At 44.6% G+C, this 57,671-nt stretch carries 53 protein-coding genes (1 of these 53 running past the window's edge); 17 read left to right on the top strand and 36 right to left on the bottom strand.

Going from position 1 to position 57,671, the window contains the following annotated elements; translation table 11 throughout:
- Nucleotides 1–309 precede the first annotated feature (309 nt).
- The 4 genes from HYV65_02570 to HYV65_02585 all read right to left on the bottom strand — a co-directional run bounded on the left by HYV65_02570 (nucleotide 310) and on the right by HYV65_02585 (nucleotide 6,230).
- On the bottom strand, nucleotides 310–1,521 hold the full coding sequence (locus tag HYV65_02570; protein MBI2463093.1) for a thiolase family protein: 1,212 nt from the start codon (nucleotides 1,519–1,521) through the stop codon (nucleotides 310–312).
- A gap of 9 nt (nucleotides 1,522–1,530) precedes the next feature.
- A complete protein-coding gene (locus HYV65_02575; protein ID MBI2463094.1) occupies nucleotides 1,531–2,460 on the bottom strand; it encodes a 3-hydroxyacyl-CoA dehydrogenase family protein in 930 nt (309 codons plus the stop codon).
- A 73-nt stretch (nucleotides 2,461–2,533) separates the two neighbouring features.
- On the bottom strand, nucleotides 2,534–5,722 hold the full coding sequence (locus HYV65_02580) for an ATP-dependent helicase (GenBank protein MBI2463095.1): 3,189 nt from the start codon (nucleotides 5,720–5,722) through the stop codon (nucleotides 2,534–2,536).
- Between the two features lie 82 nt (nucleotides 5,723–5,804).
- Nucleotides 5,805–6,230 carry an adenylyltransferase/cytidyltransferase family protein gene (locus tag HYV65_02585; GenBank protein MBI2463096.1) on the bottom strand — a complete coding sequence of 142 codons (426 nt, stop codon included), beginning with the start codon at nucleotides 6,228–6,230 and terminating at the stop codon, nucleotides 5,805–5,807.
- A gap of 224 nt (nucleotides 6,231–6,454) precedes the next feature.
- Between HYV65_02585 and lipB the strand changes: the two genes are divergently transcribed.
- Nucleotides 6,455–7,204, top strand: a complete 750-nt coding sequence (gene lipB, locus HYV65_02590; protein MBI2463097.1) for a lipoyl(octanoyl) transferase LipB — start codon at nucleotides 6,455–6,457, stop codon at nucleotides 7,202–7,204.
- A gap of 69 nt (nucleotides 7,205–7,273) precedes the next feature.
- Here lipB and HYV65_02595 read toward each other — a convergent pair whose 3' ends face one another.
- A complete protein-coding gene (locus HYV65_02595) occupies nucleotides 7,274–8,839 on the bottom strand; it encodes a 2-oxo acid dehydrogenase subunit E2 (protein ID MBI2463098.1) in 1,566 nt (521 codons plus the stop codon).
- Between the two features lie 10 nt (nucleotides 8,840–8,849).
- The gene (locus HYV65_02600) at nucleotides 8,850–11,054 is read right to left on the bottom strand and encodes a hypothetical protein (GenBank protein ID MBI2463099.1); all 2,205 of its coding nucleotides are present in this window, start codon (nucleotides 11,052–11,054) and stop codon (nucleotides 8,850–8,852) included.
- Between the two features lie 451 nt (nucleotides 11,055–11,505).
- On the opposite strand from HYV65_02600, the gene HYV65_02605 reads away from it, so the two are divergent.
- The 3 genes from HYV65_02605 to HYV65_02615 are packed head-to-tail and all read left to right on the top strand — an operon-like array spanning nucleotide 11,506 to nucleotide 14,419.
- Nucleotides 11,506–12,420 (top strand): magnesium transporter CorA family protein, encoded by a 915-nt coding sequence (locus HYV65_02605; protein MBI2463100.1) that lies wholly within the window; start codon nucleotides 11,506–11,508, stop codon nucleotides 12,418–12,420.
- A 12-nt stretch (nucleotides 12,421–12,432) separates the two neighbouring features.
- On the top strand, nucleotides 12,433–13,893 hold the full coding sequence (locus tag HYV65_02610; GenBank protein ID MBI2463101.1) for a cysteine--tRNA ligase: 1,461 nt from the start codon (nucleotides 12,433–12,435) through the stop codon (nucleotides 13,891–13,893).
- Between the two features lie 22 nt (nucleotides 13,894–13,915).
- Nucleotides 13,916–14,419, top strand: coding sequence for a DUF1003 domain-containing protein (locus tag HYV65_02615; GenBank protein ID MBI2463102.1), 504 nt, complete (start codon nucleotides 13,916–13,918; stop codon nucleotides 14,417–14,419).
- Between the two features lie 101 nt (nucleotides 14,420–14,520).
- Here HYV65_02615 and HYV65_02620 read toward each other — a convergent pair whose 3' ends face one another.
- Complete coding sequence (locus tag HYV65_02620) at nucleotides 14,521–14,880, bottom strand: peptide chain release factor-like protein (GenBank protein MBI2463103.1); 360 nt, start codon at nucleotides 14,878–14,880, stop codon at nucleotides 14,521–14,523.
- Nucleotides 14,881–15,020: 140 nt separating this feature from the next.
- Nucleotides 15,021–16,574: an amidophosphoribosyltransferase gene (locus tag HYV65_02625; GenBank protein ID MBI2463104.1), complete on the bottom strand. Its 1,554-nt coding sequence runs from the start codon at nucleotides 16,572–16,574 to the stop codon at nucleotides 15,021–15,023.
- A gap of 156 nt (nucleotides 16,575–16,730) precedes the next feature.
- Between HYV65_02625 and HYV65_02630 the strand changes: the two genes are divergently transcribed.
- The gene (locus HYV65_02630) at nucleotides 16,731–19,445 is read left to right on the top strand and encodes a replicative DNA helicase (GenBank protein MBI2463105.1); all 2,715 of its coding nucleotides are present in this window, start codon (nucleotides 16,731–16,733) and stop codon (nucleotides 19,443–19,445) included.
- Between the two features lie 123 nt (nucleotides 19,446–19,568).
- A complete protein-coding gene (gene recR, locus HYV65_02635) occupies nucleotides 19,569–20,180 on the top strand; it encodes a recombination protein RecR (GenBank protein MBI2463106.1) in 612 nt (203 codons plus the stop codon).
- 156 nt (nucleotides 20,181–20,336) lie between these two features.
- Here recR and rplU read toward each other — a convergent pair whose 3' ends face one another.
- The 9 genes from rplU to HYV65_02680 all read right to left on the bottom strand — a co-directional run bounded on the left by rplU (nucleotide 20,337) and on the right by HYV65_02680 (nucleotide 28,052).
- Complete coding sequence (gene rplU / locus HYV65_02640) at nucleotides 20,337–20,735, bottom strand: 50S ribosomal protein L21 (protein ID MBI2463107.1); 399 nt, start codon at nucleotides 20,733–20,735, stop codon at nucleotides 20,337–20,339.
- Nucleotides 20,736–20,798: 63 nt separating this feature from the next.
- On the bottom strand, nucleotides 20,799–21,824 hold the full coding sequence (locus tag HYV65_02645) for an undecaprenyl/decaprenyl-phosphate alpha-N-acetylglucosaminyl 1-phosphate transferase (protein ID MBI2463108.1): 1,026 nt from the start codon (nucleotides 21,822–21,824) through the stop codon (nucleotides 20,799–20,801).
- Between the two features lie 69 nt (nucleotides 21,825–21,893).
- Nucleotides 21,894–22,241: a hypothetical protein gene (locus HYV65_02650; protein ID MBI2463109.1), complete on the bottom strand. Its 348-nt coding sequence runs from the start codon at nucleotides 22,239–22,241 to the stop codon at nucleotides 21,894–21,896.
- Complete coding sequence (locus HYV65_02655; GenBank protein ID MBI2463110.1) at nucleotides 22,238–23,374, bottom strand: DNA recombination protein RmuC; 1,137 nt, start codon at nucleotides 23,372–23,374, stop codon at nucleotides 22,238–22,240. The genes HYV65_02650 and HYV65_02655 overlap by 4 nt, the downstream gene beginning before the upstream one ends.
- Nucleotides 23,375–23,482: 108 nt before the next feature.
- The gene (locus tag HYV65_02660; protein MBI2463111.1) at nucleotides 23,483–24,127 is read right to left on the bottom strand and encodes a GtrA family protein; all 645 of its coding nucleotides are present in this window, start codon (nucleotides 24,125–24,127) and stop codon (nucleotides 23,483–23,485) included.
- Between the two features lie 209 nt (nucleotides 24,128–24,336).
- Nucleotides 24,337–25,842, bottom strand: coding sequence for a hypothetical protein (locus HYV65_02665; protein MBI2463112.1), 1,506 nt, complete (start codon nucleotides 25,840–25,842; stop codon nucleotides 24,337–24,339).
- A 146-nt stretch (nucleotides 25,843–25,988) separates the two neighbouring features.
- Nucleotides 25,989–26,612, bottom strand: coding sequence for a nicotinamidase (locus HYV65_02670; GenBank protein MBI2463113.1), 624 nt, complete (start codon nucleotides 26,610–26,612; stop codon nucleotides 25,989–25,991).
- Nucleotides 26,596–27,222, bottom strand: a complete 627-nt coding sequence (gene nadD / locus HYV65_02675; protein ID MBI2463114.1) for a nicotinate (nicotinamide) nucleotide adenylyltransferase — start codon at nucleotides 27,220–27,222, stop codon at nucleotides 26,596–26,598. The genes HYV65_02670 and nadD overlap by 17 nt, the downstream gene beginning before the upstream one ends.
- Nucleotides 27,219–28,052: an NAD(+)/NADH kinase gene (locus tag HYV65_02680; protein MBI2463115.1), complete on the bottom strand. Its 834-nt coding sequence runs from the start codon at nucleotides 28,050–28,052 to the stop codon at nucleotides 27,219–27,221. Before HYV65_02680 ends, nadD begins: the two co-directional genes overlap by 4 nt.
- A gap of 587 nt (nucleotides 28,053–28,639) precedes the next feature.
- On the opposite strand from HYV65_02680, the gene atpB reads away from it, so the two are divergent.
- The 9 genes from atpB (at nucleotide 28,640) to HYV65_02725 (ending at nucleotide 36,184) form a co-directional block, all read left to right on the top strand.
- A complete protein-coding gene (atpB, locus tag HYV65_02685) occupies nucleotides 28,640–29,416 on the top strand; it encodes a F0F1 ATP synthase subunit A (protein ID MBI2463116.1) in 777 nt (258 codons plus the stop codon).
- Between the two features lie 173 nt (nucleotides 29,417–29,589).
- Nucleotides 29,590–29,817, top strand: a complete 228-nt coding sequence (atpE, locus tag HYV65_02690; protein MBI2463117.1) for an ATP synthase F0 subunit C — start codon at nucleotides 29,590–29,592, stop codon at nucleotides 29,815–29,817.
- Nucleotides 29,818–29,901: 84 nt separating this feature from the next.
- The gene (atpF, locus tag HYV65_02695) at nucleotides 29,902–30,411 is read left to right on the top strand and encodes a F0F1 ATP synthase subunit B (GenBank protein ID MBI2463118.1); all 510 of its coding nucleotides are present in this window, start codon (nucleotides 29,902–29,904) and stop codon (nucleotides 30,409–30,411) included.
- Between the two features lie 125 nt (nucleotides 30,412–30,536).
- A complete protein-coding gene (locus tag HYV65_02700; protein MBI2463119.1) occupies nucleotides 30,537–30,914 on the top strand; it encodes a F0F1 ATP synthase subunit delta in 378 nt (125 codons plus the stop codon).
- Between the two features lie 144 nt (nucleotides 30,915–31,058).
- Nucleotides 31,059–32,615, top strand: coding sequence for a F0F1 ATP synthase subunit alpha (locus HYV65_02705; GenBank protein MBI2463120.1), 1,557 nt, complete (start codon nucleotides 31,059–31,061; stop codon nucleotides 32,613–32,615).
- 132 nt (nucleotides 32,616–32,747) lie between these two features.
- Nucleotides 32,748–33,725: an ATP synthase F1 subunit gamma gene (atpG, locus tag HYV65_02710; GenBank protein ID MBI2463121.1), complete on the top strand. Its 978-nt coding sequence runs from the start codon at nucleotides 32,748–32,750 to the stop codon at nucleotides 33,723–33,725.
- Nucleotides 33,726–33,850: 125 nt separating this feature from the next.
- Nucleotides 33,851–35,242 carry a F0F1 ATP synthase subunit beta gene (gene atpD, locus HYV65_02715; protein ID MBI2463122.1) on the top strand — a complete coding sequence of 464 codons (1,392 nt, stop codon included), beginning with the start codon at nucleotides 33,851–33,853 and terminating at the stop codon, nucleotides 35,240–35,242.
- Nucleotides 35,243–35,361: 119 nt separating this feature from the next.
- Nucleotides 35,362–35,598, top strand: coding sequence for a F0F1 ATP synthase subunit epsilon (locus tag HYV65_02720; GenBank protein MBI2463123.1), 237 nt, complete (start codon nucleotides 35,362–35,364; stop codon nucleotides 35,596–35,598).
- Nucleotides 35,599–35,731: 133 nt separating this feature from the next.
- Nucleotides 35,732–36,184, top strand: a complete 453-nt coding sequence (locus HYV65_02725; protein MBI2463124.1) for a hypothetical protein — start codon at nucleotides 35,732–35,734, stop codon at nucleotides 36,182–36,184.
- A gap of 22 nt (nucleotides 36,185–36,206) precedes the next feature.
- Here the strand turns inward: HYV65_02725 and HYV65_02730 are convergent, their stop codons facing one another.
- Nucleotides 36,207–36,845 (bottom strand): non-canonical purine NTP pyrophosphatase, encoded by a 639-nt coding sequence (locus tag HYV65_02730; GenBank protein ID MBI2463125.1) that lies wholly within the window; start codon nucleotides 36,843–36,845, stop codon nucleotides 36,207–36,209.
- Nucleotides 36,845–38,320: a lysine--tRNA ligase gene (lysS, locus tag HYV65_02735; protein MBI2463126.1), complete on the bottom strand. Its 1,476-nt coding sequence runs from the start codon at nucleotides 38,318–38,320 to the stop codon at nucleotides 36,845–36,847. The genes HYV65_02730 and lysS overlap by 1 nt, the downstream gene beginning before the upstream one ends.
- A gap of 357 nt (nucleotides 38,321–38,677) precedes the next feature.
- Here lysS and HYV65_02740 point away from each other — a divergent pair, with 357 nt between their 5' ends.
- Nucleotides 38,678–39,217 carry a GreA/GreB family elongation factor gene (locus HYV65_02740; protein ID MBI2463127.1) on the top strand — a complete coding sequence of 180 codons (540 nt, stop codon included), beginning with the start codon at nucleotides 38,678–38,680 and terminating at the stop codon, nucleotides 39,215–39,217.
- A gap of 70 nt (nucleotides 39,218–39,287) precedes the next feature.
- Here HYV65_02740 and greA read toward each other — a convergent pair whose 3' ends face one another.
- The 13 genes from greA to murA form a co-directional block, all read right to left on the bottom strand.
- Nucleotides 39,288–39,752 carry a transcription elongation factor GreA gene (greA, locus tag HYV65_02745; protein ID MBI2463128.1) on the bottom strand — a complete coding sequence of 155 codons (465 nt, stop codon included), beginning with the start codon at nucleotides 39,750–39,752 and terminating at the stop codon, nucleotides 39,288–39,290.
- Nucleotides 39,753–39,833: 81 nt separating this feature from the next.
- On the bottom strand, nucleotides 39,834–41,771 hold the full coding sequence (gene mrdA, locus HYV65_02750) for a penicillin-binding protein 2 (GenBank protein MBI2463129.1): 1,938 nt from the start codon (nucleotides 41,769–41,771) through the stop codon (nucleotides 39,834–39,836).
- A gap of 176 nt (nucleotides 41,772–41,947) precedes the next feature.
- Entirely contained in the window at nucleotides 41,948–43,000 is a 1,053-nt protein-coding gene (locus tag HYV65_02755) for a rod shape-determining protein (GenBank protein ID MBI2463130.1), read from the bottom strand.
- Nucleotides 42,978–44,237, bottom strand: a complete 1,260-nt coding sequence (locus tag HYV65_02760) for a hypothetical protein (protein ID MBI2463131.1) — start codon at nucleotides 44,235–44,237, stop codon at nucleotides 42,978–42,980. Before HYV65_02760 ends, HYV65_02755 begins: the two co-directional genes overlap by 23 nt.
- A 115-nt stretch (nucleotides 44,238–44,352) precedes the next feature.
- Nucleotides 44,353–45,459 carry an RIP metalloprotease RseP gene (gene rseP, locus HYV65_02765; protein ID MBI2463132.1) on the bottom strand — a complete coding sequence of 369 codons (1,107 nt, stop codon included), beginning with the start codon at nucleotides 45,457–45,459 and terminating at the stop codon, nucleotides 44,353–44,355.
- Between the two features lie 102 nt (nucleotides 45,460–45,561).
- A complete protein-coding gene (gene frr / locus HYV65_02770; protein ID MBI2463133.1) occupies nucleotides 45,562–46,110 on the bottom strand; it encodes a ribosome recycling factor in 549 nt (182 codons plus the stop codon).
- Between the two features lie 50 nt (nucleotides 46,111–46,160).
- A complete protein-coding gene (locus HYV65_02775) occupies nucleotides 46,161–47,291 on the bottom strand; it encodes a hypothetical protein (GenBank protein MBI2463134.1) in 1,131 nt (376 codons plus the stop codon).
- Nucleotides 47,292–47,380: 89 nt separating this feature from the next.
- Nucleotides 47,381–48,289, bottom strand: coding sequence for a hypothetical protein (locus HYV65_02780; protein ID MBI2463135.1), 909 nt, complete (start codon nucleotides 48,287–48,289; stop codon nucleotides 47,381–47,383).
- An 11-nt stretch (nucleotides 48,290–48,300) separates the two neighbouring features.
- Nucleotides 48,301–49,434: a glycosyltransferase gene (locus tag HYV65_02785; GenBank protein MBI2463136.1), complete on the bottom strand. Its 1,134-nt coding sequence runs from the start codon at nucleotides 49,432–49,434 to the stop codon at nucleotides 48,301–48,303.
- Between the two features lie 33 nt (nucleotides 49,435–49,467).
- A complete protein-coding gene (locus HYV65_02790) occupies nucleotides 49,468–50,022 on the bottom strand; it encodes an NUDIX domain-containing protein (GenBank protein MBI2463137.1) in 555 nt (184 codons plus the stop codon).
- Nucleotides 50,023–50,123: 101 nt separating this feature from the next.
- Nucleotides 50,124–51,278: a glycosyltransferase family 4 protein gene (locus HYV65_02795; protein MBI2463138.1), complete on the bottom strand. Its 1,155-nt coding sequence runs from the start codon at nucleotides 51,276–51,278 to the stop codon at nucleotides 50,124–50,126.
- 203 nt (nucleotides 51,279–51,481) lie between these two features.
- Complete coding sequence (locus tag HYV65_02800; protein MBI2463139.1) at nucleotides 51,482–52,495, bottom strand: rod shape-determining protein; 1,014 nt, start codon at nucleotides 52,493–52,495, stop codon at nucleotides 51,482–51,484.
- A gap of 191 nt (nucleotides 52,496–52,686) precedes the next feature.
- Nucleotides 52,687–53,961, bottom strand: a complete 1,275-nt coding sequence (murA, locus tag HYV65_02805) for a UDP-N-acetylglucosamine 1-carboxyvinyltransferase (GenBank protein ID MBI2463140.1) — start codon at nucleotides 53,959–53,961, stop codon at nucleotides 52,687–52,689.
- Nucleotides 53,962–54,091: 130 nt separating this feature from the next.
- Between murA and HYV65_02810 the strand changes: the two genes are divergently transcribed.
- A complete protein-coding gene (locus HYV65_02810) occupies nucleotides 54,092–55,567 on the top strand; it encodes a hypothetical protein (GenBank protein ID MBI2463141.1) in 1,476 nt (491 codons plus the stop codon).
- 74 nt (nucleotides 55,568–55,641) lie between these two features.
- Here the strand turns inward: HYV65_02810 and rpsI are convergent, their stop codons facing one another.
- From rpsI to HYV65_02830, 4 genes are all read right to left on the bottom strand, one after another.
- Nucleotides 55,642–56,202 carry a 30S ribosomal protein S9 gene (gene rpsI / locus HYV65_02815; GenBank protein MBI2463142.1) on the bottom strand — a complete coding sequence of 187 codons (561 nt, stop codon included), beginning with the start codon at nucleotides 56,200–56,202 and terminating at the stop codon, nucleotides 55,642–55,644.
- 6 nt (nucleotides 56,203–56,208) lie between these two features.
- Nucleotides 56,209–56,577, bottom strand: a complete 369-nt coding sequence (rplM, locus tag HYV65_02820; GenBank protein MBI2463143.1) for a 50S ribosomal protein L13 — start codon at nucleotides 56,575–56,577, stop codon at nucleotides 56,209–56,211.
- A gap of 74 nt (nucleotides 56,578–56,651) precedes the next feature.
- Nucleotides 56,652–56,999 (bottom strand): 50S ribosomal protein L17, encoded by a 348-nt coding sequence (gene rplQ / locus HYV65_02825; protein MBI2463144.1) that lies wholly within the window; start codon nucleotides 56,997–56,999, stop codon nucleotides 56,652–56,654.
- Between the two features lie 67 nt (nucleotides 57,000–57,066).
- Nucleotides 57,067–57,671 carry the 3' portion of a DNA-directed RNA polymerase subunit alpha gene (locus tag HYV65_02830; GenBank protein MBI2463145.1) on the bottom strand. It continues 361 nt past the right edge of the window, so only the last 605 of its 966 coding nucleotides appear in the window; its start codon lies off the right edge, out of view; it ends in the stop codon at nucleotides 57,067–57,069.

Consider the following 57,671-nt stretch of genomic DNA (forward strand, 5'->3'; position numbering starts at 1 on the left):
CCCCCCCCCCCCCCCCCCCCCAACAAAAGGTGTGGATAAGTCCCGGAGGACAGACTGACCGTCCTGGAGTGCTCGCTCAAAAAAACGCGCGAAGTAGCCGCGCTTTTTGGAAAATATTTTACCCTACAAACTTCCTCTGCAAAAATTTATTGGAGGGTATCTGCTCACGCCTACTATACTTTATTACGAGTGTCGTAGTGAACCGGTATCGTAGCGGGCTGTAGAAGTCTAGCTTCTACAGCTTCTCATAATTTGCAGGACAAGTGCGAGCAGTTATAAAAGCCCCGTACGACTTACGGGGCTATAATCTTAGTGGTTAGTATTTTCAATCAGCACGGCAACCGCTTCGCCGCCACCATTGCAGGCAACGGCTATGCCGTAGCGTTTGCCAGTTGCTCTTAATTCGTAGGCAAGGGTTGTGACAAGGCGCGCGCCGGAAGCGCCGATGGGATGGCCTAGCGCGATTGCACCGCCCCAGATATTTACTTTGCTACGGGGAATGCCGAGCTGTCGCATCGCATAAATTGGCACAACCGCAAATGCTTCGTTGATCTCAAAAAAATCTACTTGGTCGAGCGAAAGTTCTGCCTTAGCAAGGACTGCCTTAATGGCTCCCACGGGTGCCGTAGTGTACCAGTAGGGATTCTGCGAATGCATGGCATAGGCAACGACACGTGCCAATGGCTTTAATCCCAATTCTTCCTTTATTTTTTCGGAGCAAAGCAATACCATCGCCGCTCCGTCTGAAATCTGTGAAGAAGTCGCGGCCGTTACTGTTCCGCCATCGCTAAATACTGGCTTGAGCATTTTCATTCTTTCCATATCTGGTTTGCGAATACCCTCATCTACATACATCACGCCTTCAGATACAGGAACGTATACAAGCCGTGAATCAAAGTATCCTCTGTCGGTTGCCTCTTTCGCGCGACGAAAACTTTCGAAAGCAAAATCTTCTTGTGCGTCACGACTGATAACGTATACGCTTGCGCATGTATCAGCTAGCCTGCCCATGTGAGGCATTCCAGGGTAATACACGTCGCGAAGACCATCATATAGCATGCTATCTGTGACGATAGCTTCCGGCAGCGCTTCATATTCCGCGAGTTTTTTATCATCCAACGTTTTCTTTACTCTTGGCAAAAGATAGGGCGCGCGGCTCATATTTTCTACGCCGCCGGCGACAACAAGTTCCGCATCGCCCAAACTAATACTTTGAACCGCAAGCCTAATGGCTACAAGCGAGGAAGAGCAAACTTCATTTACTGTTACCGCGTGACATCCTTGAGATAATCCGGCCTTTATAGCGACTTGGCGCGCGGGATTTTGTCCAACACCAGACGTTAGGACTTCGCCCAAATAGATTTCTTGCACTTTGCTAAATGGAGCAATTAGGCGTGAAAGCATTTCTCGCACAACACGAGCGCCAAGTTGCGGCGCGGGGGTGTCTTTCAGCACGCCGAAAAATTTTCCAAATGGCGTGCGGGCTGCCTCAACAATGTAAACATTCTGCGCGTTTTGCATCTTTTTTGCCTACCTTCCAGAATCATAATCAAAAAATCCAATCTTTGTTTTTCTGCCCAGCCGCCCCTGAACGACCAAATCCGTCAAAATACCGCGAGGTTTATAGTGCCGATTTGCTTTCATCATTTCTCGAAGTCCGGCGACTACAGTATCAATGCCAATAAGATCGGCAAGGCGCAAAATTCCCATTGGTTCACCGCCAGTCGGGACCCTTCCCTCAAAAGAATCATTAACAATCTCGCACGCGCCTTCAAATGACATGCCTTTTTTAATAAATCGCTCCACGAGCAATGACGCTTCATTTATTATTGGCATAACCATGCCGTTTACGGAAAATCCGGGAATATCGCTAGCAAAAAGAATTGGATTACGGTTAAGCCAGCGAGCAATTTCAAAAACAGTATTTGCTGTTTCGTCCGATGTTTTCGGCCCGCGAATAAGCTCAAGAAAGGTTAAAACGTGCGGCGGGTTCATGAAGTGCATGCCCATAAATTTATCTTTGTGGCGCTGTACGCTTTTTGCAAGCTCTTTGATGGAAATAGTCGAAGTATTTGTAACAAGAATTGTATTCGGTTTACAAATTGCGTCGAGCGTGCTTAAAACTTGCGCTTTGATTGCGCGATCTTCCGTAACAGCTTCCACGACAAAATCGACGGGCGCAAGACGATCAAGCCGCGAAGCAACATAAAGATGAGCGTTTAGAATCATTACTCGGTTACGCGTTGCGTGAGCGAATTGTTCTAATGTCATATTCGCAGTATTTTTTTCTTGAATATTTTTCAACCAAAACTCCCTGATTTTTTCTACCGCCCTCTCGCATACTTTGGCATCAGAATCATACAAAAGTACAATAGCGCCCGCTTCGCAAAAAATTTGCGCTATGCGCGTGCCCATTTGCCCAGCACCCACAACTGCTACATGATTGACTACTGGCCGCATAATTTTCCTCCTCGCGCCTTATTTTATTTTACAAATTGAAAAAGTACAAAATTGATACATTGATGGCGCACACCTACTTACGCAACGCGCACCACCCACACGCTTTATCTGAACATCGTTTATCCCAAAATGCAATGGAGATGATTTCTTCTGCCACTCGGTGAATTTCTGCTTCTAGTGCCGTTACATTTTCTTGCGATATTACGAATTGCTCTTTATGCAACTTGCCTTTAGCGTCCGGCTCAATAAAGTCCAACTCCCCGGCCAGCATATTATATTTTGCGAGCGGATATTTATCTAATAATAGTTTGTAAAATACCAGCTGGCGCTTTAAATTGCCATTAGAATTTTTAGTTGTGCCTTCAATTTCGCCGCGAGTTTTTGAGTGACCCGTTTTGTAATCAACCACAATCACATCGTAGCCGTTCGGCTGAATTTCTAACTTATCTAGTTTACCCGTCAGGCGAATTATATCGCTTAGCGGTATAGAAATAGAACGTTCGTTCTCGGTGTTTTTGTTCCACGCGCCTCTATACTCTTCGTAGTATTTATCGAGCGTTTCCTCACCTCTAGCTTTGGCAGACTGATAATCATGTTCATTAAGAAGTTCTGTTGCAAGGGCAAAATTAAATCGCTCAAGCAAGAATTCTTTAGGCGTGTTTGCATCTGTTTTTAAACGCTCAAAAAAATCATGAAGTCCCGCGTGAATTGCCGTGCCATACATTTGCTGTTTGCTTGGCGCGTGCGGCACGCGAAGTAAATTGATATAAAAATATTTCCATGGACATTCAAGATAGTTATTAAAAGCTGTTACGGGTAAGCCGCGTTTTGTAAATAATTCAGCAACGAATTCGCGCTCTTGCAGTGGCGGCGTGGTTGCGATAGATGATGAAAAGAATAACGCTGGGTTTTGTTGTGCCTCAAGCTCGTATGCCTCGGTGCCACCGCGAGCAACAAGTTCACTTCTGATCTCGGATATAAAATTGGTTGGGATTTGTTCTCTGCCAGCATCGTTTAATAAAGTACAGCTGATATGCGCGCCGTGGCGAGCGCGAGTAAGCGCGACAAAGAAAAGACGGCGCTCGTCTTCATATTTGTCTATTTTGGGGTCAGTATCTATTAAAGATGGCCGAGGAGGGTCTGACCCTCCTTTTAGGAGGGTCAGACCCTCCTCGGACGCTGTTATTAGTTGAGGCAAGCGAAACAGACGTGGCTTTACCCGCCCACCCCATTTTGAGTCCGCCGCATTTGGCACAAAAACATAATCAAACTCAAGGCCTTTCGCGCCATGAACGCTCATCACGCGCACAGCTCGCAGCGATGCTTTAAATGAGCTAGTCTTTATTTTAATGTTATGCTTTTCTACAAGATCGAGATGCTGTAGAAAATCCGCAAGATTCGCTTTACGCGAAGTCCCACCGCTGCTGGGATGAGATGAAAGAAAATTCTTCAATTCACGAAAAAGCGCGTGAATACCCGCCATCATTCGCGGGTCATCGCCATTCTGTTTTACTATATCCAAAAATTTTCCTTCGCGGACAATGCGTTCGAAAAGCACCAGCGCGTTTTCGCTCGCCAAATCCTGTCTTATACCCGAAAGTAAGGAGTAGGCATGAAAAATAGCCGGCGAATTTTCAAAATGCAGTTTTTTATGCACCTGCGTAGCGCCCATTAGCTCTATAACTGTCGGTTTTACGTCGTCGGTCTTTTTTTTCGAATCTAAGTTATCCACATAGGGTATCCCGAGCACCCCATGTCTATGGTGCGCATATTCTATTTTGTTGCGATAAGCAAAAAGACGATATATATCAATTGGCGGAATGCCAAGCGTATCAATATGTAATACTGGGAGAAGCTTTTCGTCACTTCCAAAATCAACCGCGTAGCGCATGATGCTAAGTATTTTTTTAACTTGCGCGTCTTCCAGCATGTCGTGCTGTGATTCCCAAACATAAGGTATGCCTAGCTTTGCAAAAATGGAAGTCACGGGAACAGCGCTTTCGTGCTCGCGCACGAGAACCGCAATTTCGCGCGGATCAACGCCGTTTGCAATTAACTCCTCAATTTTTTTGCCGATAAAATAGTTTTCTGACTGGGTATCAGCGAATTCCCAAAACTCAATCGGTTTTTTAGGTTCATACCTAGGGCCTCCGGGAGGCCCTAGGTATGAACCTTCTCTGTTCGCATACAAAGCATCGTTTACTTCGGGGAGAATGTTGCTGATTCTGCTTTGGTTTTGCTTTATTAAATCCATTGCGCCGTCGAGTATTGGCTGTGATGAGCGATAGTTCTGATGTAGCGTAATCAGCTTTGCGCCACTAAAGCGTTTATGAAAGTACAGAAAGTTAGCAAGCGTCGCGCCTTGAAAGCGAAAAATTGCCTGCTTCTCATCCCCCACCACAAAAAGATTTGGCGCTTCATTTTCAGAACATAGCAATGCCAGCACATTATTCTGGCCGTTGTTTGTGTCCTGATGTTCATCTACTAGAATATAGTCGTATGCTTCCGAAACACGCATGCGGAAGTTCTCGTCGTTTTGCAGTTTCTTTACCACAAACAAAATCATATCGTTATAGTCGTAACGTTTTTGCTGTGCTAATTCCTGCTGATAGCGCTCATATACAACCACGAGTTCCCTATTTTTATTGATAAACTTTTCCTGATCTTGATATTTTCCCTTCATCTTGCCTTCATGTGCGCCTTTTTCGTGGTACAAGTCATCAATTTGTAAAAACGCGTTATGTTCTTTTTCAACAAGCTCGCTAAGTGCGGCTGGCGTGACTCCTTCGCGTTTTAACGTGCTGATTTCGGCGAGCGCGGATTTGATGTAAAAATATGGGTCGCCGAATGGGCGCAGCAGCGAGAGGGGTGTGTTGTCGAAAATTTGCTCAAGCAATTGTACTTGCTCAACCTCGCTTACGTTTTCCGCGGTGCCAACTTGCGGAAAATCTTCCGGATATCGCTGGATAAGCGCGTTGCAAAAACTGTGAAATGTTAAAACCGTCACGTAATATCCTTGCGTGCCAATGAGCTCGCTCAAACGCTTACGCATGGCAGAAACACCCGCTTCACTGAATGTAAGCGCGAGAATTCTTTGCGGCGCAATTTTTTTCTGGCGCAAAATATTGGCGATACGAAGAGCCAATATTTGTGTTTTGCCAGTCCCCGGCCCCGCAATAACCATAACCGGGCCGTCGAGCGTGTCTACGGCCTGCTTTTGCTCAGGATTTAACTTTTGATAGAGGGTATCGAAAGAGGACATAAAAAATGACCATCAACGAATAACGAATCTGCTACGAATTTACGAATATGGTTAGCAAATTCGTTTATTCGCACAGGATTCGTTATTCGTTGATGATAGATGTGTGGTATTCCCTCGGCTTATAAGCCTTCATCACTCGAACAACAATTTTCGCCCCGTTTTCTTTCATCCAGCGGTAAATATCTTTTTTAAGTTCTTTCTGGTCATATCCAAGGCATACCACGTCTGGTTTGAGGCGTTTTAGCGCAAGATACTCCCCCGTTTCCTTGTCTCCGAGCACCGCCCTATCAACGAGATGATGTGCCGCAACGCGACTGCGGCGTTGGCGTTCATTTAGCTGAGATGTTTTGCCTTTTAATTGAAGCGCTATTTCATCTCTTCCTACAATAACAACAATCTCATCGCCGTATGCTCGCGCCTGTTGTAAAAAATGTTCGTGCCCTAAATGTAGGCCGTCAAAAATACCAAAAACCACTACTCTCTTTTTTAATTTATTATTTTGTTCCATGTCTTTATTAAAGCAAGATGGGAGTAAAAAGACAAATAATTTCGAATTTTTAATTTTGAATTTCGAATGAATTTTGAATGACTAAAATTAGAAAAACTATCTGTAATCTTGTTAGCTTATAGGCTTTCGAAATTAAATATTTCTAATTTTATTCAAAATTCAAGTCCTCTTGTACTTTCTCCAAATACAATGTACGTAAAAGCTATAGAGAGGTGTGATACGACATGCTGACATGGCTCTGGCTCGGCCTATATGATTTTTTAGAAATGCTGGAACTGCAAGAGCGATTGTTCCTTAACAAGCAACAAGGCGATGACAAGAATTATCTCATTTTCGCGGAACATTCGCCCGTTTATACATATGACGAACGAAAGCCGCGAGATCATCTTTGGCGCTTGCCAAAGCCAGCTAGTGTGCCGCTAATCCATGCGCCACGCGCTGGCAGTATCACTTATCATGGCCCGGGTCAGCTTGTTTGTTACTGTATTCTAGATTTGAAAACGCTCGACCTTGATGGTCCTCTTGCCTTGAATTGGGTTATAGAGGAAACGATCATCCGCACGCTTGCCGAATTTGGCATTGTCGGACATCGGCGCAAAGAACCAGTCGCGGCGCAAGGCGTATGGGTTACAGGCAGTGACGGCGTAGAGCGTAAAATTGCCTCGCGCGGCATTTCTACAAATAAAGGCATTGCTCGTTTCGGCTTTGCGCTTAACGTCACGACCGAGCTGTCTTATTTTGATTACATATATCCGTGCGGCATTAATATACAGATGACTTCCGTATACCGCGAGTGTCGTAAATACATTGATTTAAACGCAGTCGCGCGCCTCCTCGTGTATCATTTTGAAAAAGTTATCGATGATAGAAAAGAGGCGATGCCGCACGACGAGATTGCTTTTCCGCCAGCGGCATCTGCCCGCCTCTGGCGTGGCCTGCCCGCCTCTGGCGGGGATCGCGATGACAAAAAGTAGCGACATTTCTACAAAAGTAAAACCCCGCCAGATAAAACTGACGGGGTAATTTTTTATAAAAAAGATTAATTAACACTTGCCACAAAGTTCTTGCAATTCCGGAATGATGTGTTCGTCAAGCTCACCGAACACTGTGTCTATAAATCGTGTTATGAATCCACCGCCCACCGCGCGATGATCAAAAGTAATGGGAATTGTCGCCCAACCATCTCTGTCAATCTCGCCAAGATCTACTTGCAGAGAAACATCCTTTGTTAGAAGCGAATAACCAGACCGCTGACGAACCTTCGAGCGACGCGCGGGAGGAATCAGCGTCTTTAATCCTCCGATATTATTAAAAATAAAAGTAAATCCTTTTTGCTCCATTAAAGTAAAGGTGCGATCCTGCGACTTTCGCTGAAGAGTAGCAGTCGCGCGAGCAAGATCAACAAGAGAAAGTGTGTTTGCCTGACGCACTGTCAAAATTACGAGCTCATCTCGTGGCGTATTAAACGCGATGCCGAGATTTATATTCATGCTTCGCACAAACACCAACTTACCTTTTTCATCGGTATCTATATATCCATTCAAAAACGCGGCGAACTCGTCTCGCGCAAGCACTCGAACAAGCGCGGCAACAAAAGGAAACGCAAGCTGAAGTTTCACTCCGACCCTTTTTTCAAATTTTTGTCCATACCATTGCCGAAACGAAGTAAGAATGGATACATCGTGATCTTTTTCATCTTGACCAGTTGGTTTTTTCCAACCCTCCTCAAGATTTCGCGCGATGGCTTGTTGCACAGGCGAAAGAGGAATTATTTTTGTTTCCGCGCCATTGCTGACAGCGGGAGTTGTGGAAGGAGCAGGGGTAGTAGGAGTTGGTAAAATTTGCTTATCAAAAACAAGGAATTTTTCAACATCTGCGGGAAGAATTATTCCATCGGGACCTGTTCCCGCTATTCCCGCAGCATCAAGATCAATGCCGCGTTCTCGCGCAAGCGCACGCGCTGCTGGGCTTGCCCTGAGCTCTTTATTGTCGAAGGGGCTTGCCTTGATAGCCACATTTGATGGAACAACCGACATTTTCGATTCTACATTTTGCGTAGCAAGAATAGCAGAAGAAACTTCACGCACTAATTGTTGTGTATCCGTTACATGGCGCTCATACGCCTCAACCTGTTCTTTTCCAATTCTTCCCGTGGAGTCAACGCCAACGATTTTATAAACAGCTGCCGGGTCGATATTGCGCGCGCGCATCATTTGCCAGGCAAGAGGAGTTATTTTATAAGGCATATCAATTGTTTCTTCTGGCTCAATAGACGCGCTATTGGACAAAATTGAACGGCCGATAGACAACACCGGCTCATCTTCAATATAACCAAGAACGGTGCGATAAAACGTTATGCCGCCGCTCTGTTCTTGCAGATCGCTAGTTACCTGAAATTCACCGCCGTCAGTGTAAATAATTTCTACCAAAACGCCTAATATTTTTGCTTTCAGCGTTACTTCTGCTTTTTCCGTTTGAATTACTACAAGATCATCGCCAATTTTTATCGTTTCGCCTTGTTTGCGCAGCCATTGAATAACGGACATTTCCAAAGTTCCGGGATAAGAACCTCCCGTGTCTTCGGTTGATACGCGTATTGGGTGGCGCATTGCAATCCTCCTAAAACTTCATTGCGTCGCGAACGGCTTCAGCTAGCCGACGCGAACGAAGTCGAGTGTCATTTTCACGTTTTTCAAGCTCAAAAGGCAAACGATCCCATTCCAACACCGAGGCGCTAGGAATTGGGATGTCTTTTGCCGCGAGAACAACAATCGGAGCGCGTAACCGTGACCAAACCCCAACATCGCTGTCCAGGTCATCCTTGATATACGCACCCACACCGCCCTTGCGGCTTGCCTCATGCATAATAATCACTCGGCCGGTCTTTTTGGCAGAAACGGCAATAGTTTCAATGTCCAAAGGCACCACCGTACGCAAGTCCACAACTTCACATTCAATGCCTTCCTTGGCAAGCTCTTCTGCTTCGTTAAGTGCCGCTTGCACCGCGCAAGCGCCATATACAACAACAGTTACATCTTTACCCTCACGCTTAACAGCTGCCTTGCCCAACGGAATCATGTATGGCTCGTTAGGCACCAACCGTCGAAATTCACGCTTGCCGTGCGCGTAAATCTGCATATATATGACGACGGGATTAGGATCCTCGTTTGCTGCCCGTAAAAGGCCGGCGAGGTCGTAGGCATCCGCGGGAAATACGACCTTCCATCCCTGATTGTGAAAAAAATCCGCTTCCGTACAATCGCTATGGTAATGGCCGGAACCTCCCTCTCCCACAACGCCGAAATGGTTAAGAAGAACTATGGGATAGAGCCGCTTTTTTTGATAAAAATTAGCCCCAACAACATAGTCCACTATTACTAAAGATTCTTTGCCAAAAGGCGCGTATTCGTACTCTCCCCATGGTTTCAATCCCATTGAAGCGCGGCCAACAAGATTTGCAACAAGCGCTTCTTCGGAAATAGGAGTATTAAAAACTCTGCCGTTGCCAAATTTTTCTTCTAACCCGCGCCATAGGGCAAACACACCGCCTGTGGGATGAGCAATGTCCTCTCCGCAAAATGTAACGCTAGAATCATTGCGCAGACATTCCTCCAATACCATCAAAGCGGCAGTATTGTATGGCACAAGACGACTATTTTCTTGCGCTGGTTTGACTTCTTGCAAAGTATAAACGTGAGGAGCAAAACGCGCAGAGTCTTTCTGGTCTTCCTCGAGTGATACGTTTTGTTCTTCCAAGGCACTTTCGGAACGAGCATTCATCTCGTCTTCAGCCCGATTTTCTATCTCATCAATCTCGCGTTCGCTTAAAATCTGATGCGAAATAAGATAATTCGCAAACCGTTTAAGCGGTTCGCTTGCCCAAGAAGCTTCAAGCTCCATTTTTTCTTCTGAGGTTAACGTTCCGTGCTGGTCTTCGTTATGCGCAGTGCGCCGATAGGTATGAGCGATAATAAGCGAGCTTCCTTCAAGCCGCTGCGCCCTATGAGCTGCAATTTTTATCGCATCCGCAACTTCAAGCGGATCATCGCCATCTACATCAAGTCCACACCAACCGGGATATCCAAGCGCGCGCTGAGCAAAGTGGGAGGGACGCCCTTTATGCGCATTTCCATGTTCTTCGCGGGGGTCAGTATAAAGAGATTTTTGATTAACCTGTATAACTACAATAAGCGGAGCTCCCCGCTGAACGCCCGTCTTGCGAGCAAGATCGTCCAAAAACGGCTCCTGCTCAGACAATTCTTTTTCGGAAAGAGGAGCATTGGACGCCGCAACCCAATTCATCACCTCGTGAACAACACCCTGCTGCGCGGCGCCCTCTCCAAAGCATGATACGACCACAGGCCGTTTTGATGGTTCGCGGCCGTCGTACTCCAACATACGAAGAGCTTCTGCGCGCCCAGCCGATACCCCGATCATTGCCGCCATGTGAGACACATCGAATCCACCGATGCGGTGTTCTGGAAATCCAAAATGCACATTTGCATCACGCCCGCGGTCTGGGCTCGTGGCTTTCAAGTAGTGATTTTTTATAAACTCATAAGAAAGATCCACGCCAAGAATATCACTCATTGCGGGTGTCAATGACCACAACGTTCGATGATCGCCATCTTTCCACGATTTTTCAGCAATACCAAGTTCGTGCAACCCCCACACAATGCCAGCGCCTATAGCTTCCTGACCCATCGCCGTAAGTAATGGGCCGTGAATTTTAGCGCGATTTCTCTTTAATACATTGCAAAGCGCGCGGGCTGAAGCAAGCCAGTAATATAACCTGGATAATTCCTCGCGTTTTTTCGTACTCATCCCCTGCCTCCTTCGGTTGCCGTAGCTTTTCCGCCCGAGGCGGACATGTCCGCCCGAAATGCCTGCCCGCCTCTGGCGTAGACCATCTGTAATTATTGCCCTGGCTGAAACGTAGAAGACCCACTAAATTGTTAAATAACTCGGCAGGCTCCTCAAGCAGGAGTCTACGATGTCACACATATCACTTTATTATATGGCTAGCAATAGAATTAAGTTGTATAATAATACTACGAATATCGGAATGAAACATCTTTAAATAAGTTTGAGTTGTAAAAAATTTCAACGATTTAAAAATGAATACAGAATTTAGAATACAGAATACAGGAAAACGTCGTGTTTAGTCCCTATATTCGGTATTCTGTATTCATTATTCAAAACAAGGATTAGATTCATAAAACCTTACATTGAATGGTCATTACGATTTCTCATCTGACTATTTGTTAATTAACCTATGCTTCGCTCTGTCAATTCCCAAACAATAACCTGGATTGATATACAAGATCCTACTAAAAAAGATGTTGCTTTTTTGCAGCAAAATTTTCATTTTCATCCGCTTATTTTAGATGAGCTTATCCCTCCTAGCTATCGCCCTAAAGTTGAGCATCACGAAGATTACATGTTCCTTGTGCTTCATTATCCCGCATATAATAAATACTTGCGGGAAACCGAGCGGAAAGAATTGGATATTATCATTACTAAAACCCACGTTGTTACAACCCACTTTGGGTCAGCTCTGCCTATCAAGTCTTTGTTCGATAAAACGAATCTTTACGCGGAGAAAAAGAAAGAATATCTTGGTCCCACAACAGGCCATCTACTCTATCATGTGATTTCTGCTATTCTTTCAGCATCAACACGCAAAGCTGATGAACTTGAAAATGAAATAGAGAAAATAGAGAAAGATATTTTTCAAGGACACGAAAGGGCGATGCTCTCTAAAATTTCACGCTCAAAGCGTGACGTAATTGACGTGAGACGTATTTTGGCGCCGCAAGAAAAGATCTTTGTATCTTTGGCAGCAGAAGAGAGAAAGTATTGGGATGGAAATTTAAAGCCATACTTTGAAGATATTATGGGCATGTATAACGGAATATGGAATATTCTTCAGGAACATCGCGAAACTCTTGCTTCTTTGGGTGAAACCAACGAATCATTGCTATCAACAAAAACAAACAATATTATTTCAGCCCTGACTATAATAACCGCCATGTCGCTTCCCGCAATGACTATCACTTCTATATGGGGTATGCGAACAAACTACATGCCACTAATGAATGCGCGAAATGATTTCTGGATTATAATTAGCATCATTGCGATTGCGGAGGTTGTAGCTTATTATATTTTGCATCGGAAAGGTTGGGTTTAACGGTCTTAGGATATGTTTCTCTACGATACTTTGTCTTCCAAGAAAAAACGGTTCATTCCTCGCAATAAAAAAAGCGTGGATTTATTCGTTTGCGGGCCGACGGTATACGATTATTCGCACATTGGCCACGGTCGCACATATATTTTCTTTGACGCGCTGACGAAATATCTGCGTATGCAAAAATTCAATGTTCGCTATGTGCAAAATATTACTGACATTGATGACAAAATTATCGCGCGCGCTCAAAGAGAAAGCACGCCTTGGAATGAACTCGCGCATAAATTTGAGCAAGAATACTACGCCGACATGCAAGCGCTTGGCGTTTCCTCGATTACGAAGTATGCTCGCGCCACGGATTATATGGCGGCAATAATTCATCAAATAGAAACGCTAATTAAAAAAGGATTTGCCTATCAAACCAAAACGGGCGTATATTTTGAAGTTGCAAAGTTCTCTGACTACGGCAAATTATCTGGCCAAAAGCTTGCCATGATTCGCAAGGCCGCGCGCACGGAGATTGACCCAACTAAAAAACAGCCGGAAGATTTCGCGTTATGGAAGATGTCTAAGATAGGTGAACCCTTCGGTGGCACTCAGGGTGAACCTTCATGGAGTTCGCCGTGGGGTGATGGCCGCCCCGGCTGGCATATTGAAGATACCGCGATTACCGAAACTGAATTTGGAGCGCAGTATGATATTCACGGCGGCGCGCGCGACCTCATCTTTCCGCACCATGAATCTGAAATTGCGCAGATGGAAGCTTCTTCGGGCAAGAAACCGCTTGTGCGATATTGGCTTCATACTGGATTTTTGACAATCGGCGCGGAAAAAATGTCTAAATCTCTGGGCAATTTTATTACAATTCGTTCATTGCTTTCGCGTTATAGCGCGCAAGATTTTCGTTTGTTTGTGTTGGGAAAGCATTATCGATCCCCTATTTCCTACGACGAAAAATATATGCGGGAAGCGCGCGGGCAAAGAATGCGCGTAGAAGAATTTATTCGAAGGCTTTCTGATGTACTCGCCTCGAGCAGTGCTCGTTCTGAACTTGTCGAACGGGTCGAGGAGAAAGGAAAAAGTTCTGTAACTACAGCCGCCGCAATAACTCGTTTCCAAAAACAATTTTGGACAAAGCTCGCTGATGATTTTAATACGCCCCAAGCACTTGCCGTCCTCTCTAAATTAATGACATATTTTAACGCTCGGCTTGATAAAAACACTGTTGATAAGGCTGACGCTAAAAAAATTATAGCTTTCTTGCATTCCGTGGATGATGTGCTGGGTATTATTGAATGGAATAAAACACAGACGCAAGAAATACCTGTTGCCATTCAAGATTTAGTCGCAAAGCGTGAGTTCTTACGCGCGGAGAAAAAATGGCAGGAGGCCGATGACGCGCGAAAAGAAATTGACTCGCAGGGGTATGTTATTGAGGATACATCAGAAGGGCCAAAAATTCACGCTAAAGGATAGCGGAGTTAAAATTAAAAAAAATATGCAAAATCAACAAAAACACTTCGGCGTCTTGGAAAAGATTGCCATAAAATTAACAGAAATGGCGGGAACCCCCGTATCCTTAATTGTGCATTCGTTTTTATTTGTGGGAATTTTCGGTTTGCGATACGTCGGGTTTTCCGTAGATAGTATTTTGTTAATTTTAACAACAGCAGTATCACTTGAGGCAATTTACTTGGCTATATTCATTCAAATGACTGTCAATAGAAGCGCGGAACATATTGAAACTGTTACGGAAAACGTGATGGATATTCACGAAGATGTGCAGGAATTAGAGGGCGATGTAGATAAATTGGAAGAAAATGTTGATGAAATAGAAGATGATATTAAGGAAATATCCGAGGATGTAGACGAAATTCAGGCGGAAGAAGAAAAAGAAGAACAAAAAACAACGTTTGCAACAGCCAAAGCATTTTCATTGATTGAAAAACAATTACAGAAAGTTATAGAAGAGTTGGAGATATTAAAGAAGAAAGAGCGCTAATAAAGCTTTGTTATCAAAATAGAAAAAGCGGCTACTAAGATTAGTAGCCGCGCGTTGATGGGTCAATTTTGCCGAATGTAACCGCTCACAGTATTGGTCAATTATTCTTTTGCCATCTCTTTTCTGCCTGCCTTTTTTTCTGACTGCTTGCGTTTTTCCTCTCGTCGCTTGCGTTTTTCACTGCGCGGAACTTTTGTTGGCACGCGCGGCTCTGGCGGATTATTCAGCTCTTCCAGCTTCTCGCGCAATCGTTCAAAGGCGAGTTCCCTATTTTGCGATTGCGATCTGCTCTCGGTTACAGTCACCACAATACCAGACGGACGATGCGTTAAACGCACGCTGGTTTCCACCTTGTTGACGTTTTGCCCGCCGGGACCTGAACCACGACGAAAAAACTCCATGTCGCTATCGCGCTCCATGCCTTCCCTATCTGTCGCGTAATGAACTTGTTCGTCGGCCATAATTATTATCTCCTTTACTAGGGAGTCCCGGCCTCCCTAGTTAGACTAGTTAGACTTAACTTACTTATTCTATTCTTATCATACGAAATGCATAGAAAATTAAAAGTCCCCTAGCACAATTGCAAGGAGACTTTTTCTTTTTAATCAACTGGCGCGACTGGATATTCGCCAGTAAAGCATCCGTCACAAAAATTTGCGCGCGGCTTGCCAATTGCGCGGTACAAGCCCTCTACACTTAGATAGCCGACATAGTCCGCTCCGATTGCCGCGCGAATTTCTTCTAGAGAATGATCGTACGCGATTAAACCTTCGCGCTTCGGGATGTCTATGCCCAAATGACAGGAATATTGTATTTGCGGCGACGCGGAAAGAAAGATAATCATACGTGGATCAAAAGTTCGCAAAATTCGCACAACCGCCTTTGATGCGTTGCTTCTTACAATAGAATCATCTACTATTACGACAATGCAACCACGCAGAAGTTCGGGAATCCCGTTGTGCTTGAGAGCTTGCAGAAGCCATCGCTGGTCTTCAATGGGATCCATGAATGTCCTGTTTACCCGCCCCTTAATAAGCGCGGTCTCAAAAAGATGAGTAAACATCCCACGCGTATATTCAAATTCTTTGGCGTAACCCATGGCAGCCGGCAAACCAGAATCCAGTACTGGAACCACAATATCCACATCTATTCCAGTTAAAGGATGTTCGCGCGCTAGCTCTCGACCCATGGCTTGACGTGTTAGATATATGCGCTTGTTATCCAAAAGTGAGTCGGGGCGAGAAAAATACACACGTTCAAACATGCAGCCGCGCCGTTGCTCTGCCTGGCACCATTGCTCCACGCAAATTCCCTCGCGGGACAGCGTAACGAGAGTACTTGGAGCAAGTTCCTGAATGCTCGAGCACGAAAAAGCATTCAAAGCGCATGTTTCCGATGCGACAAGAGCGTATTCTTCATTTTCCCCCACGCAAAGAGGGCGAATAGCAAAGCGATCGTTTACCGCATAAACTATATTGTCATACAGTAAAACCAACGAAAAAGATCCTTTCAATAATTCCAGCGTTTCAATCAGGGCTTCCTTGAATGTCGGCGCGCTGGATGTTTGAATGAGCACCGCGATAAGCTCGGTGTCAGTGGTTCCCTCCAGCGCGTAACCCCCGCGTCCTTGAATAATTGCCTTCAACTGTTCAAGACCAATAAGATTTCCATTATGCGCTATAGCTGCCTGTTTATGCTGAAAAATAAACAGAATAGGATGAATATTACGCGAAGTGCTCTCCCCTGTTGTTGAGTAGCGCACATGCGCAATGGCGGCATCGCCATGCATATCATCTAGCGGGCTCCGAACATCCGTCAGCTCCATTTTGTTGAGCGGCTTTTTCATGTTACGCTTGTCGGCGTCAAACTGTTCCGCCAACCACCGCGCAAGATAGCTTGCGATGTCGGCATTTGCCATAGCCAAGTTATTAACTACTAGATCCACAATTTTTTCTTCCGGGATGCGTTTACGAAACACCCAGTCAATTGTGCCCATCTCCCGATGAGTTACTAAATCAGCATTATAGGAAACAGTAATGCCAGCGCTTTCTTGACCGCGATGTTGAAGCTGAAATAGGCCGGTGAAGGCAACCTTGGCGATAGTTGTTGCATCTATTTCTTTCATGCGAGAGACGACCCCGAACACTCCGCACATGAGTGACCTCCTTCTGCGGTTTGTTATTTAGGACTGACGCGTTTAGCGCAAATTATGTTGTTATGAGCATGTAAAAGTACGTAATGAATTACTATACCCCGTCATTCAGTATATAGTCAATTGTTCATTGTTCGTTGTTCATTGTAATATACCCATATGCCAAAAGACACTCAGTCAGACAAACTTCCCCCGCAAAGTATTGAAGCAGAGCAGTCGGTTTTGGGCTGTTTAATGATTGATCGCGACGCGATATACAAAGTTTCCGATGCTTTGTTTGCCGATGATTTCTATCGCGGCACGCATCGCGGTATTTATTCTGCCATGGTTGGGTTATATGAGCGGCGAGAACCGATTGATATTGTCAGTCTTTCTCAACGTCTCAAAGAAGAAAATCGGCTAGAGGAAATCGGCGGGCACAGCTATCTTGCCGAACTGATTAATCGCGTGCCCACCGCGACTCACGTTGTGCATTATGCAAATATCGTACGCCAAAAGCGCGTTTTGCGCGATTTAATTACCGCGGCATACGACATAGGCCAGCTTGGCTATCGTGAGGGCGATAATATTGACGAGCTGCTGGATGAAGCGGAAAAAAGAATTTTCCAAATTTCGCAGCACAGTCTTTCACAAACGTTTGTGCCGTTTAAGCAAGAATTAGAATCGGCATTTAACCGCATTGACCAGCTTAATAATTATGACGGCACTTTGCGCGGTATGCCAACCGGTTTTCATGATCTTGATAATATACTCGCGGGACTGCAAAAATCTGATCTCATTATTCTTGCTGCGCGCCCCAGCCGAGGAAAAAGTTCCCTCGCGCTTGATATTGCGCGCCAAGCGGCGTTACAGGCCAAGCAACCCGTCGGCTTGTTTAGCTTGGAAATGTCAAAAGACCAGCTAGTTGACCGTATGCTCGCGTCGCAGGGTTCTGTAGATCTTTGGCGTATTCGCACGGGCAAACTTTCTTCACAAGGAGAATACAATGATTTTACAAAATTGCAACATGCTCTGGATACTCTTTCGCAAGCACCAATTTTTATTGACGACGCGGCAAGCGCCAGTATGCTGCAAATTCGTTCTATGTCGCGCAGGTTGCAGGCAGAGCGAGGACTCGGGCTGATTATTGTTGACTATTTGCAACTTATTCAACCACGCAATCCCAGCGACCCGGTAGTGCAACAGGTTACCGAAATTTCGCGTTCCTTGAAAGGACTGGCACGCGAGCTAAACGTGCCCGTGCTAGCGCTGTCGCAGCTGTCGCGCGCTGTAGAACAAAGAGGCGGTTCCCCTCGCCTTTCGGATTTGAGAGATTCTGGATGTCTTGCTGGAGATATGCTTATTACACGCGCAGATACCGGAGAACGAGTTTATATCAAAGAGCTTGTCGGACAAAAAGATATTCCTGTTTTTACTCTCAACCAAGATCATAGGATTATTTCCACAAAAATAGAAAAAGTCTTTTCAAATGGCGTTAAAGAGATCTTTGAACTTAAAACCAAAACCGGACGAACTATTAAGGCTTCGTCTAATCACAAATTCTTTACGCTTCACGGCTGGCAGAGAATTGATGAACTTGAACCAGGCGCTAGAATTGCTTTACCGCGCGCTTTAGAAATAAAAAAATCAAGCGCAGACCTTTCAAGAAACGAACTTACTCTACTTCCTCACCTCATTGGCGATGGATGCATTTTACCGCGCCAACCTATGCACTATACAAGTGCCGATTGGGAGAACATACAGACCGTCGCGCAAGCTGCTGCAAATCTTTTTGGCATTTCGCCCCGCATAGTAAGGCAAAAAAATTGGTGGCATGTATATCTACCATCACCTTATCGTCTTACACGGGGCAAATATCACCCAATTACTTTATGGTACAAAAAGTTAGGGTTGGAGAGAGTGCGTTCCTACAATAAACAGATTCCTGTCGCGCTTTTCAATGCTTCGCCGGAGCAGATTTGTCTATTCCTCCATCATTTATGGGCAACGGATGGAAATATTTCATGGAAAAAAATTGCAGGGAGAAAGCCGACTGCGGCAATTTATTACGCAACTTCCAGCAAACAACTTGCGCAAGATATTCAGCACCTTCTTTTGCGTATTGGGATTTGGAGCTCGTTAAGAAAAGTGTCTCAACATGATTATAGGTCAATGTATCATATTATTATTCAAAGCGCTCCCATACAACTCAAATTCCTTAAAACAGTAGGATGCGCCGGAGAACGCGGAAAAATAATTCCAAAACTTATTTCGGCATTACGCGCGATTTCACCTAATACAAATACCGACACTATCCCTAATGAAATTTGGGATATGCTAGTGGAACCTGAAAAAGAAAAAATTGGCATAAGCTGGCGTGGCGTGGCAAGGGGTATGAACGTCGCCTATAACGGTTCGGCGCTTTTTGCAAGCGGCATGTCGCGGGAACGTTTGACGCGTGTCGCAACCGTCTTGTCCAGTAACGAGTTGCGCCATTTTGCCGAATCTGATATTTATTGGGACGAGATTACTTCTATAACTCCATGTGGAAAAGAAGAGGTTTATGACGCAACTATTCCTGGTACGCATAATTTCGTAGCAAACGATTTTATTGTGCATAACAGCATAGAACAAGATGCCGACGTAGTTTTGTTTATTCATCGTGACGATAAAGACCAAGAGGACGCGGAGCGCAATAACATCGCTGATATTATTGTCGCCAAACACCGCAATGGTCCGACAGGAAAAATTCAGCTTTACTTCGATGATAGAGTGGTTAGTTTTAAGAATCTAACGAGCCAAGCCAGCGCGCCGCAAGAGCCAGTTGCTATGCCCTCGCCAACACCCAAAGAGACTTCGAATGAAGAGATTAGTTTAGAGGATTTTGAGATATAATCAATCTAAAATCTTAAATGGCAAATCTCAAAACTGAATCTTAAAACTCAAATCTTCGCTAGTAGTTTTACGATTTACGTTTTAGTTTTGAGATTTTAGTTTTGAGTTTTAACATTTTTTACAATGTTTCCAAAACCAATCCAACAGCTCATAGAGCAATTAAGCGAACTTCCCGGCGTAGGGCCGCGGCAAGCGGCTCGTTTTGCGTTTTTTCTGATGAAGGACGAACAACGCCTGACATCATTACAGAACTCATTGCGGACACTACAAAACGAGATTGCTTTATGCGCTAACTGTTATCTTCCTCACGAAAGAAATGATCAAAATCTTTGCGCAATCTGCTTGCATCCCAAACGCAACGCCTCAACTATTTGTGTGGTAGAAAAAGAAAGTGATGCAATGCGCGTAGAAAAAGCGGGGGTGTATAATGGCATTTACTATATTCTGGGCGGAATGTTAACCCCGATGCGACAGGATAATAACATCAAAGAGCGCGTATCTGGCCTACGCAAAAAATTTGAACAACGTGGAGTAGGCGGCAAGGAGCTCATACTCGCGCTCAATCCTACTCGCGAGGGCATGTTTACATCTCTGTATATTGAAGAGGTATTAAAAAAATTGCCCGACTACGGCAATCTTCGCGTTACGCGGCTTGCTCGCGGCCTTGCGACTGGATCAGAGCTGGAATATGTGGACGAAGAAACATTGCGCAATGCGCTAGAGGGAAGGAAGTAAGCAAAAAAGGAGGGTCAGACCCTCCTTTTTTGCTTTGCCCTGTATTCTGTAGGGTTGCTCAGTTATCTAAATAAAATAACTGAGTGCTCGTAATTGCAACCAAGAGGACTGCGTTAAGCATAACTTGCCCTCTTGGACAATTACGGCATCTGTCTTCTATTTTTTCACGGTCTTCGCGCGAGTTCTGGTCTGCAGTTTGGCTGTGACAACTTTTTCTGACTTAACTACCGTCTTCGGAACAGCACCCTCTTCAATAGCCACAACTTCTACTTCCGTGAAAGGTTGGCGATGTCCCTTCAATTTCCTAGTGCGCTTTTTGCTTGTGTATTTAAATACAATAACTTTGTCTGCCTTGCCTTGCTCCGTTACCTTGCCACGGACAAACACACCTGGCACAAACGGCTGACCAACAACAACGCCTTTCGGTGAATCGTAAACAAGCACGGAATCAAAAATGACTTCCGCGTCTTTTTGAAATTCAAGCTTCTCCACCCGGACCCTTTTTCCAGGTTCTACTATATATTGCTTTCCTCCTGTTTTAATTACTGCAAACATAGTATTCTTTGTACCAAATAATAAACAATGCGTCAACATCGAGAATGCGGAATACAGTATTTATTACTCCGCGTCTTGTACGGTGTATTCGGTATTCTGTATGCTATTTTTAATCTCCGAATGTGTAAAATTTAATAAAATGGGCATAATACATACTGTAACAAGTACCGCGCCAGCGCTTACGAATCCCAGGCCATATAGACTACTTATAATACCTAACAGAGCAAAGACTGCGGTGCCACCAACATAAAGCAATACAATTTTCTTCGCGCCCCAGCCCATATCAACAAGCCGGTAATGCAGGTGGCGGCGGTCGCCTCCTTGCCACGGAAGACGTGCAGCTAAAATTCGCTGTGCGATAACGGAAAACCAGTCTCCCAGCGGCAAGGCAAAGGCGCATAGAAAAAGTGGAGTTAATTCCCACCTTATTGCCGGAGCGAGCGCGATTAACAATCCCATGCCCATGCTTCCCGCAGTACCCATGTATAAACGCGCCGGAGAATAGTTTAAAAATAAAAAACCGGCAAGCGATGATGCAAAAACAAACGAGTACAGCGCGTACAAGCCGTTACCAGCGAGCCAAAAAAATAATCCTAGAATCAACAAGCCAGTTATGCCCACGCTCGCAGCGAGCCCGTCAACGCCATCAACCCAATTAAAAGCATTCATTGAGTTAATCATAGCTATCGCAATAATTGCCATCCCGCCAATGCTTAAAAATGAAATGGTGTCGTGTCGCAGCTGAACGAAACTCAAAGCAATTGAGGCTGCTACAAAAATTTGCATAGCAAGCTGCGGAAAAGGAGAAAACCCCACGATATCATCAAGCAAGCCGAACAGCGCCAGGGAAAGAATTGCGAGCAAGATTATAATTGATTGCCCAGTATCTGCACCCATAACTAACGGCGCAATGATAAGCATCGGGGCAACAAAGGCGATTCCGCCCCACATTGCGATCTTGCTTCCATCTGTCAGTGTATAAATACCCATTTTAAGAGCATAATGCCCAACTATTTTAGCAACAAAAAAACTCACGGCACCAGCTGCGATCGCTAAAGCTGTTAGAAGTAGAAAAAAATCATCATTCATGTTTTGAGTATTCTGCGTTTTTCTGCGTAAAGTCTGCGTCTGTCCGCGAGTGCCGTTTTACCAACGGCACTAATATCCATTTACCGCGCGCAGCGATAGAACGCCAAAAAGAAAAATAATTTCGCAAATAATTCCACTAGACAAAAATGTTAACGATAGTGTTCTTTCGCGATGAAAAAATACGAAAGACAAAATAATGTTTATCGTAAATAATAGCAGCGCGAGCAGGGGTAAATATGAAAATGATGATGGATCTCCAACTTCTTCAATACCGCTAAGAATCGTATATCTAGTTACGAGTGGCGCATCGCTTTGTACGCGCGCAAGCAACGAGGTAATTGCATTCAGACCCAAAGCAATACCTAGAGCGGCGAAAACAAATTTATGGGAAATAAATATTCGTATTTGCGTAATCATTCTTCTATTACTTGCGCCTCTTCCAGTATGCTTGCCGGGGAACCATTTGCTTCCGGCAAAGTGTCGGCGCTTCTAATTTTATCTACTACGGATGTGAGTTTCTTTGCGCGTGTTACAGAAACTGTCTGATACTGATTTTGGACAGACTGGATGCGCGCGCCGAGCGTATCTACTTCTTTGTTGTATTTTTCGTACTCATCCTCAAATTGGCGGAATAAATTAGTGATTTGGCGGATATTTGTTTGGTATGTAAAATTGCGATATGCCTGAAAAATCATGCGTAAAATTGCCGTGAAGCTAAACGGGCCCGCGAGAATAACTTTTTTAGCCATTGCTTCATTCCATACGTCATATAGCTGATCGTAAATAAAGCTAAACACCATCTCATTTGGCACGAACAAAATTACAAAATCAACCGTGTTTTCTTCTGGATTAATGTAATCGCGCGTTGTTACCTCTTTAATTTTTTGTTTTACGTCGCTAGTAAATTGCTTGAGATAGTGCTGTTTGTCCACCTCTTTTTCCGATTCCTGAAATCGCAACAGCGCGTCCAGTGGAAACTTTACGTCAACGTTTACTTTTGTTTTGTCGGGAAGCAAAATAGTAAAATCTGGCCGCGTGGTAGTGTTCTCCTGCGCTTGCTCTACTAAATAAGTCTGTCCTTTCACAAAGCCAACAGCGCGGAGAAGATTTTCTGCCACTTCCTGGCCGTAATGTCCGCGCATTTGGTTATTAGAAAGGATAGAACGCAAGTTGTCCGTCGATTCTCTCAAACTACCCACCAAACTTTTATGCTCCTCTAAAACAGTGGATAACTTGCTAAATGCCATTACCTGCTTTTCATTTGTTCCCTGGTTTTGTTGTTGCGCCCGTACCAGTTCGCTATGGATTTTATCAATCGCCTCTTTTACGGAGTCTTTTTTATTTTCAATAAATTGCTCTTCTTTCTTCATTTTTTCCTCAAGCACATTAAAGGCATTTTGCAACTGTTCCATCATGCGTTCACGCTCAAAAGACATATTCCTTGAAGCTTCATTTGCCATCATGCGAACAAGCGGGCCGCGCAACGCGAAAAACAAGGCAATAGATATACCCACAGCAACGACCAGAATTATTATGAGTTCAGTAAACATGGCTGTTAAAATTTATTTATCGCAAATCTCAAATGGCAAAACTCAAATCGACATCGCAAATCTAAAATCTTCACAGTAGTTTTAAGATTTGAGTTGTAGTTTTGCGATTTAAGATTTGAAATTTGAGTTTCTTGTCGCAAAAACCCAGAACTTATACCCCACAAAGTTCCATAGCAAAGAAAGAATGGTCGCTGCGAGAAACCCAACATTGTCCCAGCGAGTTTGAGAAAGCCCGCCCATTGCAGGAATGTAATTTACAAAAAGAGTCGCGATGCCAACGTTAATTGCAAATCCTAATACGCTTACAACAACAAACTGCCCGAACTCTGTCGCGCCCCCACCGGCAGTTTTATGGAATGTCCAATATTTATTCCAAAAATAACTGTTTATTACCGCAACTATAAAGCCGACTGCCTTAAAGCCCGACACTTCCCATCCCACTACGATGCTAGTGAAAAAGATTAAGCTGTTAGTCACGCCAAAATCAACAGCTGTGTTTAATACCCCAACAAGCGCGAATTTAGCTCCCTGATACGCGATTGAAATATATTTATTCAGCCAAAACGCGACATATAGTCCGATAACCGAAAGAATTGGAAATACAAATGGCAGAGTGTTTGCAAATGGCAAATTAACCGCGATATTCTGCGCGATAAAATGAAATAAAACGGCGACAGCTTCACCGATGATTAAAGAGCCAACAATATCGCCCCAGCCGAAACGCTCCTGCATAACTTGAGTGTTGTTTTCCATGATTATACGAAAAAAATTAGTTAATAATTCTTATATGAGTTCTGAATAACGAATCATGAATCGTGCATGCGACTACGCTGTTAACTAGCATTCATAATTCGTGATTCACTATTCACGATTCAAAGTTCTGTAGTAATTATACTTCAAAACAAAAAGGGTTGCCATGTTAGCAGCCCTTTAGCTCTATGATTACAATTAGGTTGTACTGGTTACGCTGCGCGTTGTAGCGCTCGCACTCGCTCCTGCGCTTCTGCGCGCATTTGGCGGAATTTTGTCATCCATTCTGAAATCAGGGGAGAAAATTCGTAATGGGTGTATTGACTCCATGTCTCCTCGGCACGCCGAGCCTGACGCTGGAAATCCATATCCTCGCTGTAGACGATCCGACCTTTCCGTACCAGAGGTACGTAAAGCGGGATTCCGTCGATGTTCTCGCTTTCGTCAGCAACGACCATGCAGTCACCGCGACCATAAACTCGAATGATGCCCGGGACTGATTCTTTTCCAGGACTGTTCGAGAATTTGGTGTTTGGGTGTCCATTGGTCGACGACCGTTTGAACGCCGCAGACACCGTGTCGCGATGGAACGCCCTGTAATAATATCCGCCAGCACCAGGGAATAGCATCGTGGGCTCCACCCCGGTATGTTCCAGGAAGTATGCAAACACTTCGCGCACCTTGTCCGGTGTTACTTCATCCTCGAAGACGATGGTTCGACCCTCAATTCCCTCGGCCTTCATGCGCAGATAGATCTGCACGCATTGCGCTGCAATGTCGCCAGAGTCCACTCGAATTCCGAGAGCTCTTACCTCGATGTGGTTCTTGAAAACTCGGATGGCATTTTCCAGGCCAACTGTTTCTGCGTCGACTAGATCGCAGAGCAGCGACCCATTGCCATGTGCGGTGACGAACAACTCCATAGCCTCGCGCTCCGCTTGATCAAGACCCTTTAGGAAATCCTGCAAGGCACACATGAATTCATGCCCTATCGTTCCAATCGTCTTGAACAGCCAAGGAAACATGAATTCAGCGATATCCGCGGATGTAAGAATTCGGCTTCCGCCATTTCCAATATAGATAGCGAGAAGCTTGGCCATGGTCATCGGCTCATTGGGGTCGGCACGGTATCCAAATTCAGCGCTTCTGTCACCTGCCGCCTCGTGCATCAAACGGCCCTTGGTCGCATGAATCACTGGACCATAATACCGGCACATCTGAGGCTCCAGGAAAGACACAATGCCACCAACGCCCGTGAACACAAGAGCTGGCACGCCGGCAAGAAAAGTCTGCCCGCCGGGAAAGCCATCGATGTCGATCGGCAGGTAGATGTTCTGGCCTGACTGCGTGCGAAGAAGGTCATCAAAGATTTCTACTGGAAATAATGGCACCGCCGACTTGGTCGTGTACCAGTCGATGGCAAGCTCAATATCCCTGCGCTTTAACGGCTTCAGGAACCATTGCCGCAGCATCCACTCATGCCCTGCCATAATCAGGCGGTTGTTAGCACCTGTTTCAGGTAGGCCTTTGCGTAACGTAAGATGATATGCCGCAGGAGATCGAGAAAGATCGTAGTTGGCGCTCCACATGGTTCTCTTGTATGTGTCAGACGAAATAAATCCGCCCAATAAGAACCAACGCTGGAGAAATTCGCCAATCATTGCCTTGCGCTTAGCCCCTAACTCGCGCGATAGCGCCTCTGAATAAGAAGTTCTCATTGTCGCCCTCCTTCTTTGGCTCGCCGACTAGTCCGCCATAACTTTAGTGACGGCGGAAGCTTAAGCGTAGGCGGCTTTCCTTCCCACGCTTCTATGAAAAGAGCCCCGCACACGCAGGGCCCCGTTGTGAACAGATTGCGCCTATTCTACTTAACTTCTTGACTGTTGTCAATAAAAGTTCTCATTAACTTAACGCCAGCTTGCGCCATTTCCTCAAGAGCGCGGTCGCCATCACCCTCATGAATATCAACCGCGCGACATGCGTCCACGAGCAAAACGGTCGTAAATCCATTGCGAACCGCGTCTAGCGCGGTTGCTTTCACGCAGTAATCCGTTGCAAGACCTCCGATCCAGACTGTTTCTACGCCCTCGGTCTTCAATATCTCGGCGAGAGACAGGCCGTCATCACCCTGTTCCTCGTGCCCTTGGAACGCGGAATACGCGTCTTCGTCTTTTAATGTTCCCTTGGAGAGAACATGAGCGGTAGCAGGGAGATGAAGATCTGGATGAAATGCCGCGCCTTCGGTATCCTGAACGCAGTGCGTGGGCCATACTCCGCCAAAGTCAGCAAAATGACTTGTTTCGGCCGGATGCCAGTCACGCGAGGCGAATACGAGCACGTCCAACTGCTGCGCGAGTTCAAGCACAGCATTCAGCGCACTAATAACTTCATTGCCATTGGGAACGGGCAAAGACCCACCGGGACAAAAATCATTCTGAACGTCAACTACAATGATGGCTCCTCTGTAGCGTTTAGTCGCGTTTACCATAGCGCGCCTCCTCTGTGTTGCTATACAGTTCGTTCTGATTGATATAGTAGGCGATTTGTTCGCCTACAAGGCTAGCGACATCTTCATGCCTATGTATCAACTCGCGCGCGAGGGTGCTTGACTGGCATCTCACCTCGCTATCATGAAGACGAATAAATCTTTCTGGAACGTCGCTCTCACAAATTGGATAACCCGACCTATCAATCACGATGAACCTGATCATATTTTTGAGTTCGTCCCAGTTATGCCATTGCAGATATTCTCCGCGAGCGACAATATCCGAGCCGATTACCCAGAAAAATTCATAGTCTGGGTGACGCTCGCGTAAAGCCGCGACAGTGTCAGCAGTGTAGCTAACAACAGTACGCTCGCCTTCAATCTCGCATACGATAATCCCTGGCTCTTCCAAAAATTTTGTCATGGCAACACGATGGCGCCACGGCGCGAAGTCCGGCTTATTGAACGCGTGCGCAAATACAGGAATCAGCCATACTTCATCAACGAGCCCAGATTTCAGCACCGCCCGCGCCGCGGCCAAATGGCCAAGGTGCGGCGGGTTCGCGCTAAGGCCAAGGCAGCCGATACGCTTTTTGTTAGTGCTGTTCGTCATTCTAAGAGACCTGCTTTTTGATGCAGCGCGTCAATGAATTGATGGCTGCCAAAGCTGATAAAGTTAGTGCGTGTCTGTGACGCGCGCACAACTATCGTCTGGCCAACGTTAATATTGATAGCCGGGCTGCCATCAACCTTTAGAAAAGCGGCTTGATTTTGTCGTTCTGCCCGCGTTGCCACAAGGGTAATACGGATTATAGAATTAGGCGAAATGACTATTGGCTTAGCATTCAGTGCGATAGGCGCAACGGGCGTTACTAGCAAGCAATCCATGCTATACATAACAATTGGCCCGCCTGCCGACATGTTATAAGCAGTTGAACCAATAGGCGTTGCGATAACAACCCCATCGGCTACAAGTCGATTAAAGACAGTCTTTTCATCAACTTCTAGCTTAACAACTACCATGCCGTCCGGATGGCGCAGATACACGTCGTTAGCTGCGTGTTGAACACTGGAACTACCGTCGATAAGCACGTCCAGCATTAACCGTTTTTCCACGGCGAAGCTTCCCGCAATGACGCGAGAAAGCACCTCGCGCCAATCATCAGGCCCGGCGATAGTCAAAAATCCCTTATCGCCAGCATTGATGCCTAAAATCGGTATTTTTGTCGAAGCTAATGCGGATGCCGTGTGTATTAAATACCCATCGCCGCTCAAGACGACAACGAGGTCGTAGTGAGGAGATGGCTTAAATTTTTCGGTGAAGATTTCCGCCGTTACATTTTTTTGTTGTGCGAGCCACGCCGCAACCTCACGGGCCATTGTTTGCGCCTCCGGTTTTTTCGGATGAGCGATAATGCCGATGCGCCAGTTTTTAGCAGTCATTGCCATGCCTCCTTTGTAGCTTTGCATCGTTTTTATTTAGCCCACAATATCTCAAAGCTTGCTTTGAGATTAGCATAAACAGAAGCTAAAATATCCTGAGCGAGCTTGCGTTTACGCTGAGCCCGTCAAAGCGAGTCGAAGGATTACCTTCGGATACTCCGCTGCTTGCGGCGAGGTAATTAATTTGTAAATGTTCCGCTCGCAAAATATATCACAAAGACACTTTTTGCACATTCTTTGTGTATATTTAACACTATATATCCGTGCGTAAAATTTAGCAAGCCCCAAGAGGTTGATAGCGAGATATCCTAATAGCAATATATTTTTGATAAGATTGGCACTATATTATTGGTACTGATCATGTAGACAAACCTCTAACAGGGCAAGAGCTATTACAAACAACGGCACAATCATTGATTTGACACAAACGCCTCTATGGGTAACAATATCATTAGAGGCGTTTGTGCCTCAATTCAAAAACAACTAGCGCGGAACTGCCATCTCTTTTGATAGGTCGGAAATCTACATAGCGAACGGGTATCCTTGGCCGGTTATCGGTGAAGGCTAGCGGTTCGATATGTAGGAGATTGGCGTCTGCGCGTAATTCTTACGCGGTGGAAATCTCTTTTGCGGCTGAGACCATAGGGCATCTCGGCGGACTCCCCATCACCAATAGTTTGTTAATGTCCTGGATAACCATGGCTATTCTTTTTGTTGTTGGGCTTATGGTCGGATATCGTCCAACCCTTATTCCTGGACGCTTGCAGAATGCCTTTGAAATGATAATAGATACTATGCTGAACTTTTTTGCAGAGATCATGGGATCCCGTAAAGAAGCGGAAAAGGTCTTTCCGATTGTTTTTACGTTTTTTATTTTCATTCTTCTATCTAATTGGCTTGGTATTCTGCCTGGCATTGGCGCGATTGGATTTGAAGAAACAGCAGAAGGCGCGGAACATGGTACAAAGTTCATTCCCCTCTTGCGTTCTTCATATAGCGACCTTAATATGACCTTGGCGCTTGCGATTTGCTCGCTTGTGATAACTCATATTATAGGCATCAGCGCCATTGGTATCGGAAAGCATATCGGTAAATTTATTTCTTTCAAGAGCCCCATGGCTTTTTTCGTGGGAATATTGGAAACCATAGCGGAGGTCGCGAAGATCCTTTCATTCTCGTTTCGATTGTTTGGTAATGTGTTCGCGGGTGAGGTTTTGCTTACTGTGATGCTGTTCTTAATGCCCTATATAGCGCCCGCACCATTTTTGGGAATGGAACTGTTTGTAGGATTTATTCAAGCGCTAGTATTCTCTATGTTAACTTTGGTATTCATTAAAGTCGCTATGATGCAAACAGAGCATTAGTTTAAATTAAAAATTAAAAGTCAAAAATTTAAAATTATAGTATATACGTCGCGCGGAGCGCGCGACACCATAATTTTTCACTTTTCATTTTTAACTTTTAATTATCAGGATAATTTATTAATTAATTTCATGGCTTTCAATCATAATAAATAAATTGATAGCCAAAAAAGTTTATGGAACAAGATACATTTAAAAATCTTGCGAGCGCGCTAGCTATTGGCCTTGGAGCCCTTGGCCCTGGTCTTGGCGTTGGCATTCTTGCGGCAAAAGCAATGGAGGCAATCGGCCGAAATCCGGAAGCCGCTCCTAAAGTGCAAACTGCCATGATTTTGGCAATCGCGTTTGCGGAAGCTATCGCGATATACGCATTGGTTGTTGCTTTGATTATCAAGTTTGTTTAGTCGCTGCTAACCGCAAACCGACGACCGCATACTGCCACTCGGCGACGGTTGACGGTTGGCGGTAGTCGGTCGACAGCATTAGCTATGTCCGAACTTCTCACAAGTCTTCACATCGATTGGCACATTCTGCTCGCGCAGATAGTGAATTTTTTGATTCTTCTTTTTTTGCTCGCCAAGTTTGCTTATAAACCAATAATTAAGCTTTTAAACGAACGTCGAAAGATGGTTGAAGATTCCGTTGAGCGCGCGCAGGCAATTGAACAAAAATTCCAAGAATTTAAGGAATATCGCGCTAAACAGCTTCAAGAAGTACGCAAAGAAGCCCAGCAGATACTAGTACAAGCGCATGAGTCAGCGGAAAAAGAAAAAGAAGATATTCTTGCCAAAACACGTAAACAGCTGGATGTACTTTTTACGCGAGCAGAAAAGCAAATTGAACAGCAAAAGGTTGAAATGGTGGCGAACGCGGAAAAAGAAATCGTAACCCTGCTTATTCCTTCGCTGACGCGAGTATTGAAAGATTCGGTAGACGAGCAGACGCAAAAGACTATTTTGGATCAAGCCGCAAGGCGCATTAAAACGATGTACTCGTAACAAAATCTCAAAATGCAAATCTCAAATCGCAAAACTACAACTCAAATCGCAAAACTACGAACTGTGGCGATTTTAGATTTGCGATTTCGATTTGAGATTTAACATTTTAGATTTGAGATTAAAATATGCAATATTCTCCTCGTTTTTACGCCAAAGCATTAGTTGCTTCGCTAAAAGAAGTATCGCCAAAAGAGCAGGGCGCGATTATTAAGCGTTTTGCAAAAATGCTGGAACAACAAAAAGCGCTTGGGCTAGCCAAGCAGATTTACGCGGCAGTAGAAACAGAGCTTGCAGAAGAGAAAAAAAAGAATACCGCAAGAATTGTCACCGTCACTTCTCTATCCGAATCAGAAAAAAAGAAAATGAAAGAGCAATTTCCCGCGAAAGAATACGAATTTACTACAAATTCCGAATTGATTGGCGGGTTGGTGGTGCAGCATGGGACGAGGCTATATCAGGCAACTTTGCGGAAAATACTGGAGGGCTTAACCTCAAGTATTTAAAAATATAATTATAATACTAAATGTCAAAATCCAAATTACAAATGTCAAATCAATGTCAAAGTTCAAAAATCAAAAATTTTGACATTAAGTCATTTGGATTTCATTTGTAATTTGAAATTTGGACTTTGAAATTTATTCGCTACTATGGATTCCTTAATCCAAAAACTGCAAAAAGAATTAGAGGGATACAAATCTCCGACCATGGCTTCGGAGTCTGTTGGTCGTGTAGAAAAAATGTACGATGGAATTGCGATTTGCTCCGGCATTGACGAAGCGCTTGCTTCTGAAATGATCGAGATTTACCCGCGCACAGCCGGAAAAAATTCAGAAGACGTAAAAGGCGCGCCGCTTTTTGGCCTCGCGCTTAATATTGAAGAAAGCCAGATCGGAGTCGTGGTGCTTGGTGATTACGCGCAAATCCAAGAGGGCGATGTTGTAAAAACTACAAAACGCGTACTGGAAGTGCCTGTCGGCGAGGAGTTACTTGGCAATGTTGTAAATGCTCTGGGACAATCGCTTGAAAATAAAGCTTTAAATACTAAAACCCGCTACCCTGTTGAGCGTGTGGCGTCTGGCGTTATTAGCCGCGAGGCAGTTAACGAGCCAATACAAACAGGTATTAAAGCGATTGATTCCATGATTCCTATCGGCCGCGGCCAGCGTGAGCTTATCATCGGTGACCGTCAAATTGGGAAAACCGCTCTCATCATAGACACCATCTTAAGCCAGCTCAATGAACCAGAAGACAAGCGTCCGTATTGTATTTATGTTGCTATCGGCCAAAAGGCATCCAAAGTTGCAAGGGTCGTGCAGACTCTGCGCGAGCGTGGAGCTATGGAATACACTATAGTAGTAGCTTCATTCTCGTCTGATCCCGCGGCTCTTTGGTATATCGCGCCTTACGCCGGATGCGCAATCGGCGAATATTTTATGGACAAAGGCAAGGATGCGATTGTTTTTTACGACGATCTCACCAAGCACGCGTGGGCTTATCGCCAAATGTCACTTTTACTTCGCCGCCCGCCAGGTCGCGAGGCATATCCTGGCGATGTTTTCTATTTGCATTCTCGCCTACTTGAGCGTTCCGCAAAGCTTAACAAAGAACTTGGCGGCGGTTCGCTCACCGGTATTCCCGTAATTGAAACCCAATCGGGTGATGTGTCCGGCTACATTCCAACTAATGTTATTTCCATTACCGACGGCCAGATTTATCTTGAGCCAAACCTTTTCTACAAAGGCATCCGCCCCGCGCTTAATGTCGGTCTTTCCGTGTCGCGCGTGGGTGCGGCGGCGCAAACAAAAGCAATGAAGAAAGTTGCGGGCAAACTTCGCCTGGAGCTTGCGCAGTATCGCGAACTTGCCGCTTTCGCGCAGTTTGGCTCTGATCTTGATGAGGCAACACAGAAACGATTGCGCCGCGGTGAAAGATTGAGTGAGCTGCTAAAGCAAGGCCAGTACGTCCCAATGGCTTGGTATAAGCAGACGCTTTCTATTTATGCCGGAGTAAATGGCTTACTAGACCAGGTGCCCGTGAGCGATGTTCAACGCTGGGAGAGCGAGTTTCATACATATTGCGATGCATACGCGGCTGATATGCTTGAAAAGATGAAAGAAAAGAGAGAGATTACGCCCGAGATTGATGAGCTGATTAAGGCGGCAATTATGGAGTTTAATGGACAGTTTGTGACTGGAAAACAATAGCTTACTAAATGTCAAAATCCAAATTACAAATGTCAAATCAATGTCAAAGTTCAAAATTCAAAAATTTTGATATTAAGTCATTTGGATTTCATTTGTAATTTGACATTTGGACTTTGAAATTTTATTAGCTTTATGCCTATCTCCACTCGTGAAGTAAAAAATCGCCAGCGTTCCATTTTTAATATTCGCCAGGTTACAAAAGCCATGGAGATGGTTTCAGCATCCAAAATGCGTAAAGCCCAAATGATTGCCTTACGCACTCGTCCGTATGCTTACAAGGCGCTGGAAATGCTCTCGCATTTAACCGCCGAAGAGATTGACCAAGAGATTGGAAACACTGGAAATATATTTATCGCGCCAAAGAATGCTTCTCCCGCAGAGCTTCTTCGCAATCCCAAGGGCAAGGTGCTTATAGTTGCCATAACGTCAGACAAAGGACTTATCGGCGGCCTTAATGCCAACGTAATGAAAGAAACTTTGGCAATCGTTCGCCAGTATCAAAAACAAGATACGCTAGTGGAGCTAATTCTTGTTGGTGAAAAAAGCAAAGCATCGTTTCAGCGGCTGGGCGTGCCAATAGAAAAAGTTTTTACTGGCGCGGGAGACTACGCTACTACCGAGCAGACTATGCCTATCGCAGAACTTATTCGTAATAGATACGAGGCAGGCTGGGTTTCTCGCGTCGTAGTTGTGTATTCCGAATTTATTTCTACTTTGAAGCAGCGCGTCACGCATCGTTTGTATCTTCCAGTAACGGCAAAAATTTTAAACGACGTGATTAATGACATTATTCCTCAAACCGGAAAGTTTTCCGAACTGCGAAACGAGGAGTATGCGACAGAAAAAACAATGCCAGATTTTACATACGAACCAAATAAACAAGAGCTTATTTCCACGCTAGTCCCCTTCTTTCTTGATTTGTACTTGTATCATATTATTTTAGAATCTAATGCTTCAGAGCATTCAGCGCGCATGGTGGCAATGAAGAGCGCGTCGGATAACGCCAAAAACCTCCTTGATACACTGACACTTACATATAATAAAGCGCGCCAAGCTGCTATTACGCGGGAAATTAGCGAAATTACGGCAGGCGTGGAGGCGATGAAATGATATTGACTGTCAACCGCATACCGACTACCGCATACTGCTTACCGCTTGCCGATACGACGGTAGTCTGTCGACGGTTAGCGGTAGTCGGTATGCGGTAAGCAGAAATAAAAATTAATATACATAATATGAAGGGAGTTATCACACAAATCATCGGTCCGGTCGTTGACGTAGAGTTCAGTGATGGAGCTAGTCCTGAGCTTGTCGAAGGGCTTCCAGAAATTTATGAGGCACTGCGTATTGAGCGCGAGGGAGCAGATCCTTTAATTCTTGAAGTGGCGCAGCATCTTGGTTCATCGCATGTGCGCGCGGTCGCCATGGGCGGCACAGACGGTTTGCGCCGAGGGCTAGCAGTAGAATCAACGGGCGCGCCTATTTCTGTCCCCGTGGGAGAAAAAACATTAGGCAGAATTTTTAATGTCCTTGGCGAAACAATAGACAACGAAGGGCCTGTTACAACGGAAAAGAAAATGTCCATTCATCGCGCGGCGCCAACCTTTGCGGAACAAGCAACTGAAACAGAAATTCTTGAAACCGGCATTAAAGTTATTGACCTCATCGCGCCTATTACCAAGGGTGGTAAGGTGGGACTATTTGGCGGAGCGGGCGTAGGAAAAACTGTTCTGATTCAGGAGCTTATCCGCAACATCGCGCAGGAGCACGGCGGCTATTCAGTATTTGCGGGTGTAGGAGAGCGTACTCGTGAAGGTAACGACCTTTATCACGAAATGAAAGATTCTGGGGTGTTAAAGAAAACCACCATGGTATTCGGCCAGATGAATGAAGTTCCTGGCGTGCGCCAGCGCGTGGCGCTCACCGGCCTCACCATGGCTGAATATTTCCGAGATGATGAAGGTAAAGACGTTCTGTTCTTTATTGATAACATCTTCCGCTTCACGCAGGCCGGATCAGAGGTTTCGGCACTACTTGGCCGTATGCCATCGGCAGTAGGATACCAGCCGACACTCGCCACAGAAATGGGCGAGCTTCAAGAGCGTATCACCTCAACCAAGAAAGGGTCTATTACATCAGTGCAGGCAATTTACGTTCCTGCCGACGATCTCACTGACCCGGCGCCTGCCACAACATTCTCCCACCTTGATTCCACCATCGTTTTGAGCCGCGCTCTCACCGAGCTTGGCATTTATCCTGCCGTTGATCCGCTGGATTCTTCATCAACAGTGCTTGACCCAATGATTGTCGGCCAGGAGCATTACGACACAGCGCGCGCCGTGCAGAGTATTCTTCAGCGCTACAAGGATTTGCAAGATATTATCGCCATTTTGGGCATGGAAGAACTTTCTGATGAAGATAAAGTTGTGGTACGCCGTGCAAGAAAAATTCAGAAATTCCTTTCCCAGCCATTCTTTGTCGCGGAAGGATTCACCGGCACGTCAGGAAAATACGTTACCCGCGAGGAAACAGTGAAAGGCTTTAAGGCAATTATTGATGGCACATACGACGATGTTCCAGAAGAGAATTTTTATATGAAGGGAGGGATAAATGAAGTATCGGCTTAACTATCTCAAAACGCAAATCTTAAATCGCAAAACTAAAACTCAAATCTGAAAACTACGGCGAAGATTTTAGATTTGCGATTCAGATTTGAGATTTGCCATTTGAGATTTTAGCTTTATTTATGCATCTAACCATTCTCAACCTAAACGAAACCCTCTACGATGGCGAAGCAAGCGGCATCACTGCCCCTGGTACTGTTGGTGAGTTTACCGTACTTCCCCATCATATAGACCTTTTAACGTCTCTTAAAAAAGGCGTAATTACCGTGCATACAAAAGGCGTGGAAAAAACCTATATTGAAGCCCCGCGCGGCGGGATTTTTGAGCTGGCGGGTGAGAAGGCGACTATACTGTTGTAATCTCAAAATGTAAATCTTAAATCGCAAAACTAAAACTCAAATCTGAAAACTACGGCGAAGATTTTATATTTGCGATTCAGATTTGAGTTTTGCCATTTGAGATTTTAGATAAAATAGTAATTTAACTAATTCTATGGAAAAACAAGAAACCAAAATAATCCCCGTATCTCATGAATTATTGAGCAGCCACTCCTGCCCCGCCACAGTCGTAATGTGCATGGATTTTCGCTTTGTTAAGGCAACGCAGGAATTTGTGCAAAAAAACCTTGCAACTCCAAATTTTGATTTGTTGATTGCACCCGGTTGCATAAAGGGCTTGCTTCAAGAAGGCACGCTAAAAAATTATTTGTTGGAAAATATAGCGCTATCAATCAAGCTGCATCTTACGCATGAGTTAGTCCTAGTCTGCCACTCCACTTGCGGCGCATACGGCATCCCGGATAGGGCGCAAGAACACGAACAGCAAGAAAAAGATCTCGCCGAGGCCGCAAAAATCCTAACAGAATCATTCCCATCGCTTTCTATTCATGCTTGTATTGCAAACGGTGATGCGGAGAAAGAAGAAATAGTATACGAAAATATATAACAACTTAAACAAAAAATCCCGCTTAGGCGGGATTTTTTGTTTCTATTTTTACTTCTTTATTCAACAACGGCAGAATCACCGGCCTCGCCGCTTCCAGCGCATATCTGCGGTGAGTGATTTTTGCTTCTTCTTCCAGCGGAAGCTCGCCTAATGTTTTGCCCAGCTCCGGCATGTAGAAAATTGTGCGAAAGGGATAGCCGGAAATGCGCATCGGGACTGGCTCTGTGGTGATGTAACCGTTAAGCCGGCCTTCAAAAGTTGGGGTTTCTTTAATTTCTTTTAGCGCAAAGGCAATCTCAACCACAAAATGCGCCGTGCGCTTTTCCTGTGGCACACCATCTAACTTTTTGAGTGTTAGCGCAATCAATTCTTCATCCGTTGCTTCATGGCCGGGCCAGCGGCGTGAATATATTCCTGGCTCGCCGTTAAGATAGTCAATTTCAATTCCCCCATCATCAGCCAACGTAGGCAAACCGCTAAGCGCGAAATAAAACTGCGCTTTTTTTATTGCATTTTCCTTGAACGTCTTTCCATCCTCCTCACATTTTTTATCACCAAGACCAACATCATTCAAAGATAAAAGCTCGCATCCCCAGTCGCGCAAAAGGATGCGATATTCTTCCAGTTTTCCATTGTTGGTTGTGGCGATTAAGAGTTTCATCACTCAGTATTCTGTTTTTTCTGCCTCATCGTCGGAAACAAAATTACCTCTCTCAAGCTGTGAGTATTGGTAATAAAGGCAGTTAATCTATCGAGGCCAAAGGCAAAGCCAGCGGCCGGGGGCATGCCGTATTCCATGGCTTCAACGTAGCTCTCATCCATTCTCTGCGCCTCCGCGTCTCCTCTTTTATGCAAGTCTTCTTGATCTTCAAAGGCTTTGCGCTGAAGCACTGGGTCGTTCAGCTCTGAAAATGCGTTTACAAGCTCCCAGCCATCAATGACAAGCTGGAACCTTGCGGCGTACGCGGGGTTATCTTCTAAAGCTTTGGCAAGCGGCGTAAGCTCAATTGGCTGATGAATAATAAACGTTGGATTTTTAATTTCCGGTTTACAGGCTTTTTTGTACAGCAAATCACCGATCTGCCCTTTAGTGGCAAATTCTTCTACTGCTATTCCGAGTAACTCCGCCTTCTTTTTTAGAGCATCTCTGCTTAATGTTTCGTAATCAATATCAAGATATCTATTTAATAATGCCGTAAACTCAATCCTCGGCCAAGGAGTTTCTAGATTTATACTTTTCCCTTCGTGCTCAAATTTTGGGTAAGTTCCTAGTTTCTTAAAAATATGCGTAAACATCTTTTCTGAAAACTTCATCAATTCTTTGTAGTCAGCATAAGCCCAGTAAAATTCCAATGCAGTGAACTCGGGGTTATGCGAAAAATCCATTCCTTCGTTACGGAATAATCGCCCTATTTCATATACTTTTTCAAATCCTCCCACAAGCAGCTTTTTCAGATCAAGCTCTGGCGCCACGCGAAGATACAAATCCATATCAAGCGCGTTTAAATGTGTTTTAAATGGCTTGGCAGACGCGCCGCCGGGAATTGGCTGAAGAATAGATGTTTCAACTTCCATAAAGCCCGCGCCGTCCAGAAATTCGCGCGTTGCTTTTACTATCGTGCTGCGCGCTTCAAATACTTTGCGGGTTTCCCCGTTCATCAACAAATCCAAATATCGCTTGCGGTAACGTTCTTCAACATCCTGCAAACCATGCCATTTTTCCGGCAAAGGCCGCGTGGCTTTAGAAATAACTTTTAGGGATGCCACCTGTAAAGTTTGCTGTCCTGATTTAGTGATAAACAAAATGCCGCGGATTTCAATAAAGTCACCGACGTCAACAAAATCGCCAATCTCGTCGTATTTGCCCGCTCCCAGCTGATCGCGCCCAGCAAAAAACTGAAAGGTTCCCGTGCCATCCTGAATATCGCCAAAAGTTGCTCCGCCATGGCGGCGCATAGTGAGAACACGCCCCGTCAAAACAACTTCCTTTTCGCCATCAACTAGCTTCTTAAACCCCTCCTGCGCCTCTAAAACGGTATGCGTGCGCTTCGTATATATGGGATATGGTAAATTGCCCCCAGAAAGCATCTTATGTCGCTTCTGCAGCTGGCTTTGTTGGTAGTCTTCAAGTGCCATAGTAATTACTATTATAGACGTTACTAAACATTTCGCAAATCTTTTGTATAGTAACCCCTTGCACCCCCAGATAATGATTGGCTTACATAAACCATTTTTGAAGACGCATGAGCAGTTATTGCCAACCGTTCCATTGCCCCTTCATTGCTCCATTGTTTCATTGTCTTATGGTTACACAAACAATGAATCAATGGAGCAATGGAGCAATGAAGCAATGTAAGCTGGTGAGGTTTAACCTCAACGTAAAGTCATTTATGAGAGGGTGTGAGCAGTTACTCGTTATGTCATTTACAAATTTTGTTTATATGTTATACTCGTTTCATTGTCGGAGGTATATATTCATAGGAGGAAAACGTGATGTCTGTACAGAATTTCACCGCAACGGTTAAGGACCTTGCATTCGATACAGTCATCGCTTCGTTGGAAGATGAGATTGTACAATACCACGCCAAGCTTAGGCGGGGCATAGAATGCTTGCAAGGTGCGCGAGCCGCGCTCGACCAACCCGATGAATACTTAGACCGCGTAGAGACTATTCGTAAAAATGAAGAATGCTTGGAACGAATACGACAAGCCGAGCAGTACCTCAGGGAAGTTAAGCGCCTCTCTCTTGAGCGCAAATGCGATATCGTACAAACAGGAGCTTTGGTTGAGGTTGTGGACGGCGACAATCCACCGGAGATATATTTTGTTCTCGTTGCAAACATGGGAATTGACTATGCTTCCAGAAGGGCTGGTATAGTAAATAGACAATTTATTATTGAGGGAGTTAAGGTTATTGGCCTTAACCCGCAAGCCCCCGTTGGAAAGGCGCTGCTCGGTCATCGAGCCGGTGATACCATAACGGTGCAAACACCGGGCGGACCTCGCACGATCCAAATAAATTCAGTCGCCTAGCGTAGCGTAGCGCAACTAAACAAAACCCCGCCAGCACACTTGGCGGGGTAATTTATTTTAGTTTAAGAGTTTACGCTAGCATTATTTTTGTAATCTTATATTGCTTACTTCCACTTGGTGTAAATATATCAACCGTTTCACCTATTCTGCGCCCAAGCATAGCTTTACCAAGCGGCGATTCAGAAGAAATTTTATTAGTAATTGGATCTGCTTGCTCTTTGCCCACCAATACAAAAGTACGCTTTTGCTCATCTGCGATTACCTCAATCGCGCATCCGATTTCTATCAATTCTACGCCACTTGTAGTTTTAGTGACAACCTGAGCATTGCGCAGCACCTCTTCCAGTTCATCAATGCGACCCTCCAAAAACGCCTGATCTTCCTTTGCTTCCATGTATTCGGCGTTTTCCGAAAGATCGCCAAAAGAAGCTGCCTCTTTCAGGCGACTTGCAATTTCCGCACGCTTTGTAGTTTTAAGTTCATTAAGCTCTTTGCGAAGCTGTTCTAATCCTTCTTTTGTGAGATAGTCCATCATATTAGTTTTTAATTTAAAAGGTATACAAATCTCTCTACGAGTAACCGCAATGAAAGTATTATACATGTCCAGTGCTTATGGTCAACGTGTGGACAAAGGATGCGCCTCGTTATATTTTTGCAAAATATCTCGCGTAACATACACTGCTTCCGCGCTTTCTCCTCCTCTCTCCATCATAACCAAAATAACAAGCCGAGGATTATCATATGGCGCGAACCCCACAAACCACGCATGGTTGTCACCGGCAGTTGCTTGCGCCGTTCCAGTTTTGCCCGCCATATTAAACGGCAAAACTCTCAAAGATTGGCTGGATCCTGAAGTTACAGCCATACGCATGCCTTCTTGCACCACTTTATAAATATCTGACGAAAAAGGAAGGGTTCGCCGCGCCCAGTTCAAAACAGTATCTTGAATACTACTAACAACATGGGGAATAAAATATGTGCCGCTATTTGCAATTGAAGAAATACTCGCCGCTACTTGAAGCGGCGTCGCTATCACATCCCCCTGCCCTATGCTTGCGTGATAAGTATTCCCAATAAACCAATCCTCGCCCTTTGATTTTTTCTTCCATTGTGGCGATGGTACAAAGCCATTCCCCTCGCCGGGTAAATCAATGCCTGTTTTAAATCCCCAATTGAATATTTGTAAATATTTAGCTATACGATCAATGCCTAGACCTTGTTGGCCCATATAACCACCGCCGATAATATAAAAATACACATCCGACGATACTGCGAGGGCTTTACGCATATCTACGGGTCCATGATTCTTCCAATCTAAAAATGTATAGCTTACGGAAGGATCGTATATGCTTGGGACTGTAATAGAGCCGCGAGTCTCAATAATCTTGTTAGGATCTATCACATGCTCTTGCAGTGCCGCCGCGGCAAGAAGTGGCTTAATAACCGAACCGCTCGGATACGATCCTGCCGTAGCACGATTAATAAATGGATTTGATGAATCATTAATAAGCGCGTTATATTCATCGTAGTTAATGCCTTTTACGAAGCTGTTGGGGTCAAAGCTCGGCAGGCTAACAAGCGCGCGCACAGCGCCGTCTTTAGGATCAATAGCAACGACGCTTCCTGCTTTCAAGTCCCTTTCTTTAAGCGCGGCTGATAAAGTATCGTACGCGATTTTCTGCAGATCTATATCAATCGTCGTATTAACTGTCTGCCCTTTTTGGGGTTGAGAAATTACCCGTTCGCCTAAAGTTTGCCCTTTGGCATTGATAAAATTTGCCGCCATGCCGGGTACTCCACGCAATTCTTTTTCATAAGTCAATTCAAGACCATATTTTCCAATCCGATCATCCGCGATATAATTTACGTCATTGTACTTAAAAAGCTCGTTGGGAGTAATGGGAGCAGTATAGCCCAAGACATGCGCGGTATATAATCCGTACGGATAATAGCGCATAGGATGCTCGCGAAATGCAATGCCGACAATATCACCGATTTGCCCTTGAATCACGCTCACTTCCTCAATAGAAAGATTGCGAGCAAGAATAGCGCGGGCAATATTTTTTTGTTTCACGTCATCAATTTTTGTTTGAATTATTTTAGCTCCGTCTTCATTTCGGCCAAGCGCTTGCGCCAACACGCTAATCTGCTCTTGTGTTGCCTTCATGTCTTTGGGTCGTAATTCCACATCAAACCCTGAAATACTTGTAGCCAGAACCCTTCCCTTGTAATCGAAAATATCCCCGCGGGGCGCTTGTAGGGTAAACGTCCTCTCCGCGTTTTGCGCCGCCATCGTGGCATATTTTCCACCCTGGCCAAAATTTAAATATACAACATACAAAAATAAAAATAAAAAAATAGCAAATGTAACCAATTGAATCGCGATCGGAATAAAATTAGGCGTCGAAATTTCCAATTTTTTTTCTTGTTCGTAAGATGAATCTTTATCCAGAACAAATGATGCGTCGGGGAATATTTCCTCGGGCTCAATTGATTCTTTGCTTTGACTAATAGTGCCAAGGGAATCAAGACTATTTTTTCGGTGGAAGAACATTATATTTAATCTCAAATCTTAAATCACAAATTTCAAATCTAAATCTTAAATGTAAAATCTTCGACGTCAGATTAAAAGTTTTTCCGCCAGAGGCGCCTGCCCGCCTCTGGCGGGGATCAGCCTTTGGCTGAGAAATTTGAGTTTCAGTTTTGCGATTTAAGATTTGATATTTTAGATTATCTTGGTGCCTTCTGAAAATCTGTTGTCACCAAAACATCGTGCAGCTTATCAATATTTTCAAGCACAACACCGGTACCGCGAGCGACTGCAGTTAAAGGGTCTTCCGCGATTACAACGGGCATCATAGTTTTTTCTGATACAAGTTCATCTAAACGCCTTAGCAACGACCCTCCGCCTGCAAGGATAATACCGCGCTTCATAATATCCGCGAGCAATTCAGGTGGAGTTTCTTCTACCGTTGATTTAATCGCGCCAACAATCGCGTCAATAGACGACGCGAGAGCTCTGCGTACATGATCGTCATTAATAACAATTTCTTTTGGCAGACCTGTTACAAGGTCGCGCCCGCGCATCGTGGCCTCCAACGGCTCGCTAAGCGGCAAAGCCGAGCCAATCTCAATCTTAATATCTTCAGCGGTGCGTTCGCCCAAAAGCAAATTAAACTCTTCGCGAGCGTAATGAATAATATCCTCATTAAGTTTATCTCCCGCGACGCGCAAACTCCGCGCTCTTACAATGCCGCCAAGCGAGATGACCGCGACTTCCGTAGTTCCTCCGCCAATATCCACGATAATATTACCTGCTGCCTCCTGCACGGGCAGGCGCGCGCCAATTGCCGCGGCCATGGGTTCCTCCATCAAAAAAACTTCTCTCGCGCCAGCGTTGCTTGCCGCATCCTCCACTGCGCGTTTTTCTACTTCGGTTACGCCATAAGGAATTGCGATAACTACGCGCGGACGAGGAAAAATAGAGAAAAAATCGCTATGCACTTTTTCAATAAAATACCGAAGCATCTGCTCGGTAATTTCAAAATCGGAAACAACACCATCCACAAGCGGACGGCAAGCAACAATATGCGCGGGAGTTTTACCCACCATTCTGCGCGCATCCTCGCCAATTGCAAGAATCCTGCCAGTTTTTTTGTTAATCGCGACAACAGAGGGCTCATTGATTACAATCCCCTTACCCCGTACATAAACGAGGGTGTTGGCGGTTCCCAAATCTATGCCGATGTCTTTTGAAAATTTACCCCAAAGTTTGTCTAACATAATTCCCTATTGTTTCAAACGAAAAAATGCTTCCCCTTCCTTCTTCTTTGCGTGGTTTTATCTCCGCTCCACCCGATTCCAAGCTTTTCTTGCTCACTACCGCGCGCATCGGAATGCCAACGAGGTCGGCATCGGCGAATTTTTCTCCAGCTGTCATCTCTAAACGATCGTCGTATAACACTTCAATGCCTTGCTTTTCTAAAATTTCATATAGCTCTGTCGCTTTGCGTTCAGTTTCCTCATCATCCGACAACCGCAATAAATTAACCTGATATGGCGCTATGTTGCCAGGCCAAATAATACCCTTATCATCATGGCTAACTTCAACTACAGCGCCCATGGTACGCCCGACGCCAATTCCGTACGAGCCCATCACCACCAGATCCCTATCGCCTTTTTCATTAACAAACATTAAGTTAAATGCTTTGGAATATTTAGTGCCAAGGGGAAAAATGTTTCCTACTTCTATTGCTTTCTTTTCTTCAACAGTTCCACCGCATTTTGGACAAGCAACGCTTATATTCAAATGCGATATTTCGCTATTTTCCGCGTAATTGCATGATGAACATATATAAATCGTATCTTCTCCCACCGGACATATGACTTGAAACTCGTGCGTGTTGCTTATCGTAAAGTCGCCGCCGCTTGCAACTGTGTATACAGCATCGAGTCCACAACGCTTAAATGTTTTCATGTACGCACCCTTCACTTCTTCATAATAGCGAAATAAATCTTCCTCGCTTGAGTGAAAGCTGTACAAATCTTTCATCATGAATTCTCGCCCACGAAGTACGCCTGATTTGGCGCGCGGTTCGTTACGAAATTTTGTTTGTATTTGATACGCGGCAAAAGGCAAATCCTTGTAAGAATTGATAAAGCGCGAAGCGATCTCGGTTAATACTTCTTCGTGCGTCCATCCCAATATAAACGACGCTTTATCATCTTTCTTGCCACGCGCTTCAAATCCTACTTCCACATCAAAACGGCCTGTCGCGTCAAGGTACCTTCTTTCAACCAGCGCTGGCATTAATATTTCCTGCCCGCCGATTGCGTTCATTTCTTCACGAATAATCGAGTTTATCTTAGAAATTACTCGCCAGCCAAGCGGCAAATACGAATACACTCCTGCTGAATTTTTGTAAATAAACCCCGCGCGCTCCAGCAGCTGCGCGTTTACGCTCGCCTCATCGCGCGGATTTTCTTTGGTTGTTTTAGTGAATAAATGTGACTGGCGCATACAAATTGAGTAATAGTATATCCTTCGTTCTTTGTGATAGGTGTCATCTCGAGCGAGCAGCAGCGACGAGAGATCTCTCGCGTGCGCGCTCGAGATGACACCTTTATTTTACTTTTTAAAAAAGTTTAGCCACATCGCGAATTGTGATAACAATCGTCAGCAAAATTAGCAGCGCAAACCCAACTATGTGCGCGGCATTTTCAAATTTTTTATTTACAGGCGAGCCTTTTATTGCCTCAATTACAATAAATAATAGCCGCCCGCCATCAAGCGCTGGAAAAGGAATAACATTTATAATCGCGAGATTCAATGAAAGAAATGCGACAAACTGCAAAACATAAATAAATCCTAAATTACTTACCTGATACACAAGATGCGCCACGCCTACGGGCCCGGCAATATCAGCGCTTAGCTTGCCAGTGGTGAAAATGCCGCTGATTAGTTGCCAAAAACCCTGCGCCAACGCGCCAAGATTATAGAATGTTGTCTGCGCGCCTTGCCATACTGCCGCGTACCATGGATAAGAGATAATTCCGCTTCGTATCATGCCTATACCAAGCGCGCCTTCGCCCGCAGGTGGATTTTCGCGCGGAGTTACAGAGATAGAGAGGTGCTGAGAACCACGCAAAATCTCTACATGTATTTCATGCCCTTTATTTTGATCAATAATATTTTTAACGTCATCAACTGAATCAATTTTAATACCCGCAAGCCATGGCTCAATCCATGTTGGAGGAATAGCTATCCTATCTATAACATCGCCCATCTGAATACCTGCTTGCGAAGCAGGCGAATTTGGCACAACCTCTATAATCTGCACGTGTACGTCGCGCGCTTGAGCTGCTTGAGAATCACTTTCAATAATAGTCGGCAAGCCAACTATATGCCCGCCAGTATATAAAACGAATGCAAGAAAAACATTCATTGTAACTCCGGCTGCTATTACAAGCGCGCGCGCCCAAATCGGTTTGGACGCAAAACTTTCAGGATTTTGCGCTTCCTCGCCACTCTCGCCCATAATTCGCACAAACCCTCCAAACGGCAGAGCGTTAATTGAGTAAATTGTTTCGCCCCTTTTTACGCCATAAACTCTGGGAGGAAAACCAAAACCAAATTCCTCCACCTTGGCTCCCGCAAGCTTTGCAACAACAAAATGCCCAAGTTCGTGAACGAATACGAGTAAAGAAAATGCGACTACAAGAATAACAATAGTAAGTATCATCGGCGTTAGCATCAACGAATAACGAATAAAGTACTAATATACGAATATCTTACAATTAGTTGATTCGTTTATTCGTAAGGGATTCGTTATTCGTTGATTCAGTTATTGTTCCATCAAATCTTTCTCTTTTTCTGCCCCTATATCGTGAATCTTTTGATTATACTCCTCAACCGCTTTTTGCACGAGCTCTCGCTGCTTAAATTTTTCGTCTTCCGAAATATCGCCGGTCTCCTCCGCTTTGTCAATTTCCTTGATAGCATCTTCGCGAACGCGCCTAATGCTAACCCTTGATTCCTCTATCCTCGTGCCAACAATCTTCACCAGTTCTCTTCGACTCTCTTCAGTCAAAGGCGGTAAATTAATACGTATATGATCCCCCTCAACAACTGGACTAATGCTAAGCTCGGTTTGGCGCAATGCTTTCTCAATAGCGGGGATTATTCCTCTGTCCCACGGCTGAATAAGAATAGTGCGGACTTCTGGTGTAGAAATAGAACCTAATTGCTTAATTTCCATCATTGTGCCATATGCCTCCACTTTAATATCCTCCACCAATTCAGCAGATGCGCGCGATGTGCGCAGTTTATGCAATTCAGATTCCAAAGAATCTATCTGTTCGTCAAAATTTTTTCGTAATATATTTATATCCATAATAATCTCAAATCTAAGTAGTTTTGCGATTTAAAATTTGAGTTTTAAGATTAATGTTTCGTTCCTATAAATATAATGTTTGAATTAAAAGGATTAACTGCTAAAATATTTACTGTTTCTTGCGCCGGAATGTTGCGTGCCTGCCAAGTTATGCCAGCATCTTTACTAACATATATCTGACTATCGACTAAGGCGAAAAGATCGTTGTTAGAAGCGCCTATCTGGAAGTCAGAAATTGGAGCAGCTCCAGCAGTAATTAAGAACGGAATGAGAGTAAATTTTACCCCTTTGTCACGTGAACGTAAAATACCATAGTCGGTAGCAAGATACAATAAAGATGAATTGCCCCTTGCAACTCTCAAGCCGTTAACTTGCTGCGCTTGTCGAGAAAATGATGCCAGGGCTGATGAACCGTCGCGCCATGTTTTTCCTTTATCAATAGATTGAAAGAATCCATTTGGCCCTGAAGAATAAACATACAAATTGCTTGAATTGTTGGTATCCATAACCAGCCCTCTTACTTCTACACCTTGAAAGGTATGTGCTACTTTCCATGAAAATCCCATGTCATTGCTTTGCAGTAGCGACCCAGTGCTTGTAAGCGCAAATACATTTCTCGGATCACTGAAATCAACCGCGAGGCTATTTATCACTCCGCCCCTTGAAAGACCCGAATAAACATTCTGAAATGTCTTACCTTTATCCGATGAACGCCACAGTAAACTCGTTTGCTGGTCAACCACTGAAGCCGCAAAAATTATCGATGGATTTTGTGCGTTAACTGCTACAGCTGTTATTGTTGTTCCGCTTGGTAATGTATCCACGCCAAGCTGAGTCCAAATATTTTCATCTTGATTGTGCACAAAAAATCCATACGATGTTGCCGCTAAAAGACGCCGTGCGTCAGTTGGATCAAAAAGAAAACTGTAGATATCGGCTCCTGCTATATTTACACCAGTTGCTTTTTGCGCTCCTTGCCATGTACCGCTTTGTTGATTGAAAGAAAGCACTGCCGAGGAAATGTTTCTCACTCCGGGTATATTCGGCGGAGTTATGGTAATACTAGGTGCCTTAGGGCTACCCGACAACCCCGGAAAAACACTCCTAGCCGCTTTATATGCAAGCGCTATAGCGGAAACGAGAAGAGTAGCGAAGAGTAATACAAATAATGAGTTCTTCATAATCTATAGATTTATCAAAAGTATACTCGCGAATATAAAAGAATACAGAATTGAGAATACGGAATACAGGAACCGCGTCCCTGTATTCTTTATTCTGTATTCTTTATTCTAATTCCCGCGTACTCAAGCGCAATTTGTGCGTTTCCGTTGGCACGAATCGCCTCGCGCGCCTCTTGGATGCATTGAACTGCATGAAATGCAGACGCTTGCGCAAAAAAAATAATCCACCTCTCTAGTATATCACTAATTTCGACACGTTCTTTTTTACCAACAATTTCCGCGAGAGCAAATCGCTGATCAATTGAACCGCGAAGGAACAACTCTGCCTCGTTTCTAGCTTCACTTATCTGTTTCCGCATAACTTCGCTATTTTGAAGCTCAAATAAAAGACCTGGCCTACCCCTACCGTAGACAATGAACTCTTCACTTAGTTTAACATTCTCAAGAAGCTCAATTTCTTTTTCGGGTACCAAACGAAATCGTAAAATTGTACTTCGTGATGCAATAGTTGGAAGTACCGAATCGCTCGTGCGTGTTATGAGAAAAAAAATTGTATGCGATGCCGGCTCCTCAAGTTCTTTAAGCAATGCTTGGCCCGCCCCATGCATTAACGAATCGGCTCCGTCAATAATAATTAAGCGATACTGACCGAAAAACGGCGTATGCCTGCATGCGCGCTTAATTTCCCGCGCATTTTCCATGGTCAGGGGCGCGGAAAAAATCCGCACATCCGCGTAATCCCCGCCGTCTATCGATACACAGGTATCGCAGACGCATAATTTTTTAGTAAATTCAAAAAAAGAATCACTGTGTTTACCCTCAAGCCATTTTGAAAACTCGCGCGCGATATGCTTTTTGCCAACGCCTTCTGGCCCCACAAAAAGATATGCCTGCGAAAGCATATCGTGTCTTACTGAAGCATCAAGAAAGTCTATTACTCTTTTGTGACCGACTATCATAAACTTAATTATATCATTCTTTGCAATCCGACCAAACATATAATACAAAATCATTTTTCCATTTTGCTAGCTAAAATATCACGTAAAAATCTGCGGAGTTCCTGTGCAAATCTTTCTTGGCTAAAAAGCTCGGCTCTGCGGCGTATTATCTCGGGGTCATAATTTTGATAATTTTTATTCAGTCGGCGCACTGCGTCCGCAAGCACAGCCGAATCGGGGTCGTCAAAAAACTCTCCATGCACACCCTCCATTACCGATTCCTGAACTCCGCCTCTGCGTAAAGCTATCACGGGCTTGCCATATAGCATAGCTTCAACCGGAGCGATGCCAAAATCATCATCACTAGGGAATACAAACGCCTTGCATTCCTTTAAATACTCATGCACTACCGCATCTGATTGAGCGCCTAGAAATGTTATGGAGTTACCGGCAATCCCTCGTAGATATTCACGCTCCGGCCCATCGCCAATTACAACTAATGGCAGGCCAATTTTAGAAAATGCCTCAACGGCTATATCTACATTTTTATATTTCTGAAGATATGAAACGATTAGAAAATATTCGCCCCTTCTTACATCGACTTCATTGAGCAAATTATTACGCGGTGCTGTAACTGGTGGATATATAACTTGAGCATCGCGACGATAAAATTTTTGTACGCGAGCGCGCACGGCGTTAGAGTTGGCAATAATATAATCAGGCCGCTGTGCCGCCTCAAAATCCCACGTACGAAGTAAATGAAGAGCGATACGGCCAATACCGCCCGCAAACCCCTGCGTTTGCGCGGCGTATTGCTGAGTAAAGTCCCACAAAAAACGAGTTGGGGTATGACAATACCAAATATGCACAGTATGAGGGCTTGTGATAATGCCTTTTGTAAATGAAGCGGATGAAGAAATTACAATATCAAAATCGTGAAAATCAAACTGTTCTGTAGCGGAAATTAAAAGAGGAGCTAAGTATTTGTAATGCCGGTGCGCAAACAAGGGCAGGCGCTGCAGCCACGACGCGCGAACGTCGGCATCCGCAAAACGCTCACGCGCAATTTTTTTATCGGCAAATAATGTATATATAGGAGCGCTGGGAAAAAGCGAGTGCATAGCCGAAAGCACGCGTTCAGCTCCACCGTAACGAATCAAAAAATCGTGAACGAGCGCAATGCGCAATGGTTTATCGGGTGTCATATAACACACTCTATCGCTTTCACGTTGCTTGCGTCAACAAAGACCCTGATGCGTATTTTTTAAAATCTCTGGCAAATCCAGCACATCCACTCTTTGCAGTTTATCCCCATCATCAAATACGCAGTGATACTGCATTGGCTTTTCGCTGATAATCATGTGGGAGAGAAAATGAGGCACATTATCAGCTATTTCCGGATTGCCTATCGTGCAGACCCAGTCAATTGGCTTCCACGCTATTATTCCCTCGTTTATTGCGCGATCCTCTTCCCATGTTAGCTGATGAGGCGCGAGATCTGACACAAACGCAAACATTCCAGAAGTAATCCTGTCAGCTTGTTGATTCTGCCATCCTTCCCATGTCACGACACCGGCGTAACGTAGACTGCTTGCTTGAGTTAAATCAATTTCCGTCTCCTCCATCATCTCGCGGCAAACACTTTCGTAAGGCGTTTCGCCGGGCTCAATTTTTCCTCCGGCGCCATTCCAGCGATTCAGCCATGGCTGCTTATGGCGATAGATCATGGCAACTTTGCCGTCTTTCAAGGGGAAGCAAATTGTAAACTTCATATCAAAATTGCCGATTTGCATATGCCATAATTGCCCAAGAGGGCAAGTTACTTTGTAATACAGCCCTATTAGCTGCAATTATGAGCACTCGGTAATTTGAGCTTTGCTCAAATTACCGAGATTCAATATATACCTTTTTGTTCGATAAATTCTAAAGTCTCTCCTGCGCATCTTCCCCATGTAAAACGCATAGAATTTTCGCGAGCTTTCCTTTGCATATCTCCGTATAATATTTTATTTGACATTATTTTCAGCAAAGATTCCGCGATACTTTCTGGCCTGGCAGGGTCGCAATATATCGCCCCCTCGCCTCCTATTTCTTGCAAAAAAGACGAGGCTATCACGGGTATGCCATGGCTTTGCGCTTCCAAGATAGGCATGCCAAAGCCCTCATCGAATGAAGGGAAAAGCAAAATGTCAGAATTTTGATAAATTATTTCTTTTTCCTGATCAGTAATAAATCTATTGATATTAATAAGTGTCGCATTATTAAAAAGTTGGTCTTGCAAGCTTGAGGCAAACGTATCATTGCCTCGCGGGCCTACGATGTTGATGGTAAAAGATATAGATGTTTTCTCGCGCAAAATATGAAACGCCTCGGTGATTCCCTTAATATTCTTCCTCTTATCCTTACGGCCGATAAATAAGATGTTTTTAGCTCCTGTATTCTGTATTCTGTATTCTGTATTCTGTTGCATATTCATGCCATGATGAATTATCTTAATGGGCGTTTCTGTCGGGAAAAACTCCTCAATCCCCCTTTTTGTATGCTCCGAAATCGCAATTATTCCTTTTGCATTTTGAATAGTTTTTTTAGTAGTCCAACGCAAATACTGCCTTTGCAAGAATAAATACGCCCACGGAACTCGCTCCCATTCAACGCCATGGATGGTGGCAACGCCTGGAATCCCAACCGATGACCATCTGATTGGCAGTGGATGTGCTGGGCTAAAAAAAATATCTGGTTTTATTTTGTTAACAAGGCTTGGCAAAATTATTTGATGCCACATTGGCCGATATGGCGAATAAACAATTCTTGTATTCTGTGGCAGTTTCCCTAAGGTTTTAGAAACTTCCTGTAAATTATTACCCCCCTTCGCGCCGATTGACATTGGCGCTTCGAAGGGGTTATTCTCCTCTGCAGAGGAGAATAAAAAAAACTCGTGCTCGCGGGCGCTATCTAGCGCCAGCATATGAGTAATGAGCTGATAAGTATATTCTTCTACTCCGGTTCTCTGTGATTTCAGGGCTGAGGTGATGTCGATACCAATTTTCATAGCTGAATCTGATAAATTATCTTATCTTAAAACGCAAATCTAAAATGGCAAAACTAAATCTCAAAATTCTCAGCCAAAGGCTGATCCCCGCCAGAGGCGGGCAGGCGCCTCTGGCGGAAAAACTTTTAATCTGACGTCGAAGATTTTACATTTAAGATTTAGATTTGAGATTTGCCATTTGAGATTTAAGATAATAACTGATTCTATTTGCGTGCCATGACGCTTCGTTTGTATATTTCAAGATTTTCAAGCGCGATGCCAGTACCTTTCACCACGCAGAGCAAAGGTTCCTCAGCGATATAGGCGGGAACACCGGTTGCTTCCGCAAGCAGCGCGTCAATGTTGCGCAGCATTGCTCCACCTCCGGAAATAATCATGCCGCGATCCATCACGTCTGCTGAAAGTTCCGGTGGTGTTTCACGGAGCACAGATTTCACAGCATTTATAATTTCTTTCATCTGTTCTGATATTGCAAAAGTAATTTCATTTGATTTTATGTCCACAATTCTAGGCAGACCCGTCACAAGATCTCTCCCGCGAACTTCATAATGTTCTTCTTTTTTCTGCGGCACCGCGGAGCCAATGCGAATTTTAATATCTTCCGCGCTGCGCTCGCCAATTGCAAGATTATATATCGCTTTCATATACTGCGTGATTGTTTGATCGATTTTATCGCCTCCAACCCGCACTGAAGCTACAGACACAATACCGCCAAGTGAAATTATTGCTACTTCCGTCGTTCCGCCACCAATATCAACAATCATATTTCCGGCAGGTGAATTAATGGGTATACCCGCACCAATAGCAGCCAAAATTGGCTCTTTAACCACATAGACAGCTTTAGCTCCTGCTTTTAGTGACGCTTGAATTACTGCGCGCCGTTCTGTGGAAGTAATCCCGGCGGGCACAGACACCATCACCTCTGGCTTGAATAGCCGCACTCTACCACTTGCTTTATTGATAAAATAGCGCAGCATGGCTTCTGTAACGCGGTAATCTGCAATAACACCGTCCTTCAGCGGACGGTGTGCCACAATTGTTTCTGGAGTGCGCCCTATCATTTCCCGCGCTTCCAGCCCCACTGCAAGAACAGTGTTGTCTTCAAGTGATACGGCAACAACCGACGGCTCATTTGCGATAATTCCAAGCCTAGGCACGAAAACAAGGCTATTAGCCGTGCCAAGATCTATACCAATTCTTGTTGGAGAGAAAAACATATCAATCTCAAAATGTAAATCTCAAATGGCAAAACTAAAATCTGAATCGCAAATCTTCAGCCTGAGGCTGATCCCCGCCAGAGGCGGGCAGGCGCCTCTGGCGGAAAAATACCGTAGTTCGTAGTTTTTAGATTTGAGTTGTAGTTTTACGTTTTGCGATTTGAGCTTTAAGATATAATATCAAAATAGTACTATACTCTTTCAATCTTCGCCCCCAATCCCTGCAATTTCTTATCTATAGACTCATATCCTCTATCAATATGCTCAACGCCATAAACTACGCTCTCGCCCCGCGCGCATATGGCGGCAATTACAAGCGCGGCAGTTCCGCGCAAGTCGTGTCCCTCTACATTTGCGCCAGAAAGTTTGACTCCACCTTCAATAACCGCGCGATGTTCATCAAGTATCTTAACACTTGCTCCCAACTTTACTAATTCACCAAGAACTTTCATGCGTCCCTCATATAAAGGATCGTGAATAAGAGTTTGTCCCGGTGTTTGTGTGGCAAGCACCGCGAACAAAGACTGCAAATCTGTTGGAATACCAGGATATGGCATTGCCTGCACTCGACCCAAAGATACTACGTCACACGACCGCACGTGTAAACTTGCATCGCCTTCCTCAATCAACGCGCCGTGTTCGCGAAGTAGTTTAAGAATCAAGGCAAGATGCTTTGGCGCCGCGTTTTGAATTTGCACGTCTCCTTTTGTGGCAAGGGCGGCAATCAAAAACGTTCCCGTTTCAATAGGGTCTGGAATAATTCTATGATTAGCGCCATGCAGAGATTTTGCACCTCGCACAGTAAGGTCATGCGAGCCAATCCCCTTTATTTCCACGCCAATAGCTTCGAGGAACCCGCACAGATCTTGCACGTGCGGTTCTGCCGCGGCAATATGAATCGTGCATTCTCCATTGCCCAATGCCAAAGCCATTAAAATATTTTCTGTTGCAGTAACACTAAACTCCGAAAGGATAATCTCACTCGGCCTCTCGTGGGATGTCTTGTAAATCTTGATCCATTTTTCTTCCTCTCGTATTTCATAACCCATATCACGGAAGGCGTTCAGATGTGTATCGATTGGCCGCGCGCCAATATCACACCCGCCGGGATAAGGTAAATCCACTTCCCCAAAACGCGCGAGCAAGGGTCCAAAGAATAAAACCGATGAGCGCATACGCCGCATCAGCACGCGCGCTTCTTCGGTAATAACCGGCTTTATATCTTTTGCTTCAATAACAATAGTATGCTCATCTTGCCATGTTGCTTGAGCGCCTAACATTCGCAAAACCTCAATCATACTTTCCACGTCCTGAATGCGTGGCACATTCTCAAGCCGGCATGGTTCACTGGTAAGAAGCGTGGCAGCTAAAATCGGCGTCGCCGCGTTCTTGGAGCCGCCGATGCTTACGATACCATTTAGAGGTACGCAGCCTTGTATGTGAAATGCGTTAATATTATCTACCATAAATAAGTATCAAAATCATAGCAGAAATAATGATGTGAGGCAAAAATTGGAGAATCGCTTAAAATGGTGTACGTGTACAGTACATTGAAATTTGACGTTTTTTATAGCATAATCATATTGAGCATTATTTATGACCAAACGCGCAAGAACCATCTTATTTCTCTCATTTGTTCTACTCTTTCTTATTTCCGTTCCTCCGGTAATTTTTTATGCTGACGGCTATAGAATTGATTTCGCGCATTTCCGCATAGTTAAGGTGGGCGCGCTTCGTATCAATGCCCGTCCGTTTCCCGCAAATATGTATGTTGACGAAAAATTTATTGAATCTACAAGCTTTCTATTTAGAACTACATTCATAACGGACCTGCTACCGCAAAATTATCTAGTGCAAGTCAAAAAAGACGGTTATCAAACATGGCAAAAACAACTAGCCGTATACGAAGGATCAATAACCAGCGCGACGGCAATCACCCTTTTCCCCATATTTCCATTGCAAACAATAATTCAATCCGATGCTGTAAGTAGCGGTTTTTTCCCCGAACCCAAAGGTAGGGCTGCTTTAATTGCTTACAACGCGCAGGATAGGTCTTATAACATAGGAGCGTATAACAGCCAAACCCATCAACTACTAAATCTTGATATTCCAAATTCAGTCGGGGTGCTTACCGATGTAGTTTGGTCAAACGATGCAAAAAAAGCACTTTTAATATTTACAAAATCTAACGGCGCATTCTCGTATATTATTGCGGACAACCTTGGAGAGACTCCAACGATAACATTTGCCAGCAGTCTCTCTACGCTTCTTCCTTCGAAAGGAATGTTTAGCCGAACACAATGGAGTAATGACAATTCTCACCTCTTAACTATTGTTTCTTACACTGCTACAACCAAAAAAACACAACAAGATTTGTATTATATCGACCTAGATACCAATACTTCGACTAAACCCGTACGAGCTAGGTTGGAAAATTACGTGTTAGATGTAAAAGATTTTCTTGTGCTGCAAGATGGCATATATACTATTGAGGGCGCAATAAATACCATGAATCACTATTCCGCAACCCTGTCAAACAGAACGCAAATCTCTTCAACGCCCTATCCCGTAACCTTTAACACGCCGAGTGCCGCCTTTCGCCTAATCGGCGATTCGTCAATGATATTTGCTCTACATTCCGACGGTCAACTCCTGCGCTTTAATCAAGCAAAGCAAACGTTTGATAAAATTGCGGATGGCGTTAGGAACATCATTCCCGCTCCAGATGGGCTGAAAGTCGCTTTGCAAAAAGACAACGAGGTATATCTATACTGGGTAAAAGACATTAATGATATACCCAACCATAAAAAAGATGACGTAGAACTTATCTGGAGGCTTTCGGAGCCAATCAAATGGATAACATGGCTGTCAGCACCTTATCAATATCTTGCCATTGGCACCACAACCTCACTTAGAATAAGCGAGCTTGACACGCGTGACGGCCGCAATATTGTATCTTACAAGCAAATAGCGCCAAATTCTGGCATGGTGTGGAATGATCAAAACCAAGAACTGCTACTGGTAAATAAAAATGATTTTGTTGGAGTCTCGCTGGACAAGACAACGCAATAAGTTTCAATGCTACTTCATTGCTTCAAAAAACAACCCGCATAGTTTGCGGGTTGTTTTTAATAATATAGTTAAGTTTAGCGTTTCTGCCATTGAGGCGCTCTGCGAGCTTTCTTATATCCAAACTTCTTACGCTCCACTTCGCGCGGATCGCGGCGCAAATACCCCGCGCGCTTAAGGCGCGTGCGTAATTCATCGTTGTACAGTACCAACGCTCTAGCCGTGCCAAGGCGCATCGCCTCTGCCTGACCCCTCACACCGCCTCCCTGAGTTTTAACAGATACAAAAAATCTATCCATTATCTTTGCTTTGCGCAATGCACCATTTGCAAGCATACGTAATTCTTCCGTAGAAAAAAACTCTGCGAACTCGCGCTCGTTAACCATAATCTTTTTATCACCCTCTACATATAGACGGACGCGTGCAATCGCTGCCTTTCGTCTGCCGACTGCTTCATAATAAGAGCGGTCTGGAGTCTTAAAAGCCTCCTCCGCTTCGTTTTCCGCAGGAGCAACTTTAACCGTTTCATGTTTTAACGGTTTTACATCCTCTATCGCAAATGACTGCGCTACTTTTGGTGTTGCGGCGGTCTTTATGCGAGCTGGCGTTTTGTGCGTTGTTTTCTTTGTTTCTGGCATAATCCTTTATTTCTTTATAGTTAAACGCTTCATCCTGTCGTTTCGCAATTTATTTTTCGGAAGCATTCCATATACTGCGCGCTTCAAAACATCTGCCGGATCTTTCTGCCAAAGCTCTGTCAATGAACGTGTTTTTAAACCACCGGGATAACGGCTGTGATGATAATATAGTTTGTCTGTCATTTTTTTCCCCGTTACTTCCACTTCTTTCACGTTTTCAATTTCTACCGCATGACCTTCGTCTTTGTTTGGCATCCAGGTAGCCTTATCTTTGCCTTGTAGCAAAACAGCGACTTCAGTTGCGAGCCTTCCGAGCGTTTTGCCTTTTGCGTCAATCACAATCGGCGATTCAGTTGTTGCTTTTATGATTTTCATGTTGATTACTGCCGATCGCCTACCGACTACCGTCGTTAAGCGGTTTGCGGTAGACGGTAAGCGGTAGTCAATTATTATACAAATTCAATAATAGCTCGAAGGGCTGAATCTCCCTTGCGCGGTTCGCGCTTCGTAATTCTGGTATACCCTCCGTTTCGTTCCATATAGCGTGGCGCTACAACATCTACAAGATGCTTCGCCGTTTCCGCTGTAAGAAATTTACGTATAACTCGACGATTTGCCACAGAACCAGTTCGAGCTCTTGTTATCAATCTCTCTACAACAGGACGAATTTCTTTTGCTCTCACTTCGGTTGTAGTTATTTTTTCATGCAAAATAAGCGACTCCGCCAAGCTCTTAATAAGTTGGCTACGCGCATCTCTCTTCAAGCTCATTTTTCGTCCCTTTTTATTCTTAGCCATATTTATTACTGCTGACCGCATACCGTCAACCGACTACTGTCGTCGGTAAACGGTTGTCGGTTAGCTGTTAGCTTTTCAATGACAATTTAACTTTCTTCAATGCTTTCTTAATTTCATCTACTCCTTTTTGCCCCATGCCCTCCACTTCTAGCAAGTCATCTTCGGTCTTCTTTACAAGCCCCGCCACTGTCTTAATTCCGCCCCCTTCAAGCACATTACTCGTTCTTGTAGAAATTTTCAACTCCGACGCTGGCATTTTCATTATAGCTTCCTCGCCCCCCCTCTCCTCTACTTCCTCCGTTTCTTTAGAGGCGGCTGATTTCTGGCTTGTCTCAATTTGCAGTAGTGTTAAAAACTGATCGACAAGCACCTGTACGGCGGTTTGAAAAGCCGCCTCCGGTGAAATACTACCGTCTGTTTCTATCTCAAATTTAACCCTATTATAATCCGTGCGATCGCCTACACGCATATCCTCAACTACGAAGTTCGCTTTGCGTACCGGAGTAAAGATTGCGTCCAGAGGAATAACTCCAACCGAAGCTTTATCGCCCTTGCGCTGCGCTACGCTCTCGTAGCCCATGCCTGCCTGCACTTCCATTTCCATTTCTAATGTAACATTTTTGTCTGTCAAGGTTGCTATATGCGCGTCTTTGTTGATTATTTCAACTTGGC

Source organism: Candidatus Spechtbacteria bacterium (assembly GCA_016188605.1).
Classification (GTDB): domain Bacteria; phylum Patescibacteriota; class Minisyncoccia; order Spechtbacterales; family JACPHP01; genus JACPHP01.

Bases quoted from the DNA above. Each gene is read 5' to 3' on its own strand.
- rplQ (MBI2463144.1), bottom strand. From the start codon at position 56,999: ATGGCTAAGAATAAAAAGGGACGAAAAATGAGCTTGAAGAGAGATGCG.
- recR (MBI2463106.1), top strand. From the start codon at position 19,569: ATGTTTCCAAAACCAATCCAACAGCTCATAGAGCAATTAAGCGAACTT.
- HYV65_02645 (MBI2463108.1), bottom strand. From the start codon at position 21,824: ATGAATGATGATTTTTTTCTACTTCTAACAGCTTTAGCGATCGCAGCT.
- atpD (MBI2463122.1), top strand. From the start codon at position 33,851: ATGAAGGGAGTTATCACACAAATCATCGGTCCGGTCGTTGACGTAGAG.
- HYV65_02720 (MBI2463123.1), top strand. From the start codon at position 35,362: ATGCATCTAACCATTCTCAACCTAAACGAAACCCTCTACGATGGCGAA.
- HYV65_02600 (MBI2463099.1), bottom strand. From the start codon at position 11,054: ATGAGTACGAAAAAACGCGAGGAATTATCCAGGTTATATTACTGGCTT.
- HYV65_02665 (MBI2463112.1), bottom strand. From the start codon at position 25,842: ATGAGAACTTCTTATTCAGAGGCGCTATCGCGCGAGTTAGGGGCTAAG.
- HYV65_02760 (MBI2463131.1), bottom strand. From the start codon at position 44,237: ATGCGCCAGTCACATTTATTCACTAAAACAACCAAAGAAAATCCGCGC.
- HYV65_02585 (MBI2463096.1), bottom strand. From the start codon at position 6,230: ATGGAACAAAATAATAAATTAAAAAAGAGAGTAGTGGTTTTTGGTATT.
- HYV65_02610 (MBI2463101.1), top strand. From the start codon at position 12,433: ATGTTTCTCTACGATACTTTGTCTTCCAAGAAAAAACGGTTCATTCCT.
- rplM (MBI2463143.1), bottom strand. From the start codon at position 56,577: ATGAAAATCATAAAAGCAACAACTGAATCGCCGATTGTGATTGACGCA.
- lysS (MBI2463126.1), bottom strand. From the start codon at position 38,320: ATGGCACTTGAAGACTACCAACAAAGCCAGCTGCAGAAGCGACATAAG.
- HYV65_02605 (MBI2463100.1), top strand. From the start codon at position 11,506: ATGCTTCGCTCTGTCAATTCCCAAACAATAACCTGGATTGATATACAA.
- HYV65_02790 (MBI2463137.1), bottom strand. From the start codon at position 50,022: ATGCAAATCGGCAATTTTGATATGAAGTTTACAATTTGCTTCCCCTTG.
- HYV65_02595 (MBI2463098.1), bottom strand. From the start codon at position 8,839: ATGCGCCACCCAATACGCGTATCAACCGAAGACACGGGAGGTTCTTAT.
- HYV65_02615 (MBI2463102.1), top strand. From the start codon at position 13,916: ATGCAAAATCAACAAAAACACTTCGGCGTCTTGGAAAAGATTGCCATA.
- lipB (MBI2463097.1), top strand. From the start codon at position 6,455: ATGCTGACATGGCTCTGGCTCGGCCTATATGATTTTTTAGAAATGCTG.
- atpE (MBI2463117.1), top strand. From the start codon at position 29,590: ATGGAACAAGATACATTTAAAAATCTTGCGAGCGCGCTAGCTATTGGC.
- HYV65_02810 (MBI2463141.1), top strand. From the start codon at position 54,092: ATGACCAAACGCGCAAGAACCATCTTATTTCTCTCATTTGTTCTACTC.
- frr (MBI2463133.1), bottom strand. From the start codon at position 46,110: ATGGATATAAATATATTACGAAAAAATTTTGACGAACAGATAGATTCT.
- rpsI (MBI2463142.1), bottom strand. From the start codon at position 56,202: ATGCCAGAAACAAAGAAAACAACGCACAAAACGCCAGCTCGCATAAAG.
- HYV65_02795 (MBI2463138.1), bottom strand. From the start codon at position 51,278: ATGAAAATTGGTATCGACATCACCTCAGCCCTGAAATCACAGAGAACC.
- HYV65_02725 (MBI2463124.1), top strand. From the start codon at position 35,732: ATGGAAAAACAAGAAACCAAAATAATCCCCGTATCTCATGAATTATTG.
- HYV65_02775 (MBI2463134.1), bottom strand. From the start codon at position 47,291: ATGAAGAACTCATTATTTGTATTACTCTTCGCTACTCTTCTCGTTTCC.
- mrdA (MBI2463129.1), bottom strand. From the start codon at position 41,771: ATGTTCTTCCACCGAAAAAATAGTCTTGATTCCCTTGGCACTATTAGT.
- HYV65_02755 (MBI2463130.1), bottom strand. From the start codon at position 43,000: ATGTTAGACAAACTTTGGGGTAAATTTTCAAAAGACATCGGCATAGAT.
- HYV65_02655 (MBI2463110.1), bottom strand. From the start codon at position 23,374: ATGTTTACTGAACTCATAATAATTCTGGTCGTTGCTGTGGGTATATCT.
- HYV65_02780 (MBI2463135.1), bottom strand. From the start codon at position 48,289: ATGTTTGGTCGGATTGCAAAGAATGATATAATTAAGTTTATGATAGTC.
- HYV65_02680 (MBI2463115.1), bottom strand. From the start codon at position 28,052: ATGACTGCTAAAAACTGGCGCATCGGCATTATCGCTCATCCGAAAAAA.
- atpF (MBI2463118.1), top strand. From the start codon at position 29,902: ATGTCCGAACTTCTCACAAGTCTTCACATCGATTGGCACATTCTGCTC.
- murA (MBI2463140.1), bottom strand. From the start codon at position 53,961: ATGGTAGATAATATTAACGCATTTCACATACAAGGCTGCGTACCTCTA.
- HYV65_02700 (MBI2463119.1), top strand. From the start codon at position 30,537: ATGCAATATTCTCCTCGTTTTTACGCCAAAGCATTAGTTGCTTCGCTA.
- rseP (MBI2463132.1), bottom strand. From the start codon at position 45,459: ATGATACTTACTATTGTTATTCTTGTAGTCGCATTTTCTTTACTCGTA.
- HYV65_02785 (MBI2463136.1), bottom strand. From the start codon at position 49,434: ATGACACCCGATAAACCATTGCGCATTGCGCTCGTTCACGATTTTTTG.
- HYV65_02650 (MBI2463109.1), bottom strand. From the start codon at position 22,241: ATGATTACGCAAATACGAATATTTATTTCCCATAAATTTGTTTTCGCC.
- rplU (MBI2463107.1), bottom strand. From the start codon at position 20,735: ATGTTTGCAGTAATTAAAACAGGAGGAAAGCAATATATAGTAGAACCT.
- atpG (MBI2463121.1), top strand. From the start codon at position 32,748: ATGCCTATCTCCACTCGTGAAGTAAAAAATCGCCAGCGTTCCATTTTT.
- HYV65_02620 (MBI2463103.1), bottom strand. From the start codon at position 14,880: ATGGCCGACGAACAAGTTCATTACGCGACAGATAGGGAAGGCATGGAG.
- HYV65_02575 (MBI2463094.1), bottom strand. From the start codon at position 2,460: ATGCGGCCAGTAGTCAATCATGTAGCAGTTGTGGGTGCTGGGCAAATG.
- HYV65_02625 (MBI2463104.1), bottom strand. From the start codon at position 16,574: ATGTGCGGAGTGTTCGGGGTCGTCTCTCGCATGAAAGAAATAGATGCA.
- HYV65_02705 (MBI2463120.1), top strand. From the start codon at position 31,059: ATGGATTCCTTAATCCAAAAACTGCAAAAAGAATTAGAGGGATACAAA.
- greA (MBI2463128.1), bottom strand. From the start codon at position 39,752: ATGATGGACTATCTCACAAAAGAAGGATTAGAACAGCTTCGCAAAGAG.
- nadD (MBI2463114.1), bottom strand. From the start codon at position 27,222: ATGACGAACAGCACTAACAAAAAGCGTATCGGCTGCCTTGGCCTTAGC.
- HYV65_02740 (MBI2463127.1), top strand. From the start codon at position 38,678: ATGTCTGTACAGAATTTCACCGCAACGGTTAAGGACCTTGCATTCGAT.
- HYV65_02800 (MBI2463139.1), bottom strand. From the start codon at position 52,495: ATGTTTTTCTCTCCAACAAGAATTGGTATAGATCTTGGCACGGCTAAT.
- HYV65_02670 (MBI2463113.1), bottom strand. From the start codon at position 26,612: ATGGTAAACGCGACTAAACGCTACAGAGGAGCCATCATTGTAGTTGAC.
- HYV65_02730 (MBI2463125.1), bottom strand. From the start codon at position 36,845: ATGAAACTCTTAATCGCCACAACCAACAATGGAAAACTGGAAGAATAT.
- HYV65_02570 (MBI2463093.1), bottom strand. From the start codon at position 1,521: ATGCAAAACGCGCAGAATGTTTACATTGTTGAGGCAGCCCGCACGCCA.
- HYV65_02630 (MBI2463105.1), top strand. From the start codon at position 16,731: ATGCCAAAAGACACTCAGTCAGACAAACTTCCCCCGCAAAGTATTGAA.
- HYV65_02580 (MBI2463095.1), bottom strand. From the start codon at position 5,722: ATGTCCTCTTTCGATACCCTCTATCAAAAGTTAAATCCTGAGCAAAAG.
- HYV65_02660 (MBI2463111.1), bottom strand. From the start codon at position 24,127: ATGGAAAACAACACTCAAGTTATGCAGGAGCGTTTCGGCTGGGGCGAT.